The organism is Pseudomonas sp. GL_091 (assembly GCF_057837725.1).
Genome location: NZ_CM174451.1, coordinates 4,262,586 through 4,319,432, shown reverse-complemented (window position 1 = coordinate 4,319,432; position 56,847 = coordinate 4,262,586). Strand labels below are relative to the sequence as shown.

The window sequence follows — 56,847 nt, the reverse complement described above, 5'->3', positions numbered from 1 at the left end:
GACCACATCGCGGACAATCTGCGGGTGACGCTCGATAGCGTCGTCAGACGCGAGAATCGCCTGGGCCATGCTTTCGAAGATCTGCGCCTGCGGGATCAGCCTGATCTTCACCCCGGCTTCTTCGGCGTTGACCACCCAGTCCGGTACGCCCGCCATCGCCTGGGATTTGTCGGCCGAGAACAACTGCCAGACACCCGAGGGACCGGCCGCCTGGATGTTCACATCGGTCTTGCTCAGGCCGGCTTTGCGCAGCGAAGCGAGCAGGGCGTAGTAGGTGGTGTCCGAGTAGGACATCACCGTCATGGTCTTGCCCTTGAGGTCGGTGATGGAATTGATGTTTTCCGCGGCATTGGTGGCAATCATGGTCACGCCGCCGGCACCGAGCACCGCGACGGCGCGCACTGGAATCCCGTTGGCCCGCACCACGATCGGGGTATCGCCGATGGCGCCGCCGAGCATGGCGTTACCGGCGCCGATCTGTTTTGCCACGTCCACGCCGCCCTTGGCAGCGATGAAGGTCATGTTCAGGTTCCGGGCGGCGTAGTAGCCCTTCTGCTGCGCGATGATCCATGGGGCGAACGCCGGCGAGTTCGGTGGCGCCGGCAACAGGTAAGTCACGTCGGTCGACTGCGCCTGAGCGGCGAAAGCCATGCCCAGGCCGAGCGCGATGCCGGTGACCTGGCTGAAGCGTTGAAACAGAGACTTGAACATGCGTACTCCTCAATCGGTTGATGGCCACACGGGCGTGGATCAATGCAGTTCGGTGTCTTCACTGACCTGCAGCAACTCCATCAGACGGCCGACCAGCGGGCCGATCTCCGGCAGCTTGCGGCGCTCCAGCGGGTTGTCGCGAAACGGTAGATCAATGTTGATTTCTTCGATGATGGTGCCGGGGCGGGCGCTCATGACCAGCAGCCGGTCAGACATGGCGATGCCTTCGATCAGGTCATGGGTAATGAACAGTGCGGTTTTCTTTTCATCAAATAGCATCCGCGCCATGTCCTGCTGCAGGATCATCTTGGTCTGCGCATCCAGGGCCGAGAACGGCTCGTCGAGGAACAGTACCTGCGGATCGATTGCCAGGGTGCGGGCCAAGGCAGCGCGCTGGCGCATGCCACCCGACAGCTGGAACGGATAATGGTCGGCAAAGCCTTGCAGGTGGCAACGATCGAGCAGATCTTTGGCCACGGCCTGACGTTTGGCGGCCGCCACACCTTGTATTTCCAGGCCCAGTTCAACGTTGCGGCGAATACTGCGCCACGGCATCAACAGGTCTTTTTGCAGCATGAATGCGACCTGACGGACCGGGCCGGTGACCGGTTCACCGCCGACGAACACTTCGCCTTCGGTCGGACGATAGAGGCCGGAACCCATATTGAGGATGGTGCTCTTACCGCAACCGGAAGGGCCGATGATCGACACCACTTCACCACGGCGAATCTTGAAGTTGACCCCGCGAATGGCGAACGGCGCTTCGGGCTTGCCCTTGGCCGGGAAACATTTACCGACATTGCGAAATTCAATTTCGGCGGGCTCCAGGTCTTCCTTGGGAGCGGAGTTGTTCCATTGAGGGGTGACGGCGTACATCTCTTTCACAGCCATTGGGAAGGGTCTCTGGTCTGTTTTATAGGTGATACGGTGTTTAGTGCATGAACAATGCCAGAGATTGGCTAATTCGTTTTTATGTTGAAAAACCATTTAAAAACAATGATTTAAGAGTAATTTAAAGATTTGATGGCGTTTCATATGTGAAACGTAGTTTCTTATATGGCACGAAATTGCACATCGATTGTGCGAGGCTCGATGATTTGCGAGTAGGCAGTGCTTTTTTAAGTAACGCTGAGCGTGTGGAAATAACGAATTTGTTTTAAATGTGAAACAAAGTTTGCCGAAACAAAAAACGGGCCCGATAAGGCGCCCGTTTTTTATTACGAGAAGATTGTGAAGTGCGTCGGCGCACTGACTACTGGCCGTATAAAAGTGTGTTCTTTGCTGAGGATGCCGACGCTTTCACCCAGCTGTAGGCCATCGCCTGTATTGCCCTTGGGTGCAGGGCTCAAGTGACCGTTGCCATCAGGCGCATGGGCGCTACCTTTGTGATCGACGCAGCACATCGTCTGTTTGTTTCAGGATTTTGTGGGGGGAAGGCTGCTTCCATTTGCAGGCATTCCCGGACCAACACGGAATAAGTGTCGCCCAACGGAAGATAGCGTTCCTGTCTCTCAAACAGCCTCCCCCAGAGGGAGGCTGTCATCGTCAGAAGTCGAAGAACACCGTTTCCGCTTCGCCTTGAAGGTGGATATCGAAGCGGTAGGCCAGCTTCCCGTCAACCGTGCAGCGCCTGGCAATCAGGGATTCACGCCGATGTGGCTGTTCGATCAGATTCAATACGGGGTCCACTGCATTCGCCTCGGACTCGTCGTCGAAATACAACCGCGTCTGCAGGTGAATGTTGATGCCCCGGGCGAACAGCGACACATTGATATGTGCTGCCATGGGCACACCCGAGGCATTTTTCACCAGGCCAGGCTTGACCGTTTCGATCGTCCATTCACCGACATCGGTAGTGGCGGTACGACCAAAGCAGTTGAAGGGTTTTTCCAGGTCGAAACCGCTGTCGTAGAGGCCTTGGTGATTGGCCTGCCAGAGCTCCAGAAACGCGTCGCGAATCAAGTGGCCGTTACCGTCATAAACGTGACCCAGCAATAGAATGTGCTCACCAGGCGCGCCAGGTTTTGCCATCACATTCCAGATTTCCTGTTCCCGCGGCGGGTTGCCGGCCGCTTCCAGTGCCAGTCCGATATGCACATAGGGGCCGGCTGTTTGCGACGGCGTTTCAGGCAGAAGTTGAACGGGCATATGCAGGCCTCCTCAGCAGTTTTCGAAGTGGGTCTTGCGCTGGCCGCGCAGGACGATATCAAAGCGATAAGCCAGGCAGTCCATAGGATTGGCCATGCTCATATCGAGCCTGGCGATCAGGCTCTGTACCGCTTCCGGATTGGCGATCGACTTGACGATCGGGCACATGGGGATCAACGGATCGCCTTCGAAATACAGCTGGGTAATCAAGCGCGTGGCAATGGACGGGCCACTGATGGAGACATGGATATGAGCCGGTCGCCAGTCGTTGGGGCCGTTGCGCCATGGGTAGGGACCGGGCTTGACCGTGCGGAAGCTGTAGTTGCCATCGCGGTCAGTCAATGCACGGCCGACGCCGCCGAAATTCGGATCAAGAGGCGCCAGGTAACTGTCTTTTTTATGCCGGTAACGACCCCCCGCATTGGCTTGCCACATTTCCACCAGGGTGTGTGGAATCGGCTTGCCGTGCTGATCACAAACCCGGCCCGCGACAATGATGCGTTCGCCGATGGGCAAACCGCCGTGATTGAAGTTCAGCAGCAGGTCGTTATCGTGCTGGCCCATCTTCAGATGAGAAAAATCCGGGCCGCTGGTTTCAGAGACAGACTGGGGAATGCTCACCAATGCCTGGCGGGGGGAGCGCAGGATCGAAGTCTTGTAGTCAGGTGTCAGGGCTTTGGGATGCCAATTACGGTCACGAATGGCGAAGCGGCTCTCGTGCGCATCAGACATGTCGATTTTCCTATTGTTATGGTTGGTCAGAGGCAAGCGCTGCGATGGCAGCGACTTGCAGCCCAGTCTCCTCTTGTGCGACCCAACCCAAAATTGAAAAAACCGACTTGTTGCATGTCCAAATGGTTATGGATATTTCCCTTCGCGATATTCTTGCCCGACCTCGCGCAATGCCTCCACGCACCACTGGGCCGCGGGTGTCACCGGCAATACAGGATTTGTGCAGAGCCCCACGGAACCACCGGCTTCACGCATCCCCAGTTCCACCAACTCACCTAGCTTCAAGTCCTGTCTGACCGCGTCAAAAGGCGCGACCCAGATTGCCTGGCTGCATTGTATGTAGCGCCGGCTCAGGGCCACCGACAGGGTTTCCAGGCGTTGGCGCGAAGGGGTGATCCCGTGCTGCACAAACAGGCTGTCGGCGAATTTGCGGATCGTCGTCCCTGCCAGCGGCAGTACCACTGGATAGTCTTCGAGGTTTTTATGCCCCAGTGGATCAGTCAGCACTGGATGGCCGTTACGTACCACCAGGGTCATGGATTCGCTGTAAAGGTGCTCGAACGTCAAGCCGTGAATCGATGGGCTATCGGTCATTCTGCCGACCACCAGGTCCAGCTCGCCGACACGCAGTTGGGACAGCAGGTAGGCGCTCGGCCCGGTCACGACACTGACCGCCAAGGCGGGATGCCGGTCGTGTAAACGGCAGACAACCTCAGGCACCAACAGGCTTTCGACGGTGGATAGCACGCCGAGCCGTACGGCAATCGGCTCATGTACACCGGAGCGCAAACTGTTGACCCCTTCACGCAGCGACTGCACGCTCGGCCCCGCATAACGCAAAAAAGCCACCCCGGCCTCGGTCAGCGTCGAGCCTTTTTTGCTCCGCTCGAACAGCCTGGCAGCCAGCAGGGATTCCAGTTCCTTGAGGGTTTTCGAAAGCGCCGGCTGGCTGATTGCCAACTTGTCGCAGGCACGTGCCAGGCTACCCTGGCGCGCCACCTCGAGAAAACACACCAGATGACGGAATTTGATTCGGGTATCGATGTTCAATCTGCTGCTCCGCCTTCGTGGTGTGGCATTCATTAATCCTGGTGACCGATGCGGGCAAACGGTAGCTATCGGTCGACATTCGGCAGTTCGCATCCCGGGATCAGTCGTCCCAGTTTGACGGCCTGCTGATAAAGCACCTGCATGAGCTGCGTGGCGGATTCGCCAAGCGGCTCGAACCGCGAGTAGACAAAGCTGATATCGAAATGAATCGCCTCAACCAGCGGTACGACGATCAGCCCGCTGTCCTGGGCCACGAACTCATCGATGATGGTCAGCCCCATGCCTTGCTTGACCAGGGCGACCGCTTCGTTGGCATTGGTGAAGTTCAGCATGGAGCACAGGTTCAGGCCCTGGCGTTCGATCTCGTCGGCCAGCAACTGGCCAAAAGGCATGTCGGGGCGAAACAGCAACAACGGCTGGTCGACCAGTTCGTGCAGTGACAATGCAGCTCGCCGGGCAAAGGGATGATCGGCCGGCATCACGCAGACCATGCGTGCGCGCATGAAGGGCAGCGAGTGCAGGTGGTCATGGATCAGCGGCAGTGCCGAAACAGCCAGGTCGACCTTCTTCGAGAGTATCTGGTTGGGCATGTCGCCCATCAGCGTGGTTTGCCATTCAATGTTCAGCGATGGCAATTGCTGCTTGAGTCGGGCCAGGGCGAACGGGATGACCACCGTCGACAGCGAAGCACTGCAACAGATGCGCAGCTGACGGTGGGGACCGTTGGCGAGGGCCAGCGCACACTCATTGACGGCTAGCGCGGCCTGGTAGACACGCTCGACTTCCCGGTAAAGGGTCACGGCTTCGGCGGTGGGCACCAGGCGGTTGTTGATGCGCTGGAACAGGCGGTAGACCAGCCGACTCTCGATATAGGCGATCAGCTTGCTGACTGCCGGCTGCGACACGTAGAGCATTTTTGCCGCACCGCTGATCGAACCGGTCAGCATCACCGCCCGGAACACTTCCATGTGCCGCAGCTTGAACACCATCGTGTTGGCGTCGGGGCCTTCGCCGTAGGGCATGGGTCATTAACCTTTGGTTATTGTTCGAGCGATCTGTGTATGAGCGCTATTGATCGCCTGGTCGTATCTTCACTGCAACGGCATCGCCCACCGCGACGAACAATAACAAAGATCAGTGAGCAAGCGCAGTGACGCTTGGCGGGAGCAGCCTTGAGCATCTACGACGAACCCAAGATCGATTGCCATAACCACCTGTTTGATCCCGTGCGGTTTGCCTATCGCGCCGACACGGTTTACGCACCCGCCGGGCAGGAGATCGCGACCCTGGAGCAGTTCGGTCGGGTCATGGGCGCCTATGGTGTGCAACACGCTTTGCTGGTGGGGCCGAGCAGTGGCTACCGCACGGACAATCGTTGCCTGCTGCATGCGCTGGCGCAAAGCGAAGGCCGCTTCAAGGGGATTGCCGTTATCGACCATGACACCCCACTGGATGAGCTGGCAGCGCTCAAGGAACAGGGCGTGGTGGGCATTGCATTCAATCCGGCGCTGGAAGGCGTGGACGTCATGAGTGATGCGGCCGGGCTTTTCGGGCGGCTCGCTGAACTGGACCTGTTCGCCCAGATCCAGGTCCAGGGCAACCAGCTGGTCGAGTTGCTGGGCTTGATTGAATCGACTGCGCCGCGGCTGCTCATCGACCACTGTGGCCGTCCCGACGTCCGTGCAGGCGTCGGCCAGCCAGGGTTCCAGGCGCTACTGGACCTGGCCGGGAGCGGCCGGGCCTGGGTGAAAATCTCCGGCATGCAGAAGTTCGCCGCCCACGATCATCTCGATGAACAAGCTGGTGCCTACGTGCGGGCGCTGCTCCAGGCCTTTGGCCCGGATGCGTGCGTGTGGGGTTCGGACTGGCCGTTCATTCGCGAGCAATCGCGCGTGGACTACGGGCCGCTGCTCAAGCTGGCTGAGCGACTGATGCCCGACTTCAGTGAAAGGAAAAAGGTGATGTGGGACACGCCACGGCGACTGTTCGGTTTTGGCGAGCGTTGAACCGGCCCTGGGCAGCGGTGCTGCCAGTAATACTCCGATAAAAACAAGGAACAAAACCATGACGACCGACAATAGATTTGCGGCGGCAACGCTCGCCTGTCCGGCGGCGCAAACCGCCAGGACCCGTACCCGATTCATGATCCTGGCGCTGATTTCTGGTGGCACCATGATCAACTACCTGGATCGCAGCGTCATGGGTATCGCCGGGCCCGAGTGCAGCTTTACCACAGGCTTTGTGTTCGACCTCAGTGGCGGGAGGGCCACCTATTGAGTGGCCTGGGTGTCGCGCACCTCACCGCGCTGGAGCTGGCACCCGATGTGCTGGTACGAGAGGCGGCGCGCGCAGGTTCCAGTTCGGTCGGCCTGCGCCTGCACCCGGCCATGGCGGGTGGCATCGCTTACCCGCTGGCGCCGGGCAGCCAGGCGCTGCGGCAGTTGAAGACCACGCTCGATAGCGAAGGCGTGGTGGTCAACGAGATCGAATTCGTCGAGCTGACACCGCTGCCGTGGCTCAACTGGATCGGCATTACATCCATGGCGTGCAGTGGTGCGATGCGCTGGCGCTGGCACCCACGGGGGAGGGAATCATCCGCGAAGCCCGCGAGGGTCGCCTGCCGCCCGGTCAGGGGCAGTTGCCCTTGGCCGGGTTGCTCAATGTCCTGCCACCTCAGGTGTACTGGAGCGTGGAAATCCCATGCCCCGCGACATGCGCACCTGAGCGGTTGGCTCAAGCTTTCACGATCACCCGGGCCTGGCTGGCCAGCCATTCGTTGCCATGAGCGTGCATATTCTGCTGATCCTTGGTACTACCTCGCATCCTCTCTTGAACGAGCGCTTCTGGCCGATTTCTGCCTGTCATGACTGGCAGAGAACGACTGTGGATTCAACCGATCGGGAAGTGGTGCAAGGGGGAAAGTCGGAGAAATATCGTCTGGCTCTCGGTATTTGATGCTCCGACGGTGCGGCGGCACGACCTCCAGCTGATTGCAGTCATGCACATGCACCACTGGCCGCCTTGAATTTGGTGGAGTAGGTGGGGGATGGGTAAGCCAAGGTTTTACCTCAGAAAAGAGGACTGGCATTTGATCTCGCTGTGGACGAGCCCCTATACCTCTAGCCTTAGTCCTTAAAATAACCTGGTTATTTCATTCAAGATCCGATCCTGGATTTGAGTACTTGGTCTGTGGCGATAAGCCACTGCTAAAAAAGCAACTCCTTCGTAGTCGCAGCGGATCGAAAAAGTCATACCTTCACGAAAACCAAAGACTGATCTGTCTCCTGCATCAACAAAATATCTCGCTTTTGTAAGAGCCGCCCGGGCGTGCTTCAGGCAGTCAGTTTGGCTAAGCGAGTGTTGTATCCAGCTAGTAGTGACACGCACAGACGAAGTCTCGCTATCATCGATAGGTGGTCGAGTAATTTCTTTGGTAGGTGTAATAATATTTTCGTTACTGGTGCAAGCAGTCAGCCCCATTGAGATAACAGTAAGTAAAAAGCCAAAACGAAGTCTCGAATGCTTAAGTGAGTTTCGCATCGCGGGGCGTTCCTCTGACGATGTGCAATGAATGAAGTTGCAGTTACTAACTGTCATAGCGGATTTCTGATCTTTTGCTGCCTGTGATCAGTGAATGCGACCAATGGTCGTACATAGACCCGTCATGTGGTTTTTCTCGACTTTATGCTGACTAACCGAACGTTCAGGTGAACCATGTCACTCAGAAAGTACCTTTAGGTCACACCCCATATGTCGATATTACGTTGGCTAAAGCCGCTCTAATGCATAATCCTTACCTGCCAAGGTAAGTTTAAAAATGGTGGCGCCGAACGTACCTCGTGACACTTTTTTCCTCACAATACGTTTAGCTTGGAGTTGCTTTAAATCGGCTTAAACTTCTAGCGTGCTGAGTGAGGTAAGTTTGCAAGTTAAGTTTAAATTTGCAATTTTCCTGAAGTTTGCAGCCGTCCGATGTACTCAGTATTTCGACTTTTATCAACATGAATAGATTTCCTTCGCATGGTGGTTCAGCCCCTTCGGACTTTGAAACATACGCCTAAATCCGGCATGTGGCCTTTCCTCTCCGCGAATGAAAAGCCTAGCAGTGGTGTGAACAAGCTGTTGGATCCAGAGCATTTTCGAGCGGCTGCTTTTGGCCGATTGTTACCTGTCGTGAGGGGCTGCAATCGACCAGAGGCAGACGGACTTGCCGTCCTGTCGGTAGTGACTGGGTGTTGCTATCGAACCTGAGCTTTCGCCTGGATCACCCACAACCCCAGAAAAGTCAGAACAGCAAAGCCGCTTCCCATCAGGAAGGTAGCTTGGTAGCCGACCGTATCCCACAGCGCCCCCGCGATGACACTAGCCAACAGCAAAGCCAACCCAGTCAGCAGATTGAACATGCCAAATGCCGTCCCACGCAGTTCAGCCGGCGCGCAATCGGCGATCAGGGCGGCGAATGTCCCTTGGGTAAACCCCATGTGCAGCCCCCATAGAACGACGCCGACGACCAGGCCGGCGATGCCCGGCGCGAACGCCAGCGTCAGATCGGCAGCAATCAGCAATATCAGACCTGCGCCGAGCACCGTCACGCGGCTGACACGATCAGACAATGCCCCGGCAGGATAGGCTGACAGCGAGTACGCCACTCCCATGAGGACAAGTACCGCTGGCGCCCACATCGGCGCCAGCCCAACGGCCTGGCCGCGCAGGATCAGAAAGGCTTCGCTGAAGCGCGCCAGGGTGAACACCGCAGCGACACCCACCACCCACCAGTAGCCGGCGCCCAGTCGGGCCAATTCCCGCCGGCTCAAGGGCGTACGCACCCTTTGCGTCCCTTGTACCTGTTTGGGCTCATGAACGAACAAAAGCAAAACCGCGACGGCGAGGAAGGCCGGGATGACGGCGACCCAGAACACAGTCTTGAAGTGGTTCGCGGTCAGCCACATCAAACCAATCGCCAGCAACGGTCCCAGGAATGCACCAACGGTATCCAGAGTCTGACGCAGGCCGAAAGCCGCCCCCCGTATCGCAGGTGGTGTGATGTCGGCCACTAATGCATCACGCGGGGCGCCGCGAATCCCTTTGCCGATACGGTCGATAAAGCGCGCCCCGGTCAGCCAGTCCAGCGAGCCTGCCAAAGGAAAGATCGGTTTGGACAGCGCCCCCAACCCATAACCCAGCGCCGCAAGCAGTTTGCGCTTGCCCAATCGATCACTGAGTGCCCCGGAGAATACCTTGGTGATCGAGGCCGTAGCCTCGGCTATTCCTTCGATGAGACCCACTGCCAAGACGGAGGTACCCAGTACTGTCACCATGTAGAGCGGCAACAATGCATGGATCATCTCTGAGGAGATGTCCATCAGCATCGAGACGAAGCCTAGCGCCCAGATGCCGCCAGGCATGGTGCGCCAGACACTGTCGGTTGACGCCTTCTGGATTGGCGCAGCCGTTGAAGCACCGCCCGACTTGTCAGTGGTTTTCATCATGAGCCTCGACAACCTGTTTGGCATAGGCATCTAAAAGCGCTTCGCACTCCTTTAACCGCGTCGCGGCTAGCCGACTCCTATGGAAGGCGTGAGTGATTAAAGCTGAAAGCTGCGCAAGGCAGCCTTCAGCTATAAACCCTGTGTACCGGGCAATAGTGACGCAGAGCGCAACGCCTACCAGATTGGTAAGGTGTAGCTGACGATCAAACGGTTTTCATCCAGATCGCTGCCAAAGTTGGTCGAACGCACCGTCGCGTTGCGCCATTTCACCCCGACGTTTTTCAGCGGGCCGCTTTGCACGACGTAACCGATGTCGGTATCGCGCTCCCATTCCTTGCCCTGCCCAGGCCAAACGCGTGCCCGCCGAGGTTATAGGTGAACATCGCACCGAACGCATGGTAGCGGGGCTCAGTTTGCAGCTTGCGGTTGAGACTCGCTGGTCGCTCCTTTGCGGGCGATCACGGTCAGGATCGACAGCGCGGCGATCACCAGCCCTGGTGACGTTGCCAGCAGCACGCCAGTGGTGCCGGCACCGGCGGCGAGGATCTGGCCGGCGGCCAGGGGACCTGCCACCGAGCCGAGCCGGCCGATGGCCACGGCCGCGCCGACACCGGTGGCGCGCACCGAGGTCGGGTAGGAAGGGGGCGCCAGGGCGTACAGCACAAGCTGTGCGGCCATGACGAACAGCCCGACGGCAAACCCGGCGATTGCCATCGGCACGATACCCACTGACAGGCCGACCCCGGCCAGCGCCGCCAACACTCCGGCGTACACGAACAGGACCACTTTCAGGCCATTGCAGCGGTCCAGCATCACTCCGCCGAGCAGCGAACCGATGGCCCCACCTATGTTGAACAGCATCTGCACCATGCCTGCCTGGGGCTTGGTGAAACCCTGTTCCAGCAACAGCGAGGGCAGCCAGTTGAGCAGCATGTACATCACGGTCAGGGTGAAGAAATAGCTCAACCACAAGGCCAGCGTGCAGCGTGCGCGTCCTTCGCCGAACAGCGCCTGGGCGGTAGACGACCGTGGGCTGGCGGTCGTGACGTGTTGCTGGCGGAACGCAGTCGATTCGGGTAGCAGCAGGGCCATCAGCGGCACCACCAGCAAGGGCGTCAGACCGCCGATGAAAAAGGTGGTTTGCCAGTGTTCACTGGAAAACATCGCCACCACTGCCGCCAGCGCGCCGCCCAAGGGCACGCCACAGTACATGACGCTGATGGCGGTGCCGCGATGGCGCTCGCTCACGGCTTCGGCACACAGGGCAATCAGGTTGGGCAGGGCGGCACCCAGGCCCAGGCCGGTCATGAAGCGCACCAGTAGCAGGCTGGAATAGCTCTCGACATAGGCGGTGCAGAGCGAGAAGACACCGAACAGCAGCACGGCGCCGACGAGGATTTTCTTGCGGCCGATACGATCGGCCACCCAGCCGCCAAAAAACGCACCCGGCAGCAGGCCAATGATCCCGGCGCTGAACACCCAGCCCATCATTTTCGGGTCCAGGGCAAAGCTCTGGCGCAATCCTGCGGCAGCGGTGCCGGCAGCCTGCAGATCGAACCCCTCGATCAGCGCAACGATAAAGCACAAAGCGATTGTCAGCGTCGAGCGACGCGATGGACTGTCCATGGGTGAACCTCATTGTTGTTTTTGTTATGCAGTCGAGCCTTTCGTGCGTTGGCTACGCCGTCAGTGACCGCTGGCGATTAAGATAACAAAGATAACTAAAAAAAGAATGATGTGCTAAAAATTGCAAAATCCAACTAATAAATCGTTTAAAAACAGATTGTTAAGAATTAATTCTGATGCTGATGTGAAAATAGATAATAATATTAATGTTCGATTATCGGTCATCTGCGATTGACGGCGACCCTTGGCTGTTTCCATTCTCTGATGGTGAAGCCGGCAGACCCGTGCGGGTCCGGCACTCAAAAACAACAATAAAAAGTGGACATCGAACATGCCAAAACGCCCCATGAACACCGGTTCCGTAGCGTCGCTCCCCTGTGTCTGCAGTATCCATCCAGGGTGGGTCGTGGCGCTGCTAGGCGTCAGCGTTCTGCCCTCTCAGCTGCGGGCCGAGGGGTTTATCGAGGACAGTCACGCAAACTTGACCCTGCGCAATTACTACATCGACCGTGAATACCAGGACGGCGGCGCCAAGACGGCCGCGCGGGAGTGGGCTCAGGGTTTCATCATGGGCATGGAGTCGGGGTTTACCGAAGGGACTGTAGGCTTTGGTCTGGACGTGCGGGGGCTGCTGGGGGTCAAGCTCGACTCCGCTCCGGATCGCAGCGGCACTGAGCTGTTGCCGGTATCGGCAAGCGACAAGCGCGCGGCGGATGACTATTCGCGGCTGGCCCCAACGGCCAAGCTGCGGTTTGCCCAGACAACGATCAAGAGCGGCGATGTCTCGATCTTCCTGCCGTTTGCCCTTGCCAGCCCGTCGCGACTGCTGCCACAGACCTTTCGCGGCACCACACTCAGTTCCAGGGATATCGATGGCCTGACCCTCAACACCGGTTACATCGATCGCATCAACAAGCGCGACTCCACGGACTATCAGGTCATGACCATCGCCTCGCCGAACCGGCGATTCAATGGCGCAGCCACCACGTCACACCTGGCCTATCTGGGGGGTGATTACCAGGTCAACAAGGACCTGAGCCTGCGCGCCTACCATGCCGAGGTGACCGACCTGTACCAACAGGACACCCTGGCGTTGCTGCACAACCTGCCGCTCGGCGAAGGTGTGTTCACCAGTGACTTGCGCAGTTTTTTCAGCCGCGAGGATGGCAGCGCCAAGGCGGGTGAGGTGGACAACCGCAACCTCTCGGCATTGTTCGGCTACCGCTTCGGCGGGCACCGGGTGAGCCTCGGCTACATGCACGCCAGTGGCGACACGGCGACGCCGTACATCTCCGGCACCGAGTTGATGGGCATGAGCGAGCTGACCATGAGTTCGGACTTTCTCAATGCCAGGGAGCGCACCTGGCAAGCCATCTACGACTATGACTTCGTCGCATCCGGCGTGCCTGGGCTGAAGGGGCGGTTGCGTTATGTGCGCGGCGACAATATCGAGTTGGCCGCTTTAAATGCCGATGACCGCAAGGAACGCGAGTTTCAGATGGAACTGGGTTATGTGATTCAGAGCGGCCCGCTGAAAAACGTCGGCCTGTTGGCGCGCAAATCGATCTACCGCAATGACTTCCCGGCCGGCGCGGCATTCCGCGATGAAAACCAGACCCGCTTCCTGGTGCTCTATACCTTGCCGATCTGGTAATCCCGGGGCCTTCGATGTTCCCCGCCGGCCGCCCCTTTTGGGCGTGCCGGCCGCGTGCGTTCAGTCCTGGTAAACCTTTCTCAGCAAGCGCAGCAACTCCTCGCGCTCTTCGCCGGTCAGCGATGAGGTGGAGTCGAAATCGCTTTGCGCGGCGATCTGCTTGAGCTCCTTGAGCAAGGTTTCGCCGGTCTTGCTCAGGAAGATTCCGTAGGAGCGTTTGTCCGGCTTGCAGCGCACCCGCACCGCCAGCGCGCGGCTTTCCAGTTTATTGAGCAGCGGCACCACCTGCGGCGGCTCGATGGCCAGGGCCCGGGCCAGGTCGGCCTGCATCAGCCCCGGATTCCGGTCGATGATTGCCAGGGCCGAGAACTGCGCGGGGCGCAAGTCGTGGGCTGACAGGCGACCAATCAGGTTCTGGAACAGCTTGAGTTGGGCGCGCCGCATCGCGTAGCCGATCAGGTCATCCAGTGCCGAATCCAGCGGTGCCTGCAGCTCGGCGGTGGCGGACGGGGACTCGCTCTGGTCGGCGAGGGGAGAAGGCTTGGCCATTGCGGGTGAATCCTGAAGAAGTGGAGGTTAACAAGCGTATCTAGTTTGCCGGGGTTGGCCGCTGATAGCTATGCCCGTCGTTCAGCGCGATGGGTTCGGAGGATATTTGCGGGTGGATAAAAAAATGGTTAATTCGATTAATAGTTAATTGACATAACTAATTGGCTCCTTTAATTTCCAGTCATCTTCAAGCCAAGAACAAGAGAGCAACGCCATGAGCAACTACGAAAGTCGCTGGACAACCGTCAAGGTCGAGATCGAAGAAGGCATCGCCTGGGTCATTCTCAATCGCCCGGAAAAACGCAACGCCATGAGCCCGACACTCAACCGGGAAATGATCGATGTGCTGGAAACCCTGGAGCAGGATCCGGCGGCCGGCGTGTTGGTGTTGACCGGTGCCGGTGAAGCCTGGACCGCGGGCATGGACCTCAAGGAATACTTCCGCGAAGTGGACGCGGGCCCGGAGATCCTGCAGGAAAAGATCCGCCGTGAAGCCTCGCAATGGCAATGGAAGCTGCTGCGCATGTACACCAAACCGACCATCGCCATGGTCAACGGCTGGTGTTTCGGTGGCGGCTTCAGCCCGCTGGTAGCCTGTGACCTGGCGATCTGCGCCGACGAAGCGACCTTCGGCCTCTCGGAAATCAACTGGGGCATCCCGCCGGGCAACCTGGTGAGCAAGGCCATGGCCGACACCGTGGGCCATCGTCAGTCGCTGTACTACATCATGACCGGCAAGACCTTCGGTGGGCAGAAAGCTGCCGAGATGGGCCTGGTCAACGAAAGCGTACCCCTGGCGCAACTGCGTGAAGTCACTGTGGATCTGGCGCGCAACCTGCTGGAGAAAAACCCGGTGGTGCTGCGTGCGGCCAAGCATGGCTTCAAGCGCTGCCGCGAGCTGACCTGGGAGCAGAACGAGGACTACCTGTACGCCAAGCTTGACCAGTCGCGCCTGCTCGATACCGAAGGTGGCCGCGAGCAGGGCATGAAGCAGTTCCTCGACGACAAGAGCATCAAGCCCGGTCTGCAGGCCTACAAGCGCTGAGACTGATCGCCGGGTGCATATCCGCCTCGGCGCCCTGCATCGCTCGAATGTATTCCCGATAAAGACAATAAAGAGGAATCACCATGCTGGACGTGCCCCTGCTGATTGGCGGCCAGTCGCTGCCTGCCCGCGACGGTCGGACCTTCGAACGCCGCAACCCGGTGACCGGTGAACTGGTATCGCGGGTGGCCGCCGCCACCCTGGAAGATGCCGATGCCGCGGTGGCTGCTGCCCAGGCAGCGTTTCCCGCCTGGGCCGCCCTGGCGCCCAATGAACGTCGCACCCGTTTGCTCAAGGCGGCCGAGCAGTTGCAGGCGCGCAGTGCCGAGTTCATTGCCGCGGCTGGCGAAACCGGGGCCATGGCCAACTGGTACGGATTCAACGTGCGGCTGGCGGCCAACATGCTGCGTGAAGCGGCGTCGATGACCACCCAGATCAATGGCGAAGTCATCCCCTCGGATGTGCCGGGCAGTTTTGCCATGGCCCTGCGCCAACCCTGCGGTGTGGTGCTGGGTATCGCCCCGTGGAACGCCCCGGTGATTCTCGCCACCCGCGCCATCGCCATGCCGCTGGCGTGTGGCAATACCGTGGTACTCAAGGCTTCGGAGCTGAGCCCGGCGGTACATCGCCTGATCGGCCAGGTCTTGCAGGATGCAGGATTAGGCGATGGCGTGGTCAACGTCATCAGCAATGCCCCGACGGATGCCGCGGCGATTGTCGAGCGGCTGATCGCCAACCCGGCGGTGCGGCGGGTCAACTTCACCGGTTCGACCCATGTCGGGCGCATTGTCGGCGAGCTCTCGGCGCGCCACCTCAAGCCGGCCTTGCTGGAACTGGGCGGCAAGGCGCCGTTGCTGGTGCTCGATGATGCCGACCTGGATGCGGCGGTCGAGGCAGCCGCTTTCGGCGCGTACTTCAATCAGGGGCAGATCTGCATGTCCACCGAACGCCTGATCGTCGATGCCAAGGTCGCCGACGCCTTTGTCGCCAGGCTGGCGGCCAAGGTCACGACCCTTCGCGCCGGTGATCCCGCATCGGCGGATTCGGTGCTCGGTTCGCTGGTCGATGCCAGTGCCGGTACGCGCATCAAGGGGTTGATCGACGATGCCTTGGGCAAGGGCGCGCGGCTGGTGGTCGGCGGACAGCTGGATGGCAGCATTTTGCAGCCGACCCTGCTCAATGGCGTCAACCAGACCATGCGTTTGTACCGCGAGGAATCCTTCGGTCCGGTGGCGGTGTTGTTGCGCGGGGAGGGCGATGAAGCGCTACTGCGCCTGGCCAACGACTCCGAGTTCGGGTTGTCGGCGGCGATTTTCAGCCGCGATACCGGGCGCGCCCTGGCGCTGGCCCAACGGGTCGAGTCGGGTATCTGCCATATCAACGGCCCGACCGTGCACGACGAAGCGCAAATGCCTTTCGGCGGGGTCAAGTCCAGCGGCTACGGCAGCTTTGGCGGCAAGGCGTCCATCGAGCATTTCACCCAGTTGCGCTGGGTCACCTTGCAGCATGGACCGCGGCATTACCCGATCTGAACCGCAGAAATAACAATAAAAAAGGCTGCAGCCACCACCATGCCCATTCGTGCGGCTTGGTGGTAGCGTGCCTTGATGGAGAACAAGCACGTGAGTTCCGAATTCAGATCGCAACCCCACACCGAGGCCGGCGCGCCACGCTACCGTCACGTGTCCATCGGTCGCGCAGAGGTCGAGGTGACAGAACAGCAGGGTGCATTGCACATGCGTTCCCTGGAGCCATTGGCCGAGTATCCGCCGCGCCTGCTCGACCGTCTGGTGCATTGGGCCCGGGTGCGTCCCGAGCAAACTTTTATCGCCGCCCGCCAGGCCGACGGTGACTGGCGCCGGGTCAGTTACGCCGAGATGCTCGACAGTGTCCGGGCCATCGCCCAAAGCCTGTTGAGCTACGGTCTGTCGGCGGGCAAACCGCTGGTGCTGCTCTCGGGCAATGACATCGAGCATTTGCAACTCGCCTTCGGCGCCCTGTACGCGGGCATTCCCTACTGCCCGGTATCGCCGGCCTATTCGCTGCTGTCCCAGGATTTCGCCAAGCTGCGTCACGTCTGCGACCTGCTGCAGCCTGGCCTGGTGTTTGTCAGTGATGCCGCGGCCTACCAGCGTGCTATCGATGCCGTGCTGCCGGCTCAAACGCCTTTGATCACCGTACGTGGCCAGGTCGCGGGACGCAGTCAGGTCAGCTTCGCCAGCCTGCTTGAGCATCCGGGCGGTGCTGAGGCTGAAACCGCGTTTGCCGGCACGGGGCCGGACAGCATCGCCAAGTTCCTGTTCACCTCCGGCTCGACCAAATTGCCCAAGGCGGTGATCACCACCCAACGCATGCTGTGCTCTAACCAACAGATGCTGTTGCAGACGTTTCCGGTGTTCGGCGAAGAACCGCCGGTGCTGGTGGACTGGCTGCCGTGGAACCACACCTTCGGCGGCAGCCATAACGTCGGCATCGTGCTCTACAACGGTGGCAGCTTTTACCTGGACGACGGCAAGCCCACGGCGCAGGGTTTCGCGCAGACCTTGCGTAACCTCAAGGAAGTGTCGCCCACCGCCTACCTGACCGTGCCCAAGGGCTGGGAAGAACTGGCCTCGGCACTGGAGCAGGACGCGGAGCTGCGCGAGGTTTTTTTCAAGCGCATCAGCCTGTTCTTTTTTGCCGCGGCCGGTCTGTCGCAAAGTGTCTGGGACCGACTCGACCGCGTCGCCGAACAGCACTGCGGCGAGTGTATCCGCATGATGGCCGGGCTCGGCATGACCGAGGCTTCGCCGTCCTGCACCTTCACCACCGGGCCGTTGTCCATGGCCGGTTATGTCGGCCTGCCGGCGCCCGGTTGCGAGGTGCGCCTGGTGCCGGTGGACGGCAAACTCGAAGGGCGCTTTCGTGGTCCGCACATCATGCCCGGCTACTGGCGGTCACCGCAGCAGACCCTGGAAGCGTTCGACCCGCAGGGTTTCTACTGTTCCGGTGATGCGCTCAAGCTCGCCGACCCGCGCGATCCGCAATTGGGGCTGATGTTCGACGGGCGCATCGCCGAAGACTTCAAGTTGTCATCCGGGGTGTTTGTCAGCGTCGGGCCTTTGCGCAGCCGTGCGGTGCTCGAAGGTTCGCCCTATGTCCAGGACCTGGTGGTGACCGCGCCGGATCGTGAATGCCTGGGCGCGCTGGTCTTTGCGCGGATGTTCGAATGTCGACGGCTGTCAGGGCTGGCGTCCAGTGCCAGCGACACCGAGGTGTTGGCCAGCGCGCCGGTACGCGAGTGGTTCGCCGGCTGGTTGCAGCGACTCAATCGCGAGGCCACGGGCAACGCCAGTCGCCTGGAGTGGATCGCCTTGCTCGATGAGCCGGCGTCCATCGACCGGGGTGAAATCACCGACAAGGGCTCGATCAATCAGCGTGCGGTATTGCAGTGGCGCGCGGAGCAGGTCGAGGCGCTGTATCGCGGGCTCGATCCGGCCATCCTGCGCGCCGGGGCGAAATCGTGAGCACAGACGGGCAGTACTCGGCCTTTGCCGATGCGGCGATTGTCGATGCGGTGCGCACGCCGTGGGTGGACCTCGGTGGTGCGCTGGCCAAGGTTTCGCCGATCGACCTGGGCATCAAGGTCGGGCGCGAAGTACTGGCTCGCGCGGCAGTCGATCCGCTGGCGGTAGACAGCGTGCTGGCGGGTTCCATGGCCCAGGCCAGTTTCGATGCCTACCTGCTGCCACGGCACATCGGCCTCTACAGCGGCGTGGCGCAATCGGTTCCGGCACTGGGGGTGCAGCGCATCTGCGCCACCGGTTTCGAACTGCTGCTCCAGGCCGCCAGGCAACTGGATGACGGCGTGCAATTGGCGTTGTGCGTGGCCACCGAATCGATGTCGCGCAACCCGATTGCGGCCTATACCCATCGTGGCGGTTTCCGTCTTGGCGCAGAAGTGCAGTTCAAGGATTTTCTCTGGGAAGCGTTGTACGACCCGGCTCCCGGGGTGGACATGATCACCACCGCCGACAACCTGGCGCGGCGTTATGGGTTGACTCGCGAAGTGGTGGACGCCTACGCCTGTGCCAGTCATCAGCGGGCGGTTGCGGCACAACAAGCGGGCTGGCTGGCACCCGAGATCGTTGCCGTGGGGCATCAGGTGTTTGAACTGCAAGGCTATCAGCCACGCAGCATCCGCCTGTCACGCGGTGCCGCCGCGGTGAGTGAAGACAGCCACCCACGGCCCGGAGACATCGCGGCGTTGGCCCGGTTGCGCAGCGTGCACGAAGGCGGGGTGCAAACCGCCGGCAACAGTTGTGCGGTGGCCGATGGCGCGGCAGCGGCACTGGTCGGGCGCGCTTCGGCCTGTCGGGATACACCGTTGGCCTTGCTGCGGGCCAGCGCGGTGGTCGGTGTGGCGCCAGAGTTCATGGGCATCGGTCCGGCACCGGCGATTCGCCTGCTGTTGCAGCGCAGCGGCTTGAGCCTGGAGCAGATCGACCGCTTTGAAATCAACGAAGCCCAGGCCGCGCAGGTCCTGGCGGTGGCTCAGGAACTGGAACTGGATCGTTCGCGTCTGAACGTCCAGGGTGGTTCGTTGGCACTCGGCCACCCCTTGGCTGCCACCGGCTTGCGTCTGGTGCTGACCCTGGCGCGACAACTGCGTGAGCACAATCTGCGTTACGGGGTCGCCGCGGCCTGTGTTGGCGGCGGGCAGGGCATGGCGCTATTGATCGAGAACCCCGCCTGGCGTGCCTGAGGCTTCGGCGGCTGACGGACAATCTGTGTTTTCCGGTAATGACCGGTTCTCGCCTAGAGGTGATTGCGGGGAAGGGCTGCAATCGCCCCTTTGCGGACGTTAAAAAAGTCTATAACGGGTCGTTTCAAGTATCTCATCCGTCATTAGCCGACCAGCTTTAACCCTTTGAACTCAAGGATTTCGAGGAGGCTCTGGCTGGGCCACGCTGACTCTTAGCGCTCTGGCTACCTGGGTTTGAATCTCGTAGGCAGGCGCCTCGACGGTTGTGTAATCACGGGTATAGCGAGTGGCAAACTCGCGAACGCCCCATTGCAGGTACTGCTGCACGTGCTTCAATTCATGCGCCCATAGCGCGACATTGTTAAGTGCATCATCGGGACTGCGAAAGACGATGATGTCTATAAGGGTGACCGCACTTACATCGGGATTCTGCAGCATGGTGTGTGCGGCGTTCAGCTCTGCATCATCGCCTACCTTGTAGCGAGCCGAATCGAGCACTTGGATGTCATAGTAGGGTTCGAGTTGGGCTCGGATATTCAGCGGGATTGTCCGAATATCGTCAGTTGCCGCGGTGTTGCGCGATTGCACAATCCAATTCTGCAATCCAGAGGCCGCCATTTGGTTCATGTTTTCGAAAATCTCCCCAGTTTCCTCTTTGGAGCCTGGAGCACAAAAACAAGCGACCATGCAGACTTGGTACTGTCCTTCCGGGCAGGCGAAAACAGCGGACGAAGTGCCAACGGAAAAGAGCGGTATCGCTAACCGGAAAATTTGACGTAAAAAGACAGTTAACAATTGGTTCTCCCAAAGGCAATGGTGGTCGGCAGACGATACTTTGGGCATCTCGCGCCCGTTGTCCTGCCAGGTGTTGGACCTCTGCGACTACCGTTCGATTCCCTGAGTTCCACAACTTCTTCAGGCCATCTCCAACATTGCCTGAAAGGCCGCGCCTAGCCGGGAAGCGACGGTCTAACCACTACCGTCGCAGTGGAAGTCAGACTTACGTCTGTTCCGCCATTTCAAGAGCATCATCGACCTCGATTTCCAGGTACCTGACGGTGCTTTCAAGTTTCGTATGACCAAGCAGGAGTTGGACAGCGCTTAGGTTCGTCGTAGCGTGTGAGTGCCGTACAAGATTGGGTCAAGGCCAATGATCGTCACCCCAAGCGGGAACTTCAGGGTACTGGCCAGGTCAATTGCGGCCTTATATCGGAGATGCCGAGCAGCGCTGTGGCCTGTTTTACGGCAGTGCCGTCCTTGATCAGCCGAGTCCGTCCCCTGATGCCAACCAAGAGTTTTCTGTCGGGTCTCATCTTGGCGTTCTGCGCCGTCGCGTCGCTTTGTTCGGTTGCTGCTGAGCGAAGAGTTCCCTCGCAAAGTAACAGCGCATCAACCACCTTGATCGAAACCGCCTCGCGGCAGTATGAGAATGGCCAGTTGGACCAAGCCGCCGCCACGCTGGAGCGTGCCCTGCATATCCAGCCGAACAATCCCGCGACGCTGCATTACCTCGGTGTGTTGCGTCTTCAGCAGGGGCAGTACCAGCAGGCTGAAACCTTGGCGGCGCGCTCGAACATGCGGGTTGGTCGCAACGTCGAGTTGCGCAACCGCAACTTCCAATTGATCCAGGCGGCGCAGCAGGCCCAATCTTCGGGTACCCCACCCAATGCCAAAGAGGACCTGGTCGCAGTACAGAAGGGGCTGGAAGAGGAGACCCAAAGGCGCCGCGAAGCGGAAATGGCGGTTGTTGAGCAATCCACTCCGGACACTGGGCGCGACGCTGGCAACTTCGCTGACACAGAGACAGATCGGGCGCCGGATTTATCGACGGCTGGCAGACTTCAGCCCGAAGGGGAAGTGCAAATGGCTAATGTCGAGCCAGAGCGGGCGTACGCTGAGGTTGAGATTCCCCGCGGCCATATGCCGCCTCCGGGCAAATGCCGAATTTGGTTTCCTGATCGTCCGCCGGGGCATCAGCCTGCACCCGGCAAATGCAAGAAGCTGCGATATCGGGTTCCCTCAGGGGCCTACCTGGTGCGCGGTTGAGTTTCTGAGTGTCCACTTCTGGCCGAGGCTGTGTAAAAACGGTTTAGAGCAGGTTTGACAGTCAGAACCAGAACGAAAATCGCGTTCCTACACAAATTTCAGGTCCGCTGATACACCAATCATTGGCAGATTTTACGTAGCGACACAGACTTCAAGACAGTGTCTGCGTTTTTACACAGCCTGGACCGATTTCTGCCTGTCACGAAGGGCGTGAGGCTGCCCTTCGCGCAGGGCAGTTAACGGGCAATAACGGAGGTTGGTGATAGTGTGCCAATAATCAAGAGTCGACATTCACAACTGTCTACTAAACCACCGGCGTTTCGTGGAACCATGAAGCTGTTAACCAAAATCGTTTGTTTGCCCGTGAATACGGTGCGCTCTACTCCGGCGAGTAGCGTAAAACTACAGGAGTCTGATGGCGCTGGACTCTATAACTCTATAAGCAGTGCAGATCGCGTTAAGTCGAACTGAAAACCTGAAGGCCCCGTGCAGCCTGGATATTTTCTCAGGCAGTCGCCGCAACCTGGTCTGGTTGCCGGCACTCCCGGCTTGCCGAGCCCGCCCGCCGGCCATACGATTCGACTATTCCTCAGGCGGAGGAGTCATTGTGAAACCGGTGATGCTCCTGACGCGCATCCTGGCGCCTGCCATTGCCATTGCCATTGCCATTGCCCTGGCGCTGGCATCCGCTGGCCTGCATGCCGACGACCCGTTCGCGCCGTTGCGCGACGCTATGGTGCGGGAGATCGCCGACATGTCGTCCGTCACCCGCGACGACACCGGCAGGGCCGAGTTTGCCGCGCCGGTGATGGCCGCGATGGCCAGGGTGCCACGCCACAGGTTCGTCCCGCCCGACGAGGCGCCCTACGCCTACGAGAACCGGCCGCTGCCGATCGGCTACGGCCAGACCATCTCCCAGCCCTACATCGTCGCCCTGATGACCGACCTGGCGCAGGTCGGGCCCGGCGACGTGGTACTCGAGATCGGCACCGGCTCGGGCTACCAGGCGGCGATCCTCGCCGAGCTGGCGCAGGCGGTCTACACGATGGAGATCATCGAGCCGCTGGCAGTGCAGGCCGGGGAGCGCCTGGGCCGGCTAGGATATGCGAAGGTGCAGGCCCGGCTGGGCGATGGCTACCACGGCTGGCCCGAGCACGGGCCTTACGACGCCATCCTCGTCACCGCCGCCGCCAGCCATGTGCCGCCGCCACTGATCGCCCAGCTCAAGGCCGGCGGGCGGATGGTAATCCCGGTCGGCGCGCCGTTCATGATCCAGTACCTGCTGCTGATCGAGAAGGCCGGTGATGGCAGTGTGTCCACCCGGCAGGTACTGCCTGTGCGCTTCGTGCCGCTGGTCGGAGGCGCTTGAGCATGCATTCGCCGCCGTTGCTCGCCCTGGCGCTGCTGTCTGCCTCCGTGCTCGGCTATGAGGTGCTGCTGCTGCGGCTGCTTTCGATCATCCAGTGGCACCATTTCGCCTACATGATGATCAGCGTCGCGCTGCTCGGCTATGGCGCCGCCGGCACCGCCGTGGCGCTGGCGCGGCCTGTGCTGGCGCCGCGCTTCCATGGCGTGTTCATCGGCGGCGCGGTGCTGTTCGGGCTGAGCGCCATCGCCTGCTTCAGCCTGGCCCAGCAGGTTCCGTTCAATCCCCTCGAGATCCTCTGGGACGCGCGGCAGTCGGCGCGCCTGCTGATGATCTACCTGCTGCTGTTCGTGCCGTTCTTCTGCGCGGCGGTGTGCATCTGCCTGACCTTCACCTGCTTTCAGGAACAGATTCATCGGATCTACGCCTTCGACATTCTCGGCGCCGGCGTGGGCAGCCTGGCGATCGTCGCCGCGCTGTTCGCCCTGACGCCCGTCGATGCGCTGCGGCTGCTGGGCGGCACCGGCATCGCCGCCGGGGCGCTGGCCGGCATGGCTTGCACGGGGCACAGGCACTGGCTCGTGCCGTTGCTGCTGGCGGCGGCGGTCGCGGTGCCGGCCGGCGTGCCCGCGCGCTGGATCGCCCTGTCGCCCTCCGAGTACAAGGAACTGAGCCAGACGCTGCGTATTAAGGATGCGCGCGCAATCGCCCAGACCTGGAGTCCGCTGGGCCTGCTCACGGTCGTCGACAGCCCGACCATTCCCCTGCGCTACGCACCGGGCCTAAGCCTCAACGCGACGCAGGAACCGCCCGCACAACTGGCCATCTTCACCGACGGCGACGGCCTTTCCGTGCTGAACCGCTATGACGGACGCCGCGAGCCGCTCGCCTACCTGGACTACCTGACCTCGGCTCTGCCCTATCACCTGCTGCGGCAACCCCGCGTGCTGGTGCTGGGCAGCGGCGCCGGCGCCGATGTGCTGCAGGCGATCTACCACGGCGCCAGCGCGGTGGATGCCATCGAACTGAATCCGCAGGTGATCGATCTGGTCCAGCGCCGCTTCGCCGACTTCTCCGGTAAGCCTTACAGCGCGCCCAACGTCCGTGTGCTGATCGGTGAGGCGCGCGGCCTGGTGGCTTCGCGTGGCGAGCCTTACGACCTGATCCAGATCGCCTTGCTGGACTCCTTCGGCACCGCCTCGGGCGGCCTGAATGCGCTGTCCGAGAACTACCTGTACACGGTGGATGCCTTCGCCGAGTACCTGCGCCATCTCGAGCCCGGCGGCCTGTTGGCCATCACCCGCTGGGTCACCCTGCCGCCCCGCGATGTTCCCAGGCTGCTGGCCACCGCGGCCGTGGCCATCGAGCGCGACGGGCAGGCCAGCGCGGCGCGCCGCATCGTCATGATCCGCGGCTGGAAGACCGCGACGCTGCTGGTCAGCAACAGGGATTTCGACGACGCCGGCATCGCCGTGCTGCGGGAGTTCTGCCGGGCGCGCTCCTTCGACCTGGCCTACTACCCCGGGATGACCGTGGCCGAGGCGAACCGCTACAACCTGCTCGACCGGCCCTGGTTCTTCGAAGCGGCGCAGGCCCTGCTGTCCGGCGAGCGCGCGGAGTTCCTGGCACGCTACAAGTTCGACGTGCGTCCGACCATGGATGACCGGCCGTATTTCTTCCTCTTCTTCAAGTGGCGCTCGCTGCCGGAACTGCTGGCGCTGAAGGCGCAGGGCGGCCTGTCAATGCTGGAGTGGGGCTATCCGGTGCTGATCGCCACGCTGCTGCAGTCCGGCGTGGCCGCCGTGCTGCTGATCCTGGCACCGCTATGGGTGGCGAGGCGGCGCCAGCGGCGCTCTCGAAATGCGGCTTTGGCCAGGTTCGAACTTCGGGTCGTGTCCTACTTCGCAGCCATCGGCTTCGCCTTCATGTTCGTGGAAATCGCCTTCATCCAGAAGTTCACCCTGTTCCTCAGCCACCCGTTGTATTCGGTGGCGGTAACGCTCAGCGCGTTCCTGATCTTCGCTGGCCTCGGCAGCCATTACTCCGGCCGGCGGCGGGGGGGCATTGGAACTGGTGTGGGGCCCCGTCATCCGCTGGCGCGTCCGGTCCTGGCGATCTGCGCGATCGTGCTTCTCTACCTGGTCGTCCTGCCCCCGTTGTTCCAGTTGCTGGCGCCGGTGCAGACCCTCGCCAGGTTCGGCATCTGCGCCGCGCTGGTAGCGCCGCTGGCGTTCGCCATGGGCATGCCGTTTCCGCTCGGACTCGGGCGCGTCTCCGCGCGCGCCGAAGCACTGGTGCCGATCGCCTGGGGCGTCAACGCCAGCGTATCGGTGGTGGCGGCCGTGCTGGCGACCCTGCTGGCGATCCACCTGGGCTTCACCGTGGTGTTGCTGCTAGCGTTGCTACTGTATCTCGCGGCGGCGGTCGCGTTTCCCTGATCGCGGCGGTTTGGAAAAAGGGGACAGATTTATTTCTCTACTCTAGAACGGACTAACTAGACAGAGTTAGAGTGAAAAATAAATCCATCCCCCGTTTTCTCGTCAGTCTATTACCAACCAGACTCAAATCTGATCTGCATCGTGGTAGATCTGCGCAAAGCTCAGCAGACCGACCAGCTCCTCGATTTCCGCCAAGGATTTTTGCCTGGCCTTCCACTCCGGCGTGACGACAAACTCCATGGGCAGGCTTGATAGATCTTGCTCGAGAACAAAAGCAAAGACTTGGAGCTTTCTGTCCTTTATTGCGCAAATCACCTTCCAGAAGCGAGAAGGAATTTGGACTCGCTCGGTTCCTGGAAACGTTTCATCGTCGTTGGACAGAATCGGTCCTGCAAAAATGCAGTAACGCTCGGAATCTGCCTGAGCACCAATGAAATTCTCCAGCCGTCCCCAAATGCCACTTTTCCCGGACTGGTTAAAGTTTCCGCGCTGCGGTGAGCAGTTGGTCACGTGGTAGGTATCACCGTTCGCCCGTTGAATTTGTTCAAACGAATTTCCCCAACAGACGTCTTCTCGACGAACAATATGACCCTTGTCGAACGCACCATTGTCTTTGGTGTAAAACCGATCTGGAATCTGAAAGCGCTCCTCAACGCGAGGATCCAAGACCCACTTTTCCATCTCACCTTTTTTGAGTAGCCCTGTGAGTGCTGATCGAGTGTAGTCACGTCCCAGTTGTGGTTGCTTTACCTCCACCCGACCATCAACGTTAGAAGCGGTAAAGATTGCCAGCTTCCTTTCGCGGTGAAGAACGATACTGAAGTGCTCATAAGGGATGATCGTATCGCCGCCCTTGGTTGGGGCGATCAGCAATGGATCCTTAACGGTGGGGAGCGGTGTACCGATGCCAAGAAAATTCGAATTGAACCCAAGCCTGGTCGAGTAATCAGTATCGACAATTGGTTCCTTGTAAACCTCTGTAACGACCGACAAGTCTGTCACATCAGGTACATCACTGCCTGTTGGGTTTGACTGCGTCCCGAGTCCCAGGCGTGCAACGAGACCGGCTAATGGCTCACCAAGCTCAAGCACCAAAGTCCCTATCTCCAAACGCCCTTTACCGGCACCAAATGTAGACGCAGGTATTGTTGCGGGAGTAGTCACAGGCGTAGGTGCAATTACACTGATCTGCGGAGCAAGCTCCTCATCCAGACGTGATGCATGAAACGCGTTGGACAGGATATCTCCACCTTCTCGCGCTGCTACAAGCTCTGCCAAATACCCTAGATTTTCCGGTGCCGTCTGATCGATGTGAGCACAAATACTGCTCACACGAATACCTTCGTTGGCTTCCCAATCCACAAGTGAATCGTCGATGCCATCAAGGCTATCGACAGCACTGCCGTCGCGTAACATCGGTCGGCCAGCGGCATCTTTCTTCGGCACACCCGAGTGGTGCAACGCCACAACCTGGAAACTATCGTTTAGAACAGCCGCTCCACTGGAGCCGGGAGCAGTATCGCTTCGGTACCAAAGCACATCCGCAATACTGTCATCCGTACATTCATTTTCTCGAATAGCCCATTGTCGAGCCGCACCACCAGGATGTTGGACGATGGTCAGCCATTCCCCCTTCACAGCCTTGCCACTGGTAGGCAGCAAGCGGTGATAGCCGAAACGCGTCAAAGAAGTAGATCCAACTATTGATTTTGGTTCAACGGCTACCAAGGTGAAGTCCAACTCGACGTTGTTGAAAAAATACAAGTCGGGCCGCAGATGAAATCGATATGTTGGTTCAGGATCGCCTGCAATGTTCAGGCGATAGTTAAACTCGGCCAATGACGGGGCTGCCTCTTCGACGCTTCCCAAGACATGCTCATTGGTAAGCAGCAGTCGCGGCGACACCATGAACCCCGTTCCGGAGCCAAGAGACCGCCCATCCTCTGCCCGAACCAGAATGCGGCAAACCGGCATGCCCGCCAACAAAGCCCGATCGAAGAAAAACTCGTCGACCAGATCGTTCGTCCCCATGATCCGCTCTTGCTCGACCTTGGTTGGCTGAGCGCCTCCGGCCGACAAGAAAGCACGTCTCACCAAGAGCTTGAGGGGCAAAGAGTGAGCTTCAACCGCTGGCCCAATATTCAGTGGTTGATTGCTAGCGCCGCTTAAAGCCGCCTTGGCGGCTCGTCTCGCGCTCAGGTCCAATTGGTGCTGTCGAACGAAGCCCATTTCGTCTCTCCTTGTCCATATGGCACGCAGGGCTAGCCACGCGCTAGCAGACATAGGTTAGACGAAGAAAAGTTACGCAATCACCAATGTTACGGGGCTTCGCGAAGGGATGAGCATAGGCAGAGCCCATGGGTAGGGCGCGTCTATGGAGCTCGCATCTGACGTCTGACAGTCTTCAGACTTGGGTCGTTTCGGGCTTATCCTCCTGTCATGGTTAGCCAGCCCGAGGTCGAACTGGTGCTGCTCAACGGCGAGTCGGTGGGATTCGAGCGGGTGATCTTCGACAGCGACCGGCTGGCGGTGTATCCCAAGTTCGAAGCGCTGGACATCAGCCCGCTGCTCAAGGTTCGTGCACAACCTTTACGGGTGCTGCGGTTCCTCGCTGATGCGCACCTTGGCGGGCTGGCCAGCCTGCTGCGCATGAGCGGCTTCGACACCCTCTACGACAATGGTTTCGAGGATGGCGAGATCGCCGAGATCGCTTCGCAGCAAGGCTGCATCGTGCTAACCCGCGACCGCGAACTGCTCAAGCGGCGGATCATTAGCCACGGCAGTTACGTGCACTCGCGTTTAAGTGGATTCGGGTTCTGTACCGGTGCTGGCAGACTAGGACGCCTTACGATGAAACCACCTATTTGAATGCTTTGAGGAAGCGTGGGTCACCGCTCCTCAAGAGTCTTGATTTAGGTTGACTGACTTCCTCAGGGCGTGAAGCGGACTGTCGAATTCGTCGAACTTCATCATCAACTCTGTGCTTCCTGAGCAACATCACCCAATGGGTTTTTGAGTTGCCGGTAAGCGCCAGCTGGCAATGAAGCACATCAATGGCGGGCGATTGGGATGTGGCCAAAAGAGTTGAGCTGGTCCTTCCGGAGACTGGCATTTGCAACTCGGATTTCGATGAAGTCGATGATCGCTTGAAGGCTTCGGCAAGTCCGGCGTCTTGTTGCGGCACTGGAGGGACAATTCCTGAGGTCGCACCTCGCCGGGTTGTTGTAAAGCCTGGTGCACAGCCACCGAGCCCGCCCTCGATGACCGGGGCGGGTTAGGGGCGACCTATTTCTGCGTGAATGACAGGTTCATTACAGAAGCCATATATATGCCGCCACAGATGTTTGAAGAGGCCCGTAAGCGAATTACGCAGCTTATGCCTTGATACACGGCTTTCATTGAAGGTTAGCTGCGGAGTTCAATCGCTTTGATGGATTGATCTGCCGTTGACTCTTTACATTACATGCGGGAAAACATATATTCGTTAAACCGTATATGGTCTGAGACTTCACAATGAGATGTTCGTCTTGGTCAAAAACAAACGCTGAGAACCGATATGGCTGACCATCTGACACCGACCACTGTTTTCAAATGCCTGGCTGACGACACTCGGGTCCGTACGATGATGCTGATCACCCGTGAAGGAGAGCTATGTGTTTGCGAACTGACCTGCGCGCTGAACGAGAGCCAGCCAAAAATCTCCAGGCACCTCGCGCAACTTCGGACTTGCGGTCTGTTGTCAGACCGTCGGCAAGGCCAGTGGGTCTATTACCGACTGCATCCAAATATGCCGGACTGGGTTCATCAAGTGCTGACCACGGTGCTCGAAAGCAACAAGCATTGGTTAAGTCCTGATGCCAAACGCCTTGGTGAAATGGGCGACCGTCCTGAGCGGGCACTCGCCTGCTGTTAAAGCTAGATCGTTGGATTGCGCCTTCGACTACGAGATCGCTCGATGAAAATCCTGTTCCTTTGCACTGGCAACAGTTGCCGCAGCATCCTCTGCAGGAGCAATGACCATGAGTAAAAGCCGCCTTTCCTTCCTGGACCGTTACCTGACCCTGTGGATTTTTCTCGCCATGGCGTTGGGTACTGGTTTGGGGGGGCTGTTTGAAGGCTGGCCGCAGTGGCTCAACAGTCTGTCTGTGGGCACCACCAACATCCCCATCGCTATCGGCTTGATCGTGATGATGTATCCGCCTCTGGCCAAGGTTCGTTATGAGGAACTGCCGGAAGTCTTCAAGGACAAGCGCATCCTCGTTTTGTCTTTGGTCCAGAACTGGGTCATCGGCCCGGTGTTGATGTTCGCACTGGCGATCATCTTCTTGCGGGACCAGCCGGAATACATGACGGGCCTGATCCTGATCGGCTTGGCTCGTTGCATCGCGATGGTGCTGGTCTGGAATCAGATCGCAGGTGGCAACAATCAGTACGTCGCTGGATTGGTGGCGTTCAACAGCATCTTCCAGATCCTGTTTTTCAGTGTGTATGCCTGGGTCTTCCTTGGGCTGTTGCCGCCGCTGTTCGGGCTGGAAGGCAGTGTGATTGAGACCAGCATTGCCAGCATCGCCGAGTCGGTCCTGATCTACCTGGGCGTGCCATTCCTGGCAGGTTTCCTGACCCGCAGGATCCTCATTGCCCGTAAAGGCGAAGCCTGGTTCCAGGAACGCTTCATTGCGAAGATAAGTCCGCTGACGCTGGTGGCACTGCTGTTGACCATCGTGGCCATGTTCAGCCTCAAGGGTGATGTGGTGCTGCAATTGCCGCTGGATGTATTGCGCATCGCGATCCCCCTGACGATCTATTTCGTCGTGATGTTCTTCATCAGCTTCTGGATGGGCAAGCTACTCAATGCTGACTATCCACGCACCACCGCGTTGGCTTTCACCGCCGCAAGCAACAACTTCGAATTGGCGATTGCCGTGGCCATTACCACCTTCGGCCTGGCTTCCCCGGTCGCTTTCGCCACGGTGATTGGCCCGTTGGTGGAAGTGCCGGTACTGATTTCCCTGGTTGGTGTGGCCCTCTGGTTGAAACGCCGCTGGTTCGATGAATCCAAGAGCGCCGTTGCGCAGGACAAAGACTATGTTTGATAACCATATTCCCCAACTCGATACCGACCTGGTTGATCTTCCGACGGCTGACAAGCTCGGTATTGAACAGACCTCCATTCATAAGCCGCGCATTTTGCTGTTGTACGGATCGACTCGTGAGCGGTCCTTCAGTCGTCTGCTGGTAGAGGAGGCTGCTCGACTGCTGGAGCACTTCGGTGCCGAGACGCGGATATTCAATCCATCCGGTTTGCCGCTGCCAGATGACGCACCCGACGATCATCCACGGGTGGAGGAACTGCGTGACTTGGTGTTGTGGTCCGAGGGGCAGGTCTGGTGTTCTCCAGAGCGTCACGGAAACATGAGCGCAGTGTTCAAAGCGCAGATCGACTGGGTGCCACTGGCCATGGGCGCGGTACGCCCGACCCAGGGCAAAACCCTCGCGGTCATGCAGGTGTGCGGTGGCTCGCAGTCGTTCAACGTGGTCAACCAGCTGCGAGTGCTGGGACGTTGGATGCGCATGTTCGCCATCCCAAACCAATCCTCCGTGCCGAAGGCCTATATGGAGTTCGACGACAACGGTCGGATGAAGCCTTCTCCGTTCTACGACCGTGTCGTTGATGTGATGGAAGAGTTGGTGAAATTCACGCTGCTGCTTCGCGACCGTCAGGACTATCTGGTGGATCGTTATTCCGAGCGCAAGGAGTCGGCGGAAGAACTCATGAAACGTGTCAATCAGCGCTCCATCTGAGGATATTTCACCGTGCAACAACACCCATATTTCGTACTGCCCCTGGCACAGTTCGACACCCAGTCGAACTCCCACTGACAACAGATACAGAGCACTACAACATGACTATCAAAGTTGGCATCAATGGTTTTGGCCGGATCGGTCGCCTCGCTCTGCGAGCAGCCTGGAGCTGGCCAGAGTTTGAGTTCGTGCAGATCAACGATCCAGCGGGTGACGCGGCGACTCATGCACACCTGTTGAACTTCGACTCCGTGCACGGTCGTTGGAATTACCAAGCTGACTCCGACGGCGACAGCATTGTCATCGACGCCAAACGAATCAAGGTGACGGCCAACAAGGCAATTGCCGACACCGACTGGTCGGGCTGCGATCTGGTGATTGAAGCCAGCGGCAAGATGAAGACCGTCGCGGTGCTTCAGGCTTACCTCGACCAAGGCGTGAAACGTGTAGTGGTCAGCGCCCCGGTGAAGGAAAAAGGTGCGCTGAACATCGTCATGGGCGTCAATCATCAGCTGTTCAAACCGGCTGAACATCGAATCGTCACCGCCGCTTCGTGCACCACCAATTGCCTGGCCCCTGTCGTCAAAGTCATCCACGAAAAACTGGGCATTCGCCACGGTTCGATCACCACCATCCACGACCTGACCAACACCCAGAGCATCCTCGACCAGCCGCACAAGGATCTGCGTCGTGCGCGTGCATCCGGCATGAGTTTGATTCCAACCAGCACCGGCTCGGCCACCGCCATTGCCGAAATCTTCCCGGAGTTGCGTGGACGCCTCAATGGCCACGCCGTTCGCGTGCCGCTGGCCAACGCTTCGCTGACTGACTGTGTCTTTGAAGTCGAGCGTGCCACCACTGTCGAAGAGGTCAATCAGTTCCTCAAGGACGCTTCCGAGAACGAGCTGAAAGACATTCTCGGATTCGAGGAGCGTCCACTGGTGTCCATCGACTACCGTACCGACCCGCGTTCATCGATTATCGATGCGCTGTCGACCATGGTCATCAACGGCACCCAGGTCAAACTCTATGCCTGGTACGACAACGAGTGGGGCTATGCCAACCGCACCGTCGAATTGGCCAAAATGGTTGGTCTGGCAGTCTAAGGAGCGGTCATGAAAGCGTTGTCAGCCCTCGCGCCGGACGTGCGGCAGTACTTGCTCGTGACGGGCAACTACTGGGGCTTCACCCTCACCGATGGCGCCTTGCGCATGTTGGTGGTGCTGCACTTTCACGCGTTGGGCTACAGCCCGCTGCAAATCGCTGCGTTGTTTCTGTTCTACGAACTCTTTGGCGTGATCACCAACCTGGTGGGTGGCTACCTCGGCGCTCGGCTGGGTCTGAACCGAACCATGAACATCGGGCTGGGGATGCAGGTCGCGGCGTTGTTGATGCTGACGGTGCCCTCGGCCTTGTTGACCATCCCCTGGGTGATGGGCGCTCAGGCGTTGTCCGGGATCGCCAAAGACCTGAACAAGATGAGTGCCAAAAGCTCTATCAAGCTCCTGGTCCCCGATGGGCAGCAGGGCAAACTCTACAAGTGGGTGGCGATCCTCACCGGCTCGAAGAACGCACTCAAGGGCGTCGGCTTCTTTCTTGGCGGAGCCTTGCTGGCATTGATCGGATTCAAAGGCGCGTTGCTGGCCATGGCGAGTGTCCTGGCGCTGATCTGGATCAGCAGCTTGATCCTGTTGAAGAAGGACCTGGGCAAGGCCAAAGCCAAGCCCAAATTTCGCGACATCCTGTCCAAGAGTCGGGCGATCAATATCCTCTCGGCGGCACGGATGTTCCTGTTCGGCGCCCGCGATGTCTGGTTTGTGGTGGCGTTGCCGGTGTACCTGAGTAGTGTCTTCGGCTGGGACTTCTGGAAAGTTGGCGGCTTCCTGGCAGCTTGGGTGATTGGCTACGGCATCGTGCAGTCTTTTGCGCCCAACATCACCGGCAAGAAACGTGGGCATGTACCGGATGGTCGTGCGGCATTTTTTTGGGCACTTGCTCTGGCGGGGCTACCTGTGGCAATCGCTCTCGGGCTGAACACCTGGCTATCGCAACAGGTTGTGCTGTTCGGAGGATTGATGGTTTTTGGCGTGCTGTTCGCGGTGAATTCGTCGCTGCACAGCTATCTGATCGTGTCCTATGCCAAGGAAGACGGTGTGTCGCTGGATGTGGGTTTTTATTACATGTCGAACGCGATGGGCCGCCTGATCGGCACGGTGCTTTCCGGTTGGGTCTATCAGGTGTATGGACTGCAAGCGTGCTTATGGATATCGAGTGCATTCGTGCTGTTCGCAGCTTTGATTTCGATTGCATTGCCTCGTCACGCGCTTAGTGAATGACTGCACAGCCGATTGCTGCCTTTCGGCAAGGGCGGCAATCGACCCAAAGTTGACGGTGGCGACAGGCAGAAAGCGGCCAGAAGCCGTCATTAGGATGTGCCTAAGGAATCAGGATCGATTCACTACTGGAGTCCGAGGCGCTCGCCTCTCTGGTCTCGTGAGCTTCAGTTGGTGGCATTACCACAGGCGCCAAAGGAGGCTGAATGACGAAGCCCTTGTCGGGGAAGAACTGTTGGAATTTGTGCAGGGCGTTCTGCAGCAGCTCATCCTTAATGGGGGTATCGAAGCGGCGAGGGCAGGGGAGCAAGGGCGTGGATTCGCGGTGGTGGCAGACGAGGTGCGCAATCTGGCATCGCGCACCAGTCAGGCGACTTTGGAGATCAATGATGTGGTGCACCACAATCAGGAGCTGACGCAAGGCGCGGTGGAAAGCATGCACGCCAGTCAGCAACAGGTCGCGTTTGGTGTGACGCTGGCTGGGCAGGCAGGGAAGGTCTTGCTTGAAGTTCGCGAAGGCACTCGTCAGGTTGTGGAGATCATCAGTCAGTTCAGTGACCTTGATCGCTGACGCACAACGCGCACTGGAAAATCGACTTTCTTCCAATAGCGGTCTTTCAAAAGTGACCGCTATCGCCCTGTGGTCGACGTTCCTTGAATCTCAGCGGCGTGCGAGATGCTGTTGCGGCGCCAAAAAAGCATCGTGGAAATAATTGCGAAACGCCTGCATCGCCGGGCTGAATTCGCGCTCGCGATGCCACGCCAGTCCGACACTCATCGGGGTCACCTTGTCGGTGACTGTCAGGGTTTCGATGCGTTTTCCTTCCAATGACCAGGGGCGGTGCACCAAGTCCGAGAGGATTGCCACGCCGCTGCCATTGGCGACCATGCTGCGCACCGCTTCGACTGAACTGGTACGCACCCGCACGTTTGGCTGCTGATGCGCATGTTCCCAGTAGCGCATGGCGCTTTGTTCGGCTTCGTCGACGGTCAGCAGGATGTAGGGTTCTTTCGCGACGTCGGCGAGGCTGACCGCCGAGCGTTCGCACAACGGATGGTGGCTGGGCAGCCATAACCGCCGTTCGGAGTTGAAGAGAATCTCTGAAACGATGTCCGGGTGCGTGAGGTTGGCGGTGAGCACCACGGCCATGTCGAATCGACCTTCCAGCAAGCCTTGTTCAATGGCTTGCCGCTCCTGTTCATGAACTTCGATGGTCACGTCCGGATGCCAGTGTTCCAGCCGCTGCAAATGGTGCGGCAGGAAATAACCGATCACCGTGTAGCTCGCCGCCAAGCGCAACACGCCACTGGCGCGGATGTCCGGCAACGGGCTGTTCAACGCGTCATCGACGCTGCGCAAAATCACATAGGCCCGATTCAGAAAGTGCCGCCCGGCGTCGGTCAGGCTCATGCCCTGGGCCGAGCGCTGGAACAACAGCGTGCCGATGATGCTTTCCAGTTCCTTGATCGCCGTGGTCACCGCCGACTGAGAAATATTCAAATGAATCGCGGCTTGAGAGATTTGCCCGATCTCGGCGGTGGCGACGAAATAGCGGACTTGGCGCAGGGTCAGGGACATGAGCACTCCGGGCGATGAGGTATCTGTTTTTCAGAAGATACCCCATCTAATAATAGATCTTCCCAAGGGGTTGGGAGGAATCTAACGTGGCCTGCATGAAGTCACAAGCGTTGGGAGCAAGCGTCATGCAAGCAGTAGATTTCAACTCGGACATGGGCGAAGGCTTTGGTCCATGGACCATCGGCGATGGCGTCGACAATGAACTGATGGGCTTTATCAGTTCGGCCAACATCGCTACCGGTTTTCATGCCGGCGACCCCAGCACCATGCGCCGCACCGTCGAGCAGGCCAAACGCCTGGGCGTGGCCATCGGCGCGCATCCGGGGTTTCGCGACCTCGTTGGTTTTGGTCGTCGACACATCAATGCGCCGGCCCAGGAGTTGGTCGACGACATGCTCTATCAGTTGGGCGCCCTGCGTGAACTCGCCCGGGTTCAAGGCGTGGCCCTGCAACACATCAAACCCCACGGCGCGCTCTACATGCACCTGGCCCGAGACGAAGAGGCCGCCCGTTTGCTGGTGGAAAACCTCCAGCGCCTGGAGCCTGAGCTGCTGCTGTATTGCATGCCCGATTCGGTGATCTGGCGGGTCGCCACGGAACTCGGCCAACCGGTGATCCGCGAGTTCTACGCCGACCGCGAATACGACCTCAGCGGCTCCATCGTCTTCACCCGCAACGTGCGTGCATACGATCCGGCCCACGTTGCTGCGCGAGTGTTGCGCGCCTGTCAGCAAGGCGTGGTGCGCACTGTCGAGGGCGAAGACCTGGCCATCGAATTCGATTCCATCTGTTTGCACAGCGACACACCGGGCGCCCTGGCGTTGGTTGAAGCCACGCGCCAGGCACTCGATGGCGCGTGCATAGAGGTCCGAGCACCGCGCTGAGACCACACGAAAACACCTGACACACAGACGCCAGGGTTTGCCCACCGATTCATTTTTGCCTGCCTTTCTACAACTATTCCAAGAGGAACAGACATGGCCGAACACACTGTTATCACCCCGTTGCCGGGAACCTTCTACCGCAAAGCCACCCCGGAATCGGCGAACTTCGTCGAGGTCGGCGCGCAGGTCAGCGCCGACACGGTGATTGGCCTGATTGAGGTCATGAAGCAGTTTTCCGAACTGACCGCCGGGACGGCCGGTCGCCTCAGTGCCTTCCTGGTAGAAGACGGTGATCCGGTGGAGCCGGGTCAAGTCGTCGCAACACTCGACGACGAGTGAGGGCGCGATCATGACCCAAGCCATTCATAAACTGCTGGTCGCCAACCGTGGCGAGATCGCCGTGCGGATTATCCGCGCCGCCAAGGAACTGGGCATTCCCACCGTTGCCGCGTGCAGTGAGGCGGATGTCGATTCACAGGCTGCGCGCATGGCCGATGAAGTCCGTATCCTCGGCCCGGCCCGTGCGGATAAAAGTTACCTGAACGTTGAGGCATTGCTCGGCGCCTTGAAAGCCACCGGGGCCAACGCGGTTCACCCCGGTTATGGCTTCCTTTCGGAGAACGCAGATTTTGCCGAAGCGGTGGCGGCTGCCGGCGCCATTTTCGTCGGGCCGAGCGCGGAGACGATCCGGCGCATGGGCGATAAAGCCGAGGCGCGGCGTACCGCGCAAGCGGCGGGCGTGCCGGTGGTGCCGGGTTCGCCGGGTGAATTGTTCGACGTCGAGTCGGCGCTCAAGGCTGCCGAATCCGTTGGCTTCCCGCTGTTGATCAAAGCCTCGGCCGGTGGCGGCGGGCGTGGTATTCGTCTGGCGGAGAGCGCCGAGCAACTGAGCGAAGAATTCCCCCGTTCCCAACGCGAAGCCCAAGCAGCGTTCGGCAATGGCGCGGTGTACCTGGAGCGGTTTATCAGCCGGGCCCGACACATTGAAGTGCAGGTGTTAGGCGACGGTCAGCACGCGGTGCATTTGTTTGAACGCGAGTGTTCGCTGCAACGGCGCCGGCAGAAAATCTTCGAAGAAGCGCCGTCGCCAGTCCTCAGCCAGCAGCAACGGGAAACCCTATGCGCCAGCGCCGTGCGCCTGACCGAATCCCTGGGCTACAAAGGCGCCGGCACCCTGGAATACCTGTATGACGATGCCACCGGCGAGTTCTTCTTTATTGAAATGAATACGCGGATTCAGGTGGAGCACCCGGTCAGCGAATTGATCACCGGCATCGACCTGGTCCAAGCCATGTTGCGCATTGCCGGTGGCGAGCCACTGGGCTTCAAGCAAAGCGACATCCGACTCAACGGCGCCGCCCTGCAAATGCGACTGAACGCCGAAGACCCGGCGCGGGATTTCTTCCCGTGTCCAGGTCTGGTGGAGGAATTGATCTGGCCGCAGGGCGAGGGCATCCGCGTCGACACGCATCTGTATCAAGGCTACCGCGTGCCGCCGTACTATGACTCGCTGCTGGCCAAGCTTATCGTTCACGGTGCGGATCGCGCCGAAGCCCTGGCCCGTGCGCGAGTCGCGGTGGCGCACACCACGCTCACCGGCATGGCCAACACGCTGGCGTTGCACGGCGAATTGCTGGAACAACCGTGGCTGCACAGCGCCGACTTTCACACCGGCACGCTGGAAACCTGGCTGGCCGAGCGCCGCAGCGGAGGTGAAGCATGAGTACTCCCATCCGCTACAGCTTTGGCGCCGATGAGCATTTGTTTGCCGAAGTCAGCGACAGCATGTCCCTGGACGCGTTCTTCAAAGGCCTGGCCGTCACCCGCGCCGTGGAACGGCTGGCGCTGGATGGCGTGCTCGATATCTGCCTGGCCAACGCGTCATTCCAGATTCGTTTCGACCCGGATCGCATCGCCCCTCACACCTTGCTCGAAGCGGTAAAAATCGCCGAGGCCGGAGCCGTTGCCGAGCGCACGTTGCAGACGCGGATTATCGAGATTCCGGTGCTCTACAACGATCCCTGGACCCACGAAACCCTGATGCGTTTTCGCGACCGCCATCAAGACCCGAGCGCCACGGACCTGGAATACGCCGCACGAATCAACGGTCTGGCCGACGTCGATGCATTCATCGCGGCCCACAGTGGCGCGCCGTGGTTTGTCTCGATGGTCGGCTTCGTTGCGGGGCTGCCGTTCATGTTCCAGATGGTCGAGCGCGAGCGTCAGTTGCAGGTGCCCAAGTACCTGCGCCCGCGTACCGACACGCCGAAACTGACCCTCGGTCACGGCGGTTGCTTTGGTTGCATTTACTCGGTGCGCGGCGCCGGCGGTTATCAGATGTTTGGCGTCACCCCCGCGCCGATCTACGACCCGCAACAGAACCTCGCGTACCTGAAAGAACACATGGTGTTTTTCCGTCCAGGCGACATCGTGCAGTTCAAACCGATGGACCGTGAAGCCTACGACCACGCGGTGGTCGAAGTGGAAGCCGGTTGCTTTGATCTGCGGATTCGGCCGGTGGAGTTTTCGCTGGACGCGTTCCTCGCCGATCCCGTTGGCTATCCCAAGTCGTTGCAGGAGGTGTTGGCATGATCAAGGTCCTCAAACCCGGCCTCGCCACTTCGGTACAAGACCTGGGCCGCGAAGGGTATTACCACTTGGGCATTCCGCCGTCCGGCGCGCTTGATCAATACGCCTTGAGCGCGGCCAATCAATTGGTCGGCAACCCGGCAGGTTTGGCGGCGCTGGAATGCACGCTGCTCGGGCCTGAGTTGGAGTTTCAGCAGGATGCATTGGTGGCGGTCAGCGGCGCGCACATGACGCCACGGGTCGATGGCGTGGAAATGCACCACGACACCGCGTTCACGGTGAAGGCCGGGCAAGTGCTGCGCTTTGACTTTCCCAAGGCCGGGGCCCGCGCCTATGTGGCGGTGGCCGGTGGCATTGATGTGCCGGTGGTGCTCGGCAGTCGCTCCACCTATGCGCTAGGCGCGCTCGGCGGTTTTCAGGGGCGACGCCTGATTGCAGGCGACGAATTGCCGGTGGGCATCGCCAGTGGCAAGAGCCGCGCCGGGGCCAGTTTGCCCATGGCGTTACGGCAATCATTGGGTGGCGAAATCACCCTGCGGGTGGTGCCCGGTTTGTACTACCACCGCTTGACCGAATCGGCGGCGAAGAGCTTTTTCGCCGAGCCGTGGACGGTCGGTTCGGAAGCCGACCGCATCGGCTATCGCTTCAAGGGCGGCAGTGCGCTGAGCTTTCAGCCCCGGGAGCAACCGTTCGGCGCCGGTTCCGATCCGTCGAACATCGTCGACAGTTGCTACCCGATCGGCTCGATCCAGGTGCCCGCCGGGCTCGAACCCATCGTGCTGCACCGCGATGCGGTGTCCGGCGGTGGCTACGCGATGATTGGCACGGTGATCAGCGCCGACCTTGATTTGATCGGCCAGATGCAACCCAACCAGAAGGCCCGCTTTGTCGCGGTAACCCTCGAAGAGGCGCTGGAAGCGCGACGTTCCTATAAGAAAAAACTCAGCTGCCTGAGCAAGCTGTTCCCTTCCTGATTCTGCCCGCCGTATAGCGCGGGCCATGCCAAACGGCGAGCCAACGCCGCACTTCGGTGCGGTGACGGCTGCCCGCGCTTCAACCTTTGACTGGTTCTGGAGTTCACGCATATGGCTGCCTTATCGCAATCGAGTCAAACCGGGCAAGACCCGGCGCATCATCCCGTTCCCACCGAAGCGCGCATGGGGCGACTGTCCCTGACCATGGCCTGGTGGGCGGTGTGCAGTGCGATGTTTTACATCGTGGTCGGCGCGTCACTGGCGTTGTCCTATGGCGCGCGCAATGCGCTGATCGGCATGGTCCTGTCGGTGATCAGTTATGGACTGATCAACAGCGTGCTCAGCCGCTTTGCGATTCGCAGCGGTTTGTCGGTGGCGTTGTTTTCACGGCTGTTGTTCGGCAGCACCGGGGCGTGCCTGGCGACGTTGATTTTCTTCTCGACCGCGATCTATTACGCGGTGTTCGAAGGTTCGGTGATCGCCGTCGCGCTCAATCACCTGTACCCGGGACTGGTCTATCCGCTGGCGGCACTCATCGTGGTGCTGTACAGCGTGCCAATGATCCTCGGCAGCGTGCAGCACTGGCTGGACAAGCTCAACGGCGTGTTGCTGCCGGTGTACCTCGGTGGTTTGCTGGTTGCGGTGGGGCTATCGATCAGCCGTTATGGCTACCAGCCGCAATGGCTGGATTTCGGCCCGGCAACGCCTAGTGCATTCGGCTGGTGGGATTGTTTTGTCGCCTACATGGGCGTCTGGGTGTTGATGCTGTTCACCTTCGACTATGCGCGTTTCGGCAAGCCTGAAGACGCTGAGTACCACGGTCGCTGGAACTTCGGCATGCCATTCTACGCAGTGACGTTTCTGCTCAATGGCGCGGCGGGGATCTATCTGGTCAGCAGCATTCCCCATGAAGGCGCGCTGAACGAAGTGTCGGTGGTGATGGCGATCTTGCAGTTGATGGGATTGTGGGGATTGTTGTTCGTCTGGGCTACGCAAACCCGGATCAACACCGCCAATTACTATCTGGCGACGTTGAACATGCAGGCGTTCTTCGGCCGTTTTGGCGTGCGCGGTTCGTACCTGATGTGGGCACTGTTGGTCGGAGTGATCGTTTACGGCTTGATGTTGGCGGATGTGTTTGCCTACATCCTCAAAGCGCTGGCTTATCAGGGGATTTTCGTGGTGGCCTGGGTCGGCGTGGCGTTGGCGCACATCATCTATGGCCGCAGCAACGTTGCTGCACTTGATCAGGTGCCAGCGTTCAATCCGGTGGGTTTGACGGCGTGGTTCGGGGCTACAGCGCTGGGACTTGCGTTGATGTTTGCAGGCGACGGGCTGAGCAGCTTCTCCGCACCATCGACGGTGATATTTGCCTTTGCCTTGCAGTCGGGCTTATCCCATCGAACCCGGTTACAGTTGGCAGAGTAGAGTTTTACAGTCACTCATTCTGTACCCACCTTTTTTAACGGGGTAGTGCGGGTCATGGGAAGCCCAATACTAATTCGCTAATGGGTTTCCCGGTGACTGCTTTTGGCCGATTGCCGCCTTTTGGGAGGGGCAGCAAACGACTGTGGGTTCAACCGGTCGATCAAATGCGGGGCAATTTCCATATGCCGTATGTCCTGGGTAAATTATGCCCGGCCCTGGTTTGATCGGGCCTGCCAATCGCGCAGCCATTGCAAGCCCTTGGAGGTGTCGCCGCGCGGCCTGTACTCGCAACCCACCCAGCCGGTGTAACCCAGTTGATCGATCAGTTCGAACAGGTAGGGATAATTCAACTCATTGTTCAGGTCCGGTTCGTGGCGATCCGGCACGCCCGCGATCTGGATATGGCCGATGCCGGCGAAATCCTGTCGCAGCTTCGTCGCCACGTCGCCCTCGACGATCTGGCAATGGTAGACGTCGAACTGGACTTTGAGGTTGGCTTGGCCGACCGCCTTGCAGATGGCCTGGGCCTGATGTTGGTGGTTGAGGAAAAAACCCGGCATGTCACGGGTATTGATCGGCTCCAGCAAAACGGTGATGCCTGCACTGGCTGCTTGCGTCGCTGCGTGGCTGAGGTTTTCCAGGTAGGTATGCTGGTGCCTGGCACGATCCGCTTCGTTCGCCAGTAGTCCGGCCATGACGTGAATGCGGTCGTTGCCCAGTACCGAGGCATATTCCAGGGCCTGGTCGAAACCGGCGCGAAACTCTGATTCACGGCCTGGCAAGGACACGATGCCTTTTTCGCCTGCCGCGATATTGCCAGGTGGTGCGTTGAACAGGGCCTGGACCAGGCCATTGTCGTCGAGCCGCTGTTTCAATTGCTGCGCGCTGTAGTCGTAGGGGAACATGTATTCCACTGCCTGAAAGCCATCGGCGGCGGCTGCGGCGAAACGGTCGAGAAAATCATGTTCGGGGTAGAGCATGCTGAGGTTGGCAGCGAAACGTGGCATGAAGACTCCTGCGGTCAAAAAATCAATCGTATGGCCTGTGGGTTACCACTGAACACCAAAGGCCTCGTGCAATTCATCCAGCGCCGCCTGGTGCAGCGGAGTCGGCCGTGGATTGCTCATCAGCCACAGACGTGCCGTTTCTTCCAGTTCTTCCAGGGCATAGCTGGCTTTGGACACTGAGCTTTCCCAGACCACCGGGCCCAGGCGTTCAAGCATCACGCCGCGCACGCGGTTGGCCAATTGCGCCACACGTTCGGCCACCTTTGGTGAGCCGGGACGTTCATAGGCGATCAGCGGGATGTGCCCGACCTTCATCACCTGATAGGGGGTCAGCGGCGGCAGAATGTCATCCTCGTGCCAGACACCGGCCAGCGTCAACGCCACCAGGTGGGTCGAGTGGGTGTGTATCACGCCTCCAACCCCCGGGTTGCGATCGTAGACTTGGCGGTGCAGGGCCAGGGTCTTTGACGGTTTGTCTCCGCTGACCCATTCCCCTGCCAGGCTGACCTTGGCAATCGCGGCCGGGTCGAGGCGTCCCAGGCACGCGTCCGTCGGGGTGATCAACCAGCCGTCCTCCAGCCGGGCGCTGATGTTGCCGGCGCTGCCCACCGTGTAGCCACGGGCATACAACGAAACGCCGACCTCACAGATCTCTTCGCGCAGGGCGTTTTCGTTGTTCATGCCGGTACTCCTGCCAGTTGCTTGAGGGCCTTGTCGAAGAAATCCGCGCCACCGAAATTGCCCGACTTGAGTGCCAGGGCCAGCGGTTCCCCGGGCGTGCTGACGCAAGCGGGCACACCCGGGTCGATTTGTGCGCCGATCTGCAACAGCTGTATGTTCAGCGCCTGGACTACGGCCCCCGAGGTTTCCCCCCCGGCGACCACGAAGCGCCGGACACCTGCGTCGCGCAGCCTGCCGGCGATCTGGCCCATGGCCTGCTCGACCAGATGCCCCGCGTGCTCGGGGCCTAACTCACGTTGTACCGCCTTGACCTCATCCGGAGTGTTGGTGGCGTAGATCAGCACTGTTTGCGCATGGTCAGCGGCGAAGGCCAGCGCCTCCTCGATGACCGGCTGTCCCGCCGCCAGGACCAGCGGATCGACACGAAAGGCCGGACGACCTGCCTGCAGCCAAGTCGCTACCTGGCCATTGGTGGCCTGCGAAGTGCTGCCTGCGAGCACCACTTCGCCGCCTTCGACCGCGGTCACTTGTGCGGCGTCCAGGTCGCGCAACTTGCCGGCACGACGAAAGTTGTCCGGCAAGCCCAGCGCCAGTCCGGAGCCGCCGGTGAGCAGCGGCAGGTCCGCGCAGGCTTCGCCCAGTACATAGAGATCGGCATCGGACAAGGCATCGGCGACGGCCATGCGTACTCCGTCGGCGCGAAGCTGGGAGATGCGCGTTCGAATGCTCTCGACGCCACCGGATACGCTGTCGTGGCGCAACAGGCCGACCTTGCCCCGAGTCTGCGCTTGCAGCACGCGAACCAGGTTTGCGTCAGTCATCGGAGTCAGCGGGTGATGCTGCATGCCCGACTCGCTGAGCAATTGGTCCTGTACGAACAAATGCCCGCGAAAGACCGTGCGACCGTTTTCCGGGAAGGCGGGACATGCGAGGGTGAAATCACTGTCCAGTGCCTCGAGCAAGGCTTCGCTGACCTGACCGATATTGCCGGCCGGGGTAGAGTCGAAGGTCGAGCAGTATTTGAAGAAAATCTGTTCGCAGTCACGCTCACGCAGCCAGCGCAATGCTTCGAGCGATTCCTTCACGGCATCAAAGGCCGGCACTGTCCGCGACTTCAGGGCGATGACGATAGCGTCGGCGTCGAGCTGGCCGGCGACATCGGCAGCGGGTATGCCGATGCTTTGCACGGTGCGCATGCCGCCGCGCACCAGCATGTTGGCAAGGTCGGTGGCACCGGTGAAATCGTCGGCGATGCAGCCCAGCAGCGGCCGGGCAGGGGCATTCAACATGTTGAACTCCTCAATCTGGTTTAGCCGGGCAGGTACTCATTGATGAACTGCTCGATCACATCGGTGAAATCCTCATCCGCGGTGAAGCCCAGGTCCCGGGAGTAGGTGGCGCAAAAGGCGCCAGGCCAAGAGCCGACGATGCGCTCGATCGCCGGATTGCGTTCCATGCGAATCCGTCCGGCCACTTCCTCGCCTGCGGTCTGGCGCAGGGCATCGATCATGCGTTCGACGGTAATCGACAGGCCCGGCATGTTGATTACCCGACCTTCAGTCAATTGCTCGCCGGACAGTTCATGACCATGGATCAGGTTGCGAATCGCCTGCGCTGGCGACATCAGCCAGAGCCGGGTATCGAGCGGTACCGGACATACGCTGGGTTGGCCGTTGAGCGGTTCGCGGATGATGCCGCTGGCGAAGCTGGACGCGGCCAGGTTGGGCTTGCCCGGGCGCACCACGATGGTCGGCATGCGCAGGCTGCGACCATCGACGAATGCGCGCCGGCTGTAGTCGGCGAGCAGCAGGTCGTTCATGGCTTTTTGCGTGCCATAGGAGCTCTGCGGCGCCCAGACCTGATCATCGCGGACACGTTCCGGCAACTGCCCGCCGAACACTGCGACCGAGCTGGTCATTACCCATTTCGGGCAGGTGCCAAGTCGGCGAACGCGTTCGAGCATGTTTTGGGTCGCGGTGAAGTTGATGCGCATGCCCAGTTCGAAGTCGCCTTCGGCCTGGCTGGAAACCACCGCAGCCAGATGGAAGATGCTGTCTGTGTTTGCATCGATCAGGCGCTCCAGCAATTCAGGGTTGGCGATATCGCCGCACACCACTTTTACCCGGGGATCATCGATCCCTGTGAGTTCGACCATGTCGAAGGCGACGATTTGCCCGATGGGCCGGGACTGGCCAGTACGGTCGGTGAGCGAACCACGCAGCAGCAGCGCTTCGATCAGGCGGCGGCCGAGGAAGCCGGCTGCGCCGGTCACGAGAATATTCATGAGTTACTCCAAACGTCAGCGGTTGACGAGTTTTCCGGGAATTCTGAAGACCAGCAGGGCGCCGAGGAACAATGCACTCGCCATCACATACATGCCGATCGTAGTGCTGTGGGTTGTGTCTTTGAGGAAACCCATCAGGTACGGCGAGACGAAGCCCGCCAAGTTGCCCCAGGAGTTGATAAGGGCAATGCCGGCTGCCGCCGCCGTGCCGCCGAGGAAGGCAGTCGGCAGGCTCCAGAACAAGGGCAGGGTGCTCATGGCCCCCATCGAACCAAGGGTCAGACCGATCATGGAAACCGTGAAGTTGTCGCTCCAGGTCGCGGAGATGAACAGGCCGATACCACCGAGCACGGCGGTCAGCGCCAGGTGCCAGCGCCGCTCGCGCAGCCGGTCGGCGCTACGCGAAACCAGAATCATGGTCATTGCGGCTGCGGCGTAAGGGATGGCGGTGAGCATGCCGACCTGCAAGACATCGCTGACGCCGGCTTGGCGGATAAGGGTCGGCAACCAGAAACCGACGGTGTAGAAACCGGCGATCATGCAGAAGTAGATGGCCGTCAGCAGCCAGATGCGCGGCTGCAGGAACACCTCTTTCAGGCTGTGTTTCTGGTGGCCGGCGGTTTCCGCGTCGATGCGCGTCTGCAGCAGGGTTTTCTCTTCCCGGGTGAGCCAGCCGGCACTGGAGATGCGGTCGCTGAGGCAGAAAATCACCAGGATACCGACGGCGATCGAGGGCAGTCCTTCGAGAAAGAACAGCCACTGCCAGCCAGCATACCCGTGGTCACCGTTGAAGGCGCTCATGATCCAGCCGGACAAGGGCGCGCCGATCAGCCCGGACAGCGGCACGGCGGTGGCGAACAGGGCGTACATTTTGCCGCGGCGATGGGTCGGGAACCAGTAGGACAGATAGAGGATGACACCCGGGTAGAACCCGGCTTCGGCGATCCCCAGCAGGAAGCGCATGATGTAGAAGGACATTGGCGTACTCACCAGTGCCATGGCCGAGGAGATGATTCCCCAGGTGATCATGATGCGCGCGATCCACAACCGTGCGCCGACGCGATGCAGGATCAGGTTGCTGGGAATTTCCACGAGGAAGTAGGCAATGAAGAAAATCCCTGCGCCAAGGCCGTAGACGGCTTCGGAAAATTGCAGATCGTCGGACATCTGCAACTTGGCGAAACCGACGTTCACCCGGTCCAGATAGGCGACCAGGTAGCACAGCAACAACAGCGGCAGGATACGCCACGCCACTTTGCGATACGCCAGATCCTCGAAGCGATCGGCGGGCACGGCGGCACCGGTTTGAATCACTGATTCAGTCATGTGTTTCCCCCATCCTTATTTTTGTAGTGGGTGACTTTGTTTTTGTCGGATTACATGATGTGGCGTTTTTTATCATAATACGTCATACGAATTCAATGACTAAATCCAGAGAGGACGGCGGGTCTAAAATGCAGTACCGTTCACCGATTTGACCCCAGAGATGCCTATGCCCATTCGTGACAAATCTTCCTGTAGCGCCGATGCGCTGGGCGCCCTGAAAGACTCCGCCAAGGGCACGCTGTCCGATCAGGTGACGGCAGCCCTCAAGGCCTATATCGCCAGCGGCGAAGCGCTGCCGGGCGATCGCCTGCCCACCGAACCCGTGCTCTCGGAACGTTTCGGAGTCAGCCGGACAGTCATTCGGGAGGCGATCTCGCGCCTGAAGTCAGCCGGTCTGGTCGAGGTTCGCCAGGGCAGCGGTACCGTGGTCAGCGAAGGTGCGCACATCAAGGCGTTTACTATTGATCTGGATGTCGGCGGGTCGATCGAGGCGGTATTGAGGGTCACCGAACTGCGCCGCGGTATTGAAGGAGAGGCGGCGGCACTGGCGGCCCAACGGCATTCACCGGCGCAGCTGGAAGCCATCCACCAGGCACTGAAGGCCATTGATGCAGCCGAGCAGGCGAGTCGCGATGGGGTGGAGGAAGACCTGGCGTTTCATCACTCCATTTCCAGGGCTACCGGCAATCCGCTGTACCCGTCATTGCACGAATTCATCGCTCAATTCATCAAAGAAGCGATCCGCATCACGCGCTCCAACGAGGAGCGCCGCCGGGATCTGGCCAAGACCGTGCGGGCCGAGCACTTGGCCGTGTACTCCGCCATTGCCGCACGAGACCCCGAAGGCGCACGCCATGCTGCGCTCAACCACATCAATAATGCTGTCGAGCGGCTCAAGAGTGCCGATCCCTCGTTCTGGCAGAACCCGGGGACGAGAAAGCCTTAGCATCTGCACATCTCAATCGAGATGCTTGCCCACCACTTCGACTATTCGCTGAGCAATCTGCACGGCGTGGGTTTCCAGCGCGAAGTGGCCGTTGTCCAGCATCTCGACCACCGCATTCGGGTTGTCACGCTTGTAGGCCTCGGCACCTGGCGGAATGAAAAACGGATCGCCCTTGCCCCAAATCGCCAACGTCGGCACTTGGGTATCACGGAAGAGTTGCTGGAACGCCGGGTACAGCTTCAGGTTGTTCTGATAGTCATAAAGCAGATCGAGCTGAATGTCCTTGTTGCCGGGCCGTTCCAGCAATAGCGCATCCAGATAATAACCCTCGGGTGCAATGAGTTCGGGGTTGCTCACGCCTTCCATATACTGCCAGCGCGTTCCCTCCAGGTGCAGGATGGCATCGTTGATCACCTGGCGATTGGCTTGCGATGGTTCGTCCCAATACTGGCGGATCGGCGCCCAGGCATCCCCCAGTCCTTCGAGATAGGCATTGCCGTTTTGCGAAACAATCGCGCTGACCCGCTCCGGATAAGCCAGCGCCAGGCGCAGGCCAGTGGGCGCGCCATAGTCGAAGAAATACATCGCATAACGCTTGAGACTCAGCACATCGACGAACTGCCGGATCGTCTCGCCGATGGCATCGAAGGTGTAGACGTAGTTGCGTTCGACAGGAACCTCGGTGAAACCGAAACCGGGCAGATCCGGCGCAATGAGGCGGTACTTGTCCGCGAGCAGCGGGATCAGGTCCCAGAACTGGTGCGATGAACTGGGAAAACCGTGCAGCAGCAAGAGCACGGGGGCGTCGGCTGCACCGGCTTCGCGGTAGAAAACCCTGAGGCCGTCGGCTTCGACGAATTTGCAGGCAACGGTGGGCGTGGTCATGATTGATCTCCTTTGTAACTTGTAAAGAAGTTTATACGGGTTACTGGATTTTATTTTGCACGAGTCGTGTAACTGGTCAAATCTTTTTTGTGGGTTACAATCCGCGCATTGATTGCCGGGAGATTTCCATGACTGACGTCGTCACCACGCCTGACTTGCCCGCGCCGCTGGTATTGGCCGACCATCCGGCGCTGGATTTGTTGAACACCCGAATGATGGTCGAAGGCCAACGCCGCGATCTGCTCAACAGCGATGCCGACGCGGCGCGCTGGCTGGAGCAGATCGGTTTCGGTCTGGCGACGGAAGTGGCGCTGGGTGACGGGCAGTTGCTTGCCCGGTTGCGCAAGCTGCGCGACTGCATCGAGAGCCTGCTCGTCGCCCGTCGAGAGAACCGCGTGGCGGATCCGGCGGCGCTGAATGCCTTTCTGCAGCGGGTGGTGCCGCAACTGGTGTGGGAGGAGACGGGCGCGCCGGTGCTGGATCGCTTCCGCCAGGGGGATGCAGGCCATCAGCGTCTGGGCAGGCTCGCTTACGCCGCCGCGCAGTTGCTGGCAGAAGGCGATTTCAGCCTGGTGCGCAAATGCGAAAGCCCCGAATGTTCATTGATGTTTTACGACCGAACCAAATCGCACAAACGACGCTGGTGCAGCATGGCGCTGTGCGGAAATCGGCATAAGGTCGCCGAGTTCCGCAAGCGACGTCAGGGTGTTCCGGACTGAAGGCCATAACCCTGGTTGGTGCTTGCGGGACGGATCTCTGAGAGCGGCGATCAACTCGGTGAGCCAATCTGATGCGGCAAAACCCGTCCCAGCACCTGGGCTTTCTATTGTGTGCAGGGTTTGGATGGAATGAGGATGACCAGATCCGTATCACCTGTGTCGACACCCGCTTGTGAAAGCAAGGTCGTCACTTGTCCGCGGTGGTGGGTCTGATGGTTGAAGAAGTGCATGACCAAGCCATAAAAGTTCTTGTCAGCAGGCACTCCCTTCATGCTTGAGTACTTGAGAGTGTGATCCAGATCCGACTCGGTAATGGAGCGAGACCACTGGACAATGACCTGATCGAGCCACACTCGATGTGCCGACAGCTCGCGGATATTCGAGAACAGTAACTCGTTGAGATTCCTGGGGGCAGGCAGCTGTCGAATCGGCTCCAGTGCCAGGTGGTTCGCCGGGTGCGCGGCGAATCGCTTGAGCCAGACAGTGTCCCCGGCCACCAAGTGATTCAGGGTCCCGAGAATGGAGCCAAAGAATGCTTTCCTGTCCGCTGCGAGTTCTTCATCAGACAGGCTGTTGGCCGCTTGATAGATCTTTGCGTTCATCCACTCGTTGTAGGTCGCCATCAGGCAGGTATGGCGGGTGCGGCTCATGGTGTTCCTCCTTTCAGGCAACCCATATTGCTTTCGACGTTCTTATCAGGATAACTGCAGCCTTGTCCTGGCTTGAGGTGACGGCAATGTTTGATCTGGCCTCTATCGTGACGTATGTAGCCGTCGTCATCGGTCTTTTTTTAATCCCGGGCCCCGCGGTGCTGCTGGTCATCACACGCACCCTTCAAGGTGGACGTAAAGTCGGCAAGGGCCTTTCAGGGTTACGTCGCTGGGAGGGGAAAATTATAGGAACGTTGTTTGTAGGGCTCGGAGTGAAGGTGGCTTTTCAGCAACGATAAGACGGGATTGACGACGGGTTGTTTCTGGCCGTTTTCTGCCTTTGGCGAAGGGCTGCAACCGACACAAAGGAGACGCTCAGCAGCGTCTCTGGACTCCGGGCCGTTTTACTTGTCAGTAGGGTTTGTCGCCGATAATGGCCGCGCGCTCCATCTTGCGATGGCAGGGCGGATAGTCCATCACTGCATAGTGCTGGGTGCAGCGGTTATCCCATATCGCCACGCTGTTTTTCTTCCAGCGCCAACGGACCTGGTACTCGGGGTTGTAGGCCTGGCTAATCAGGTACTTCAGCAGGTCGACGCCTTTTTGGTTGTAGTCCTGGCCGACACGGACACGTCCCTGGCTGTGGTAATTCACGAAATGCGTAGCGTAGGCATTGACGAACAGCACCTTCTCGCCCGTTTCGGGATGGGTACGCACCACGGGATGTTCGGCATCCGGGTACTGCGCCTTCATCGCCAGGCGCTTTTCCTTTGGCATGGCGGCGGCGAAGGAAGAATTGAAGCTGTGGTTGGCGATCAGGCTGTCGATTTCCTGCTTCACATCTATGGGCAGGTTGTCATAAGCCAACACCATGTTGGCCCACATGGTGTCGCCGCCGGTCGGTGGACATTCGATGCAACGCAGTACAGCGCCCATCGGAGGCGATTCACGCCAGGTGGCATCGCAGTGCCACGCATTCTCGTAGCGATCCGCCGGATTCTCCGGGGTCTTGTAGATTTGCACGAGACCAGGGGCCTCTGGGTGGCTGGGGAGCATCGGATGGGTTTCAAGCTGGCCGAGGCGCATGGCAAATGCTTCGTGATCGCGGCGTGAGAGCTTGTCCAGATCCTGGTCGCGCAGGAACAGCACCTTGAACTTCAATAGCGCGGTGTAAATTTCATTGAACAAGCCATCATCGCGTACTGCGTCGCCCAGGTTCACGTTGAGCAGTTCCGCGCCGATGGCACAGGTCAGTTGTTCGACTCGCATGGCGTCTCCGTTTCGATGGTTTATGGCCGGACCGTGGGCGGGGCAGGTGAAATCGTGCCTTGATACACGGCGGCGCTTTTTATTGTTGATCCAGTCTTTGCGGGTTCGGTGAGTGGGGATACGCGTGCCCGGCATACGCTCTGGCCCGATCGGCAGAGCGATTGCGGCCCCATGGTAGATTGCCCGAGAGCGCCGTCATGGGCATTGCGGGACAAATGCTTCGCGTATTGGGACGCTGGTTACGCAGCAACATCTAGCGAGTTCGAATTTGCAGGAATGCGCGCAGTGGTTGGTTCTTCGAGGGTGGGCAGCGCGAGCATGCCCAAATTGGAAGGTGTCTCGTTTCTGCGTCAGGGTGTACCGGGATTCTTCTGTCCCAATATCACAATATTGCGTCCTGAAAAGCTGAGTGCAAGGCGCCCTCTGAGGACTACCTTCAAGCCGACTACTGAAAATAGATGGAGGTAGAAAGTGGATGCACGCACTGCAATGCGCATGGGTCAACCCTGACCGCCGAATCCCTGCTCAAGAAAGTTCTGCCGGGCAACAGCATGGCCCTGGCCATGTAGATGCACTCGCGTGCGGGCCTTGAAGACACTATCGCTCGCCGTCCGGCTACACGCTTGATAACAACAATAAAATAAAGACTTCGAGGAGGCTGCATGGCCTTTCACCCAATCGCCGCTGACGATGACGACGCTGGTTGCGTCGGCGTTGCGCGCCAATATGCCTGGATCGTTTTTGCACTGACGTTCGGCCTGTTGATTTCCGATTATATGTCGCGTCAGGTGCTGAACGCGGTATTCCCCCTGCTCAAGACTGAGTGGGCATTGAGCGACGGACAGCTCGGGTTACTCAGTGGCATCGTTGCCCTGATGGTCGGCCTGTTGACGTTTCCGCTGTCGTTGCTGGCCGACCGTTTCGGCCGGGTCAAGAGCCTGGCGCTGATGGCGTTGCTGTGGAGCGTGGCCACCCTGGGTTGCGCGGTGGCGCCGTTTTAGGGATGGCCCTGGGCGGCGCCATCGCGGCCAAGCTGGGCTGGCGCTGGTCGTTCGCCGGCATGTCGCTGTTTGGCCTGGTGCTGGCGATGCTTTATCCGCTCATCGTCAAGGAAGCGCGTATTGCGCCGCCACGTGCCGCGCCAGTGGCGAACAAGGCAACGGTGGTGGTCAAGCGTCCGCTGCGCACGCTGTGGTCCAGCCGTTCGGTGGTGGCGACCTACATTGCCAGCGGCTTGCAGTTGTTCGTCGGCGGTACGGTGATGGTGTGGATTCCCAGCTACCTCAATCGCTACTACGACATGCCTGCCGACAAGGCCGGTGGTATGGCGGCGAGCATCGTGCTGTGCAGCGGTGTGGGGATGATTGTGTGCGGCATGCTCAGCGATCAGCTGTGTCGCCACTCGCCGGAGCGCAAGGTCAGCCTGGCCATCGGCTTCTGCCTGGGCAGTTGCCTGTTGCTGTCGGCGGCTTTTGCCTTGCAGGCGGGGCCGGTGCAACTGGCGCTGATCTGCCTGGGCATGTTGATTGCCACCGGCACCACCGGACCTAGCGGCGCGATGGTTGCCAACCTGACCCATTACTCGGTGCACGGCACGGCCTTCGCCACGCTGACCCTGGCCAACAACCTGCTGGGGTTGGCGCCGGGGCCGTTCATCACCGGTCGGGTGTCGGACCTCATCGGTCTGCATGCGGCATTTCAATTGGTTCCATTGATCAGCCTCGTGGCGGCGGCGGTGTACTTTTATGCCAAGTGTCATTACCACAAAGATATCGCCCGCCTTCAGGGGCAGAGCGTGCCTGAGTCCATCAGCGAAGTCGGGCTAGAGCTGAAATTGTGAGTCGCCGTTTACATCTCGACCTGTGTTTCATTTTCATTGGGGGCTGATCGGCAGATGCCGCTGGGAGGGAGCGCGAGGCTCGCGACCTGTGTCACAAGCACCGTTTTTGCGGCGACTGTACCAGCAGTCGCCGTTTTTTTGCCGCGGGCTCAGAAAGCCTTGGGGACGGCAGCGCCCGAATCGGATTGTTTCTGCGCGCTGCGCCACACCGCCGGCGGCATGCCGAACTGGTTGATGAACCAGCGGGTAAAGGAGCTCGCCATGGTGAAGCCGAACATGTCGGCAATATGGCTCAGTGAGTGGTTCGGGTTTTCCAGATAACGCAGTACCAGGGCGCGGCGCACGTCGTTGATCAGGTCGCTGAAGGCACAGCCGTGGTCCTTGAGACGACGTTGCAGGGTGCGCACGTTCATCCCCTGGTATTGGGCGATCTGCTCAATGGTGGCGCGGCCCATGGGCAACAGCAGGTAGATGGCCTTGCGCACTTCGAACAGCGTCGAGGTGCTCTCGGGGCTTTGCAGTGAGTCAAGGTAGCTCTGGGCATGACGGGCCATGGTCGGGTCGGCATTGAGGTTGATCATGTCGAGGCTGGCGGCAGGGCAAACGATGCCATTGAACTCGCTGCCGAATTCCAGGTTGCAGCCGAACACCCGCCGATGCAGGTACAGGTTCTCCGGCGGCTGGTGCATGAAGTTGACGCCGTAAGGGCGCCAGTGCGAGCCGAGCAGGGCCGAACACAGACCGAATGTCACGCCGATCGCCAGTTCCGTGGCCTGGCGGCTGGGCATCGGCGACTCGGTGACCATCTCTTCACGAATGATCACCATCTTGCCGCTCTCTTCAACGAAGATGGCCAGCGAGTCGTTCATCAGATGACGGTAGCGCACCATGACCTGCAATGCTTCGCGCAGGGTGCGTTGATGACTGAGCAGCAAGCTGACCACGCCGAAGTCCGCAAGCTGGCGCGACTCGGCCATGCTCAGGCCGAAGGTCTGGCAACCGCTGGCGGTGGCCGAATCTTCCAGCAAACGCACGGCGGCATCGATGGGGATGCGGGATTCGGGGTCTTGCAGCTGAGCCTTGTGCAGGCCTGCGACTGCCATGACGTCGTGCGGGTCGAATCCCAGGTCCTGGGCAACGTCCAGGTATTTGGTCAAAACGGCGGCGCGAACAAGCGTGGGCATGTGTAGGACTTCCCTCGGCCGATGGTGACGTTTCATGAAGATGTGTTGCGCGATCAGGCGCTGCTCTGATGACTTTTGCGCTGCTCCCGGGGCGATCCCGGTGGAGGACTGCAAGTAGCGCGAGCAGATTCAGGATCGTATTTTTTGCATCACCATCGAATTGGTTGCTGGACCCGAATTCACAAACCGCTGGAGCCATCAAGGATCCAGGATCCCGGGCGGTCTACGTGTATCCGGTAGGTGTTGTGGCCCCCATCAACAGAGCAGGGGCCACTGACCCATAGTAGGCTGCACGAGAGCAATGCAAGGAGCATTGTGGGACAGAATCTTCGCGTATTGGGACGCCGGCAGCGGGATGGCGGGGTCAAAAACGTCGGGTACGGGAGGCTCAGGCAACGTGGCTGGCCAGCAGGCTTGAGTCGCCCATGAACCTGTTTTTTTATTCAGGCTATATGGGCCCGGATGCCGTCTTGCTCGCTCGGTAGGAGACGGCCCAAGCCGAGGGTGTCTTGCCAAAACGGCTGCGGAACCAGCGTGAAAAGTCACCGGCAGAGGAAAAGCCGAGGAGTTCGGCGACCTCATACAATCGGCGCTTGCTGTTGGCCAGATACTCTTCGGCGAGTTCAGCGCGTACAGCATTGATGATCGTCGTGACACTCTCACCCTCGGCCGCCAGGTGTCGGTTAAGGGTGCGTCGGTGCATGCCAAGATGCTGGGCCACGCCATCGACAGAGCACAGTCCGCTTGGCAGCAGCATCTTGACGATCTGGCGTACCCGCTGCGCCGGTTCGTCGCGCAGGTTGGCCAACTGCATGTCCAGCGATCGCTTCACCTCGCGATGCAACGCGGGGTCAGCGGTGGGAATGGGCATGTCCAGATCGCGCCTGCGGCAAACGATGGCATTGAATTCCTGGGAAAACTCGATAGCTGTTCCCAACACGCGCTGGTGCACTTCCAGGCTGGAAGGTCGGTCGTGAGTAAAACTGACCCTTACCGGCCGGAAGGCATGGCCGCTCAGAACGCTCAACGTCCGAAGCATTATACCGGTTGCCTGTTCAATCGCCTGGCGCCAGACGCCACGATGGCCGTGCATGTTCACACCCACATGCAGCAGGGTCAGGTCGCCTACATCCTCGAGCCGCAATTGCACACCGGCGTTATGCAAGCGCGTATAGCGAAAGCACGATTGCAACGCTGCGCGAAGTGTTGGCTCTTCGCGGATGAGTAGCGCGAGCATGCCAAAGTTGGAAAGGTGCCTGGTTTCCGCGAGCAGCAGCCCGAAGGCGTCCTGACCGGACAGGCGGGCGGACTCCTCCAGCAGCCAGCCTACCGAATCGCTGCTGATCATGATGTTCGGATCGTCGAGGACACTGGCCGGTAGCCTGGTCATGCGCAGCATGCGAAATGGATCGAGCCCCACTGAACGGGCAACCTGCTCAAAGTCGGTAAGGCTGGCGCTTCGCGTCAAGGTATACATGCTTTGCCTCGTGTCCCAGTTTCACCAGATTGTGTCCTGAGAAGCTTAGTGCAGGACGGCCGCTCAGGGCTACCTTCACGCCGACAATGACAACAAAGATGGAGGTAGATAATGGACACGCGCACCGCTACAGGTATCGGTCAGCCGCTCGCGGCAAGGGCGCAGGTGGACGCTGACGATCCTGATGCATTCAACCACTGCTTTGCCGAACTCAACGGCATTCGCATGCATTACATCGACGAGGGGCAAGGTCCTCTCGTCATCCTGCTGCACGGTTTTCCTTACCTTTGGTACATGTGGCGGCGCCAGATCGCGGTGTTGGCCGAGGCCGGTTATCGAGTCGTGGTCCCCGATCAAAGAGGGTTTGGCCAAACCGATCGACCCGATGCCATTGAAGCCTATGACATGAGTCAGGCCGTCGGCGACATGGTCGGCTTGATGGCGACTTTGGGCGAAACATCCGCGGTGATCATCGGGCACGACCTGGGCGCCTGGGTGGCCCAGGCGGCGGCCATGCTGCGACCGGATCTGTTCCGTGGCCTGGTGATGCTCAATACGCCGGTGCCGCCGCGCGGCAAGGTCAAGCCGACCATAGGTTTGCAGGCAATGGCAAAGGGCAGGGTGTACCACCACCTGTATTTCCAACAGCTCGACAAGCCGGACCGCGAGTTGGCCAGCGATCCGCGCAAGACCTTGCGCAGCGTCTTCTACTCGATCTCCGGCAGCGCTGTCGGGACTGAACGCTGGCGCCTGTTCGTGGAACCTGGTGAGCCCATTCTCAACGCGTTCACTGAGCCGAAGGGCGAGTTCCCGTTATGGCTGAGTACGCGGGCGCTCGACTACTACGTCGCTGAATACACGCGCACTGGGTTTACCGGTGCCTTGAACTACTACCGTTGTCGCGACCGGAACTGGGAGATCACCGCGTTTCTCGACGGTGCGCTGGTTCGCCAGCCGAGTATGTTCATTGGCGGTGCCGCCGACCCTTCGCTTGAGCCGGTCGAAATCCGCGGTCTCTACGAGCAACTCGACACCTACCTACCGGGACTGCAGAAGAAAGTGTTGCTACCTGGCGTGGGCCATAGCGCCGCTGAAGAAAGCGCGGATCAAGTCAATGAATTGCTTCTGACGTTTCTCGAGCAGCTGGAGCGCTAGAAACGAGTGCACTGTGCGTGGTCGCGATCACTCGCGGCCACGCACAGTGCATGCACTCGTTCAGCCGGCAGCCTTGACCATCAGATGGTCACCGAACTGCTCCCGCAGACGGTTCTTCTGGATCTTGCCCGTAGCGCCCAACGCAATCGTGTCGACAAAGATCACATCATCCGGCGTCCACCATTTCGCGATCTTGCCTTCATAAAAGGCGAGCAGTTCTTCCCGTGTCAGTGTTGC

48 protein-coding genes and 6 pseudogenes (2 of these 54 running past the window's edge) are annotated in these 56,847 nt (G+C 59.7%); 29 read left to right on the top strand and 25 right to left on the bottom strand.

The annotated features are described in order from the left end of the window. The 6 genes from AC3ITY_RS19620 to AC3ITY_RS19595 form a co-directional block, all read right to left on the bottom strand. Positions 1-711, bottom strand: partial view of an ABC transporter substrate-binding protein gene (locus AC3ITY_RS19620; protein ID WP_489304456.1) — the 5' portion only. 291 nt of this gene lie to the left of the window's left edge; 711 of the gene's 1,002 nt are visible here — the first part of the coding sequence; it begins with the start codon at positions 709-711; its stop codon lies beyond the left edge, outside the window. 39 nt (positions 712-750) lie between these two features. Beyond that, positions 751-1,587 carry an ABC transporter ATP-binding protein gene (locus AC3ITY_RS19615; protein WP_489310947.1) on the bottom strand — a complete coding sequence of 279 codons (837 nt, stop codon included), beginning with the start codon at positions 1,585-1,587 and terminating at the stop codon, positions 751-753. A 669-nt stretch (positions 1,588-2,256) separates the two neighbouring features. After that, a complete protein-coding gene (gene pcaG / locus AC3ITY_RS19610) occupies positions 2,257-2,859 on the bottom strand; it encodes a protocatechuate 3,4-dioxygenase subunit alpha (protein ID WP_489304455.1) in 603 nt (200 codons plus the stop codon). Positions 2,860-2,871: 12 nt separating this feature from the next. After that, entirely contained in the window at positions 2,872-3,591 is a 720-nt protein-coding gene (gene pcaH, locus AC3ITY_RS19605) for a protocatechuate 3,4-dioxygenase subunit beta (RefSeq protein ID WP_489304454.1), read from the bottom strand. A gap of 126 nt (positions 3,592-3,717) precedes the next feature. After that, a complete protein-coding gene (pcaQ, locus tag AC3ITY_RS19600; RefSeq protein ID WP_489304453.1) occupies positions 3,718-4,641 on the bottom strand; it encodes a pca operon transcription factor PcaQ in 924 nt (307 codons plus the stop codon). A gap of 65 nt (positions 4,642-4,706) precedes the next feature. Continuing rightward, a complete protein-coding gene (locus AC3ITY_RS19595) occupies positions 4,707-5,663 on the bottom strand; it encodes a LysR family transcriptional regulator (protein WP_489304452.1) in 957 nt (318 codons plus the stop codon). A 150-nt stretch (positions 5,664-5,813) separates the two neighbouring features. Between AC3ITY_RS19595 and AC3ITY_RS19590 the strand changes: the two genes are divergently transcribed. The 3 genes and pseudogenes from AC3ITY_RS19590 (at position 5,814) to AC3ITY_RS19580 (ending at position 7,426) form a co-directional block, all read left to right on the top strand. After that, on the top strand, positions 5,814-6,647 hold the full coding sequence (locus AC3ITY_RS19590; RefSeq protein ID WP_489304451.1) for an amidohydrolase family protein: 834 nt from the start codon (positions 5,814-5,816) through the stop codon (positions 6,645-6,647). Between the two features lie 190 nt (positions 6,648-6,837). Next, a pseudogene (locus AC3ITY_RS19585) lies at positions 6,838-6,918 on the top strand (3-oxoacyl-ACP reductase); the annotation flags it as partial. A 235-nt stretch (positions 6,919-7,153) separates the two neighbouring features. After that, positions 7,154-7,426: a hypothetical protein gene (locus AC3ITY_RS19580; RefSeq protein WP_489304450.1), complete on the top strand. Its 273-nt coding sequence runs from the start codon at positions 7,154-7,156 to the stop codon at positions 7,424-7,426. 983 nt (positions 7,427-8,409) lie between these two features. Here the strand turns inward: AC3ITY_RS19580 and AC3ITY_RS19575 are convergent. The 4 genes and pseudogenes from AC3ITY_RS19575 to mhpT form a co-directional block, all read right to left on the bottom strand. Continuing rightward, a pseudogene (locus tag AC3ITY_RS19575) lies at positions 8,410-8,604 on the bottom strand (hypothetical protein); the annotation flags it as partial. 275 nt (positions 8,605-8,879) lie between these two features. Next, complete coding sequence (locus tag AC3ITY_RS19570; RefSeq protein WP_489310945.1) at positions 8,880-10,127, bottom strand: MFS transporter; 1,248 nt, start codon at positions 10,125-10,127, stop codon at positions 8,880-8,882. Positions 10,128-10,304: 177 nt separating this feature from the next. Beyond that, positions 10,305-10,472 (bottom strand): annotated as a pseudogene (locus AC3ITY_RS19565) (OprD family outer membrane porin); the annotation flags it as partial. A 66-nt stretch (positions 10,473-10,538) separates the two neighbouring features. Then, positions 10,539-11,756: a 3-(3-hydroxy-phenyl)propionate transporter MhpT gene (gene mhpT, locus AC3ITY_RS19560; RefSeq protein WP_489304449.1), complete on the bottom strand. Its 1,218-nt coding sequence runs from the start codon at positions 11,754-11,756 to the stop codon at positions 10,539-10,541. Positions 11,757-12,102: 346 nt separating this feature from the next. Here mhpT and AC3ITY_RS19555 point away from each other — a divergent pair, with 346 nt between their 5' ends. Then, positions 12,103-13,410: an OprD family porin gene (locus AC3ITY_RS19555; RefSeq protein WP_489310943.1), complete on the top strand. Its 1,308-nt coding sequence runs from the start codon at positions 12,103-12,105 to the stop codon at positions 13,408-13,410. Positions 13,411-13,470: 60 nt separating this feature from the next. Here AC3ITY_RS19555 and AC3ITY_RS19550 read toward each other — a convergent pair whose 3' ends face one another. Continuing rightward, entirely contained in the window at positions 13,471-13,959 is a 489-nt protein-coding gene (locus AC3ITY_RS19550) for a MarR family winged helix-turn-helix transcriptional regulator (protein ID WP_489304448.1), read from the bottom strand. A 214-nt stretch (positions 13,960-14,173) separates the two neighbouring features. On the opposite strand from AC3ITY_RS19550, the gene AC3ITY_RS19545 reads away from it, so the two are divergent. The 4 genes from AC3ITY_RS19545 (at position 14,174) to AC3ITY_RS19530 (ending at position 19,748) form a co-directional block, all read left to right on the top strand. Further along, a complete protein-coding gene (locus AC3ITY_RS19545; RefSeq protein ID WP_489304447.1) occupies positions 14,174-15,004 on the top strand; it encodes a p-hydroxycinnamoyl CoA hydratase/lyase in 831 nt (276 codons plus the stop codon). An 83-nt stretch (positions 15,005-15,087) separates the two neighbouring features. Continuing rightward, positions 15,088-16,536: an aldehyde dehydrogenase gene (locus AC3ITY_RS19540; protein ID WP_489304446.1), complete on the top strand. Its 1,449-nt coding sequence runs from the start codon at positions 15,088-15,090 to the stop codon at positions 16,534-16,536. Between the two features lie 90 nt (positions 16,537-16,626). After that, the gene (locus AC3ITY_RS19535) at positions 16,627-18,510 is read left to right on the top strand and encodes a feruloyl-CoA synthase (protein ID WP_489304445.1); all 1,884 of its coding nucleotides are present in this window, start codon (positions 16,627-16,629) and stop codon (positions 18,508-18,510) included. Further along, positions 18,507-19,748, top strand: coding sequence for a thiolase family protein (locus tag AC3ITY_RS19530; protein WP_489304444.1), 1,242 nt, complete (start codon positions 18,507-18,509; stop codon positions 19,746-19,748). Before AC3ITY_RS19535 ends, AC3ITY_RS19530 begins: the two co-directional genes overlap by 4 nt. 171 nt (positions 19,749-19,919) lie before the next feature. On the opposite strand, the gene AC3ITY_RS19525 is transcribed toward AC3ITY_RS19530, so the two are convergent. Continuing rightward, positions 19,920-20,591, bottom strand: a complete 672-nt coding sequence (locus AC3ITY_RS19525) for an eCIS core domain-containing protein (RefSeq protein ID WP_489304443.1) — start codon at positions 20,589-20,591, stop codon at positions 19,920-19,922. 438 nt (positions 20,592-21,029) lie between these two features. Between AC3ITY_RS19525 and AC3ITY_RS19520 the strand changes: the two genes are divergently transcribed. The 3 genes from AC3ITY_RS19520 (at position 21,030) to AC3ITY_RS19510 (ending at position 25,598) form a co-directional block, all read left to right on the top strand. Next, a complete protein-coding gene (locus AC3ITY_RS19520; RefSeq protein WP_489304442.1) occupies positions 21,030-21,794 on the top strand; it encodes a tetratricopeptide repeat protein in 765 nt (254 codons plus the stop codon). Positions 21,795-22,401: 607 nt separating this feature from the next. Further along, the gene (locus tag AC3ITY_RS19515) at positions 22,402-23,163 is read left to right on the top strand and encodes a protein-L-isoaspartate(D-aspartate) O-methyltransferase (RefSeq protein WP_489304441.1); all 762 of its coding nucleotides are present in this window, start codon (positions 22,402-22,404) and stop codon (positions 23,161-23,163) included. Positions 23,164-23,165: 2 nt separating this feature from the next. Then, positions 23,166-25,598, top strand: a complete 2,433-nt coding sequence (locus tag AC3ITY_RS19510; protein ID WP_489304440.1) for an SAM-dependent methyltransferase — start codon at positions 23,166-23,168, stop codon at positions 25,596-25,598. Positions 25,599-25,721: 123 nt separating this feature from the next. Here AC3ITY_RS19510 and AC3ITY_RS19505 read toward each other — a convergent pair whose 3' ends face one another. Further along, positions 25,722-27,827: a DNA/RNA non-specific endonuclease gene (locus AC3ITY_RS19505; RefSeq protein ID WP_489304439.1), complete on the bottom strand. Its 2,106-nt coding sequence runs from the start codon at positions 27,825-27,827 to the stop codon at positions 25,722-25,724. A gap of 213 nt (positions 27,828-28,040) precedes the next feature. Here AC3ITY_RS19505 and AC3ITY_RS19500 point away from each other — a divergent pair. The 7 genes and pseudogenes from AC3ITY_RS19500 to AC3ITY_RS19470 all read left to right on the top strand — a co-directional run. Continuing rightward, positions 28,041-28,394, top strand: a pseudogene (locus tag AC3ITY_RS19500) (Mut7-C RNAse domain-containing protein); the annotation flags it as partial. 760 nt (positions 28,395-29,154) lie between these two features. Further along, positions 29,155-29,511, top strand: coding sequence for a metalloregulator ArsR/SmtB family transcription factor (locus AC3ITY_RS19495; RefSeq protein ID WP_489304438.1), 357 nt, complete (start codon positions 29,155-29,157; stop codon positions 29,509-29,511). Between the two features lie 106 nt (positions 29,512-29,617). Then, positions 29,618-30,691 carry an ACR3 family arsenite efflux transporter gene (arsB, locus tag AC3ITY_RS19490; RefSeq protein WP_489304437.1) on the top strand — a complete coding sequence of 358 codons (1,074 nt, stop codon included), beginning with the start codon at positions 29,618-29,620 and terminating at the stop codon, positions 30,689-30,691. Continuing rightward, positions 30,684-31,400: an arsenical resistance protein ArsH gene (gene arsH / locus AC3ITY_RS19485; protein WP_489304436.1), complete on the top strand. Its 717-nt coding sequence runs from the start codon at positions 30,684-30,686 to the stop codon at positions 31,398-31,400. The genes arsB and arsH overlap by 8 nt, the downstream gene beginning before the upstream one ends. Before the next feature lie 101 nt (positions 31,401-31,501). Then, positions 31,502-32,506 carry an ArsJ-associated glyceraldehyde-3-phosphate dehydrogenase gene (locus AC3ITY_RS19480; RefSeq protein WP_489304435.1) on the top strand — a complete coding sequence of 335 codons (1,005 nt, stop codon included), beginning with the start codon at positions 31,502-31,504 and terminating at the stop codon, positions 32,504-32,506. A gap of 9 nt (positions 32,507-32,515) precedes the next feature. Further along, positions 32,516-33,736 carry an organoarsenical effux MFS transporter ArsJ gene (gene arsJ, locus AC3ITY_RS19475; protein WP_489304434.1) on the top strand — a complete coding sequence of 407 codons (1,221 nt, stop codon included), beginning with the start codon at positions 32,516-32,518 and terminating at the stop codon, positions 33,734-33,736. Positions 33,737-33,998: 262 nt separating this feature from the next. Further along, a pseudogene (locus tag AC3ITY_RS19470) lies at positions 33,999-34,304 on the top strand (methyl-accepting chemotaxis protein); the annotation flags it as partial. A gap of 90 nt (positions 34,305-34,394) precedes the next feature. Here AC3ITY_RS19470 and AC3ITY_RS19465 read toward each other — a convergent pair. Beyond that, positions 34,395-35,312, bottom strand: coding sequence for a LysR family transcriptional regulator (locus tag AC3ITY_RS19465; protein ID WP_489304433.1), 918 nt, complete (start codon positions 35,310-35,312; stop codon positions 34,395-34,397). Positions 35,313-35,437: 125 nt separating this feature from the next. Between AC3ITY_RS19465 and AC3ITY_RS19460 the strand changes: the two genes are divergently transcribed. The 6 genes from AC3ITY_RS19460 (at position 35,438) to AC3ITY_RS19435 (ending at position 41,187) form a co-directional block, all read left to right on the top strand. Beyond that, the gene (locus AC3ITY_RS19460) at positions 35,438-36,196 is read left to right on the top strand and encodes a 5-oxoprolinase subunit PxpA (protein ID WP_489304432.1); all 759 of its coding nucleotides are present in this window, start codon (positions 35,438-35,440) and stop codon (positions 36,194-36,196) included. A 93-nt stretch (positions 36,197-36,289) separates the two neighbouring features. Continuing rightward, entirely contained in the window at positions 36,290-36,535 is a 246-nt protein-coding gene (locus tag AC3ITY_RS19455; RefSeq protein ID WP_095079351.1) for an acetyl-CoA carboxylase, read from the top strand. A gap of 10 nt (positions 36,536-36,545) precedes the next feature. Continuing rightward, the gene (locus AC3ITY_RS19450; RefSeq protein ID WP_489304431.1) at positions 36,546-37,919 is read left to right on the top strand and encodes an acetyl-CoA carboxylase biotin carboxylase subunit; all 1,374 of its coding nucleotides are present in this window, start codon (positions 36,546-36,548) and stop codon (positions 37,917-37,919) included. After that, positions 37,916-38,788: a 5-oxoprolinase subunit B family protein gene (locus AC3ITY_RS19445; protein WP_489304430.1), complete on the top strand. Its 873-nt coding sequence runs from the start codon at positions 37,916-37,918 to the stop codon at positions 38,786-38,788. The genes AC3ITY_RS19450 and AC3ITY_RS19445 overlap by 4 nt, the downstream gene beginning before the upstream one ends. After that, positions 38,785-39,759 (top strand): 5-oxoprolinase subunit C family protein, encoded by a 975-nt coding sequence (locus AC3ITY_RS19440; RefSeq protein WP_103315990.1) that lies wholly within the window; start codon positions 38,785-38,787, stop codon positions 39,757-39,759. The genes AC3ITY_RS19445 and AC3ITY_RS19440 overlap by 4 nt, the downstream gene beginning before the upstream one ends. A 111-nt stretch (positions 39,760-39,870) precedes the next feature. Then, on the top strand, positions 39,871-41,187 hold the full coding sequence (locus AC3ITY_RS19435) for a purine-cytosine permease family protein (protein ID WP_489304429.1): 1,317 nt from the start codon (positions 39,871-39,873) through the stop codon (positions 41,185-41,187). A gap of 203 nt (positions 41,188-41,390) precedes the next feature. On the opposite strand, the gene otnI is transcribed toward AC3ITY_RS19435, so the two are convergent. From otnI to AC3ITY_RS19410, 5 genes are read right to left on the bottom strand one after another with little or no spacing between them, the layout of a single operon-like run. After that, positions 41,391-42,194, bottom strand: a complete 804-nt coding sequence (gene otnI / locus AC3ITY_RS19430; RefSeq protein ID WP_489304428.1) for a 2-oxo-tetronate isomerase — start codon at positions 42,192-42,194, stop codon at positions 41,391-41,393. Between the two features lie 42 nt (positions 42,195-42,236). After that, positions 42,237-42,875 carry a 3-oxo-tetronate 4-phosphate decarboxylase gene (gene otnC / locus AC3ITY_RS19425; protein ID WP_489304427.1) on the bottom strand — a complete coding sequence of 213 codons (639 nt, stop codon included), beginning with the start codon at positions 42,873-42,875 and terminating at the stop codon, positions 42,237-42,239. Then, a complete protein-coding gene (gene otnK / locus AC3ITY_RS19420; RefSeq protein WP_489304426.1) occupies positions 42,872-44,164 on the bottom strand; it encodes a 3-oxo-tetronate kinase in 1,293 nt (430 codons plus the stop codon). The genes otnC and otnK overlap by 4 nt, the downstream gene beginning before the upstream one ends. Before the next feature lie 20 nt (positions 44,165-44,184). After that, positions 44,185-45,159 carry a D-erythronate dehydrogenase gene (gene denD / locus AC3ITY_RS19415; protein ID WP_489304425.1) on the bottom strand — a complete coding sequence of 325 codons (975 nt, stop codon included), beginning with the start codon at positions 45,157-45,159 and terminating at the stop codon, positions 44,185-44,187. A gap of 15 nt (positions 45,160-45,174) precedes the next feature. Then, a complete protein-coding gene (locus AC3ITY_RS19410; protein ID WP_489304424.1) occupies positions 45,175-46,485 on the bottom strand; it encodes an MFS transporter in 1,311 nt (436 codons plus the stop codon). 166 nt (positions 46,486-46,651) lie between these two features. Here AC3ITY_RS19410 and AC3ITY_RS19405 point away from each other — a divergent pair, with 166 nt between their 5' ends. Beyond that, positions 46,652-47,431, top strand: a complete 780-nt coding sequence (locus AC3ITY_RS19405) for a FadR/GntR family transcriptional regulator (RefSeq protein ID WP_223456331.1) — start codon at positions 46,652-46,654, stop codon at positions 47,429-47,431. Positions 47,432-47,443: 12 nt separating this feature from the next. On the opposite strand, the gene AC3ITY_RS19400 is transcribed toward AC3ITY_RS19405, so the two are convergent. Then, on the bottom strand, positions 47,444-48,316 hold the full coding sequence (locus AC3ITY_RS19400) for an alpha/beta fold hydrolase (protein ID WP_489304423.1): 873 nt from the start codon (positions 48,314-48,316) through the stop codon (positions 47,444-47,446). A 128-nt stretch (positions 48,317-48,444) separates the two neighbouring features. On the opposite strand from AC3ITY_RS19400, the gene AC3ITY_RS19395 reads away from it, so the two are divergent. Then, a complete protein-coding gene (locus AC3ITY_RS19395) occupies positions 48,445-49,035 on the top strand; it encodes a CGNR zinc finger domain-containing protein (protein ID WP_489304422.1) in 591 nt (196 codons plus the stop codon). A 104-nt stretch (positions 49,036-49,139) separates the two neighbouring features. Here the strand turns inward: AC3ITY_RS19395 and AC3ITY_RS19390 are convergent, their stop codons facing one another. Next, positions 49,140-49,685 (bottom strand): DinB family protein, encoded by a 546-nt coding sequence (locus tag AC3ITY_RS19390; protein WP_489304421.1) that lies wholly within the window; start codon positions 49,683-49,685, stop codon positions 49,140-49,142. Positions 49,686-49,771: 86 nt separating this feature from the next. Between AC3ITY_RS19390 and AC3ITY_RS19385 the strand changes: the two genes are divergently transcribed. Next, the gene (locus AC3ITY_RS19385) at positions 49,772-49,984 is read left to right on the top strand and encodes a hypothetical protein (RefSeq protein ID WP_489304420.1); all 213 of its coding nucleotides are present in this window, start codon (positions 49,772-49,774) and stop codon (positions 49,982-49,984) included. A gap of 112 nt (positions 49,985-50,096) precedes the next feature. Here AC3ITY_RS19385 and AC3ITY_RS19380 read toward each other — a convergent pair whose 3' ends face one another. After that, entirely contained in the window at positions 50,097-50,954 is an 858-nt protein-coding gene (locus tag AC3ITY_RS19380; RefSeq protein ID WP_489304419.1) for a TauD/TfdA dioxygenase family protein, read from the bottom strand. Positions 50,955-51,616: 662 nt separating this feature from the next. On the opposite strand from AC3ITY_RS19380, the pseudogene AC3ITY_RS19375 reads away from it, so the two are divergent. Next, positions 51,617-52,794: pseudogene (locus tag AC3ITY_RS19375) on the top strand (MFS transporter). 149 nt (positions 52,795-52,943) lie between these two features. On the opposite strand, the gene AC3ITY_RS19370 reads toward AC3ITY_RS19375, so the two are convergent. Together AC3ITY_RS19370 and AC3ITY_RS19365 are read right to left on the bottom strand one after the other, a co-directional pair. Next, a complete protein-coding gene (locus AC3ITY_RS19370) occupies positions 52,944-53,978 on the bottom strand; it encodes an AraC family transcriptional regulator (protein WP_489304418.1) in 1,035 nt (344 codons plus the stop codon). A gap of 448 nt (positions 53,979-54,426) precedes the next feature. Next, on the bottom strand, positions 54,427-55,455 hold the full coding sequence (locus AC3ITY_RS19365) for an AraC family transcriptional regulator (protein ID WP_489304417.1): 1,029 nt from the start codon (positions 55,453-55,455) through the stop codon (positions 54,427-54,429). Between the two features lie 111 nt (positions 55,456-55,566). Between AC3ITY_RS19365 and AC3ITY_RS19360 the strand changes: the two genes are divergently transcribed. Then, a complete protein-coding gene (locus AC3ITY_RS19360) occupies positions 55,567-56,610 on the top strand; it encodes an alpha/beta fold hydrolase (RefSeq protein WP_489304416.1) in 1,044 nt (347 codons plus the stop codon). Positions 56,611-56,670: 60 nt separating this feature from the next. Here the strand turns inward: AC3ITY_RS19360 and AC3ITY_RS19355 are convergent, their stop codons facing one another. Continuing rightward, a protein-coding gene (locus AC3ITY_RS19355; RefSeq protein WP_489304415.1) for a 3-(methylthio)propionyl-CoA ligase crosses the window boundary here: on the bottom strand, positions 56,671-56,847 show its end. It continues 1,473 nt past the right edge of the window; the window shows 177 of its 1,650 coding nt (coding positions 1,474-1,650); its start codon lies off the right edge, out of view; its stop codon occupies positions 56,671-56,673.

Coding starts and splice junctions, on each gene's coding strand:
- AC3ITY_RS19570 (WP_489310945.1), bottom strand. CDS start 10,127: ATGAAAACCACTGACAAGTCGGGCGGTGCTTCAACGGCTGCGCCAATC.
- otnI (WP_489304428.1), bottom strand. CDS start 42,194: ATGCCACGTTTCGCTGCCAACCTCAGCATGCTCTACCCCGAACATGAT.
- denD (WP_489304425.1), bottom strand. CDS start 45,159: ATGAATATTCTCGTGACCGGCGCAGCCGGCTTCCTCGGCCGCCGCCTG.
- AC3ITY_RS19445 (WP_489304430.1), top strand. CDS start 37,916: ATGAGTACTCCCATCCGCTACAGCTTTGGCGCCGATGAGCATTTGTTT.
- arsB (WP_489304437.1), top strand. CDS start 29,618: ATGAGTAAAAGCCGCCTTTCCTTCCTGGACCGTTACCTGACCCTGTGG.
- AC3ITY_RS19505 (WP_489304439.1), bottom strand. CDS start 27,827: ATGGGCTTCGTTCGACAGCACCAATTGGACCTGAGCGCGAGACGAGCC.
- AC3ITY_RS19510 (WP_489304440.1), top strand. CDS start 23,166: ATGCATTCGCCGCCGTTGCTCGCCCTGGCGCTGCTGTCTGCCTCCGTG.
- AC3ITY_RS19400 (WP_489304423.1), bottom strand. CDS start 48,316: ATGACCACGCCCACCGTTGCCTGCAAATTCGTCGAAGCCGACGGCCTC.
- arsJ (WP_489304434.1), top strand. CDS start 32,516: ATGAAAGCGTTGTCAGCCCTCGCGCCGGACGTGCGGCAGTACTTGCTC.
- otnK (WP_489304426.1), bottom strand. CDS start 44,164: ATGTTGAATGCCCCTGCCCGGCCGCTGCTGGGCTGCATCGCCGACGAT.
- AC3ITY_RS19550 (WP_489304448.1), bottom strand. CDS start 13,959: ATGGCCAAGCCTTCTCCCCTCGCCGACCAGAGCGAGTCCCCGTCCGCC.
- AC3ITY_RS19455 (WP_095079351.1), top strand. CDS start 36,290: ATGGCCGAACACACTGTTATCACCCCGTTGCCGGGAACCTTCTACCGC.
- AC3ITY_RS19495 (WP_489304438.1), top strand. CDS start 29,155: ATGGCTGACCATCTGACACCGACCACTGTTTTCAAATGCCTGGCTGAC.
- mhpT (WP_489304449.1), bottom strand. CDS start 11,756: ATGGACAGTCCATCGCGTCGCTCGACGCTGACAATCGCTTTGTGCTTT.
- AC3ITY_RS19410 (WP_489304424.1), bottom strand. CDS start 46,485: ATGACTGAATCAGTGATTCAAACCGGTGCCGCCGTGCCCGCCGATCGC.
- AC3ITY_RS19545 (WP_489304447.1), top strand. CDS start 14,174: ATGAGCAACTACGAAAGTCGCTGGACAACCGTCAAGGTCGAGATCGAA.
- AC3ITY_RS19595 (WP_489304452.1), bottom strand. CDS start 5,663: ATGCCCTACGGCGAAGGCCCCGACGCCAACACGATGGTGTTCAAGCTG.
- AC3ITY_RS19525 (WP_489304443.1), bottom strand. CDS start 20,591: ATGCCCAAAGTATCGTCTGCCGACCACCATTGCCTTTGGGAGAACCAA.
- AC3ITY_RS19615 (WP_489310947.1), bottom strand. CDS start 1,587: ATGTACGCCGTCACCCCTCAATGGAACAACTCCGCTCCCAAGGAAGAC.
- pcaH (WP_489304454.1), bottom strand. CDS start 3,591: ATGTCTGATGCGCACGAGAGCCGCTTCGCCATTCGTGACCGTAATTGG.
- AC3ITY_RS19460 (WP_489304432.1), top strand. CDS start 35,438: ATGCAAGCAGTAGATTTCAACTCGGACATGGGCGAAGGCTTTGGTCCA.
- AC3ITY_RS19450 (WP_489304431.1), top strand. CDS start 36,546: ATGACCCAAGCCATTCATAAACTGCTGGTCGCCAACCGTGGCGAGATC.
- AC3ITY_RS19365 (WP_489304417.1), bottom strand. CDS start 55,455: ATGTATACCTTGACGCGAAGCGCCAGCCTTACCGACTTTGAGCAGGTT.
- AC3ITY_RS19380 (WP_489304419.1), bottom strand. CDS start 50,954: ATGCGAGTCGAACAACTGACCTGTGCCATCGGCGCGGAACTGCTCAAC.
- AC3ITY_RS19540 (WP_489304446.1), top strand. CDS start 15,088: ATGCTGGACGTGCCCCTGCTGATTGGCGGCCAGTCGCTGCCTGCCCGC.
- AC3ITY_RS19360 (WP_489304416.1), top strand. CDS start 55,567: ATGGACACGCGCACCGCTACAGGTATCGGTCAGCCGCTCGCGGCAAGG.
- arsH (WP_489304436.1), top strand. CDS start 30,684: ATGTTTGATAACCATATTCCCCAACTCGATACCGACCTGGTTGATCTT.
- AC3ITY_RS19520 (WP_489304442.1), top strand. CDS start 21,030: ATGCCAACCAAGAGTTTTCTGTCGGGTCTCATCTTGGCGTTCTGCGCC.
- AC3ITY_RS19395 (WP_489304422.1), top strand. CDS start 48,445: ATGACTGACGTCGTCACCACGCCTGACTTGCCCGCGCCGCTGGTATTG.
- AC3ITY_RS19440 (WP_103315990.1), top strand. CDS start 38,785: ATGATCAAGGTCCTCAAACCCGGCCTCGCCACTTCGGTACAAGACCTG.
- AC3ITY_RS19385 (WP_489304420.1), top strand. CDS start 49,772: ATGTTTGATCTGGCCTCTATCGTGACGTATGTAGCCGTCGTCATCGGT.
- AC3ITY_RS19465 (WP_489304433.1), bottom strand. CDS start 35,312: ATGTCCCTGACCCTGCGCCAAGTCCGCTATTTCGTCGCCACCGCCGAG.
- AC3ITY_RS19370 (WP_489304418.1), bottom strand. CDS start 53,978: ATGCCCACGCTTGTTCGCGCCGCCGTTTTGACCAAATACCTGGACGTT.
- AC3ITY_RS19390 (WP_489304421.1), bottom strand. CDS start 49,685: ATGAGCCGCACCCGCCATACCTGCCTGATGGCGACCTACAACGAGTGG.
- AC3ITY_RS19435 (WP_489304429.1), top strand. CDS start 39,871: ATGGCTGCCTTATCGCAATCGAGTCAAACCGGGCAAGACCCGGCGCAT.
- AC3ITY_RS19480 (WP_489304435.1), top strand. CDS start 31,502: ATGACTATCAAAGTTGGCATCAATGGTTTTGGCCGGATCGGTCGCCTC.
- AC3ITY_RS19555 (WP_489310943.1), top strand. CDS start 12,103: ATGAACACCGGTTCCGTAGCGTCGCTCCCCTGTGTCTGCAGTATCCAT.
- pcaG (WP_489304455.1), bottom strand. CDS start 2,859: ATGCCCGTTCAACTTCTGCCTGAAACGCCGTCGCAAACAGCCGGCCCC.
- otnC (WP_489304427.1), bottom strand. CDS start 42,875: ATGAACAACGAAAACGCCCTGCGCGAAGAGATCTGTGAGGTCGGCGTT.
- AC3ITY_RS19405 (WP_223456331.1), top strand. CDS start 46,652: ATGCCCATTCGTGACAAATCTTCCTGTAGCGCCGATGCGCTGGGCGCC.